General features: G+C 71.0%; 43 protein-coding genes and 1 pseudogene. 5 read left to right on the top strand and 39 right to left on the bottom strand.

From position 1 onward, the window contains the following. The 4 genes and pseudogenes from QL985_RS05670 to infC form a co-directional block, all read right to left on the bottom strand. A pseudogene (locus QL985_RS05670) lies at positions 1-174 on the bottom strand (RNA methyltransferase); the annotation flags it as partial. 8 nt (positions 175-182) lie between these two features. After that, positions 183-569, bottom strand: coding sequence for a 50S ribosomal protein L20 (gene rplT / locus QL985_RS05665; RefSeq protein WP_039101302.1), 387 nt, complete (start codon positions 567-569; stop codon positions 183-185). Between the two features lie 92 nt (positions 570-661). Beyond that, positions 662-859: a 50S ribosomal protein L35 gene (gene rpmI, locus QL985_RS05660; RefSeq protein WP_016998296.1), complete on the bottom strand. Its 198-nt coding sequence runs from the start codon at positions 857-859 to the stop codon at positions 662-664. Positions 860-979: 120 nt separating this feature from the next. Beyond that, positions 980-2,014 (bottom strand): translation initiation factor IF-3, encoded by a 1,035-nt coding sequence (gene infC, locus QL985_RS05655; protein ID WP_224764911.1) that lies wholly within the window; start codon positions 2,012-2,014, stop codon positions 980-982. Positions 2,015-2,343: 329 nt separating this feature from the next. Here infC and QL985_RS05650 point away from each other — a divergent pair, with 329 nt between their 5' ends. Then, positions 2,344-2,793, top strand: coding sequence for a DUF1844 domain-containing protein (locus QL985_RS05650; RefSeq protein WP_039101303.1), 450 nt, complete (start codon positions 2,344-2,346; stop codon positions 2,791-2,793). Positions 2,794-2,843: 50 nt separating this feature from the next. On the opposite strand, the gene QL985_RS05645 is transcribed toward QL985_RS05650, so the two are convergent. The 7 genes from QL985_RS05645 to QL985_RS05620 form a co-directional block, all read right to left on the bottom strand. Then, positions 2,844-3,701 (bottom strand): SseB family protein, encoded by an 858-nt coding sequence (locus tag QL985_RS05645; protein WP_039101304.1) that lies wholly within the window; start codon positions 3,699-3,701, stop codon positions 2,844-2,846. Beyond that, positions 3,694-4,443, bottom strand: coding sequence for a bifunctional 1-(5-phosphoribosyl)-5-((5-phosphoribosylamino)methylideneamino)imidazole-4-carboxamide isomerase/phosphoribosylanthranilate isomerase PriA (priA, locus tag QL985_RS05640; RefSeq protein ID WP_039101305.1), 750 nt, complete (start codon positions 4,441-4,443; stop codon positions 3,694-3,696). Before priA ends, QL985_RS05645 begins: the two co-directional genes overlap by 8 nt. Before the next feature lie 204 nt (positions 4,444-4,647). Continuing rightward, complete coding sequence (locus QL985_RS05635) at positions 4,648-4,809, bottom strand: hypothetical protein (protein ID WP_164481643.1); 162 nt, start codon at positions 4,807-4,809, stop codon at positions 4,648-4,650. Next, on the bottom strand, positions 4,806-5,453 hold the full coding sequence (hisH, locus tag QL985_RS12120) for an imidazole glycerol phosphate synthase subunit HisH (RefSeq protein ID WP_310567639.1): 648 nt from the start codon (positions 5,451-5,453) through the stop codon (positions 4,806-4,808). Before hisH ends, QL985_RS05635 begins: the two co-directional genes overlap by 4 nt. 65 nt (positions 5,454-5,518) lie before the next feature. Next, positions 5,519-6,136, bottom strand: coding sequence for an imidazoleglycerol-phosphate dehydratase HisB (gene hisB, locus QL985_RS12115; protein ID WP_019310916.1), 618 nt, complete (start codon positions 6,134-6,136; stop codon positions 5,519-5,521). 185 nt (positions 6,137-6,321) lie between these two features. Beyond that, complete coding sequence (locus QL985_RS05625) at positions 6,322-7,425, bottom strand: histidinol-phosphate transaminase (RefSeq protein ID WP_039101307.1); 1,104 nt, start codon at positions 7,423-7,425, stop codon at positions 6,322-6,324. 45 nt (positions 7,426-7,470) lie between these two features. Continuing rightward, positions 7,471-7,908 (bottom strand): LysM peptidoglycan-binding domain-containing protein, encoded by a 438-nt coding sequence (locus QL985_RS05620; RefSeq protein ID WP_039101308.1) that lies wholly within the window; start codon positions 7,906-7,908, stop codon positions 7,471-7,473. A gap of 279 nt (positions 7,909-8,187) precedes the next feature. Between QL985_RS05620 and lexA the strand changes: the two genes are divergently transcribed. After that, positions 8,188-8,946 (top strand): transcriptional repressor LexA, encoded by a 759-nt coding sequence (gene lexA / locus QL985_RS05615; RefSeq protein ID WP_039101309.1) that lies wholly within the window; start codon positions 8,188-8,190, stop codon positions 8,944-8,946. A 21-nt stretch (positions 8,947-8,967) separates the two neighbouring features. On the opposite strand, the gene QL985_RS05610 is transcribed toward lexA, so the two are convergent. After that, entirely contained in the window at positions 8,968-11,025 is a 2,058-nt protein-coding gene (locus QL985_RS05610) for an ATP-dependent DNA helicase (protein ID WP_259906152.1), read from the bottom strand. Next, positions 11,022-12,683: a GTPase HflX gene (hflX, locus tag QL985_RS05605; RefSeq protein WP_191550831.1), complete on the bottom strand. Its 1,662-nt coding sequence runs from the start codon at positions 12,681-12,683 to the stop codon at positions 11,022-11,024. The genes QL985_RS05610 and hflX overlap by 4 nt, the downstream gene beginning before the upstream one ends. Positions 12,684-12,768: 85 nt before the next feature. Here hflX and QL985_RS05600 point away from each other — a divergent pair, with 85 nt between their 5' ends. After that, the gene (locus QL985_RS05600) at positions 12,769-13,386 is read left to right on the top strand and encodes a methyltransferase (RefSeq protein WP_191550832.1); all 618 of its coding nucleotides are present in this window, start codon (positions 12,769-12,771) and stop codon (positions 13,384-13,386) included. Between the two features lie 91 nt (positions 13,387-13,477). On the opposite strand, the gene dapF is transcribed toward QL985_RS05600, so the two are convergent. The 17 genes from dapF to rpsO all read right to left on the bottom strand — a co-directional run bounded on the left by dapF (position 13,478) and on the right by rpsO (position 32,394). Next, positions 13,478-14,422: a diaminopimelate epimerase gene (dapF, locus tag QL985_RS05595; protein WP_101888485.1), complete on the bottom strand. Its 945-nt coding sequence runs from the start codon at positions 14,420-14,422 to the stop codon at positions 13,478-13,480. Between the two features lie 10 nt (positions 14,423-14,432). After that, the gene (miaA, locus tag QL985_RS05590; protein ID WP_249493842.1) at positions 14,433-15,359 is read right to left on the bottom strand and encodes a tRNA (adenosine(37)-N6)-dimethylallyltransferase MiaA; all 927 of its coding nucleotides are present in this window, start codon (positions 15,357-15,359) and stop codon (positions 14,433-14,435) included. Between the two features lie 5 nt (positions 15,360-15,364). Beyond that, positions 15,365-16,888: a tRNA (N6-isopentenyl adenosine(37)-C2)-methylthiotransferase MiaB gene (miaB, locus tag QL985_RS05585; RefSeq protein WP_101888430.1), complete on the bottom strand. Its 1,524-nt coding sequence runs from the start codon at positions 16,886-16,888 to the stop codon at positions 15,365-15,367. 93 nt (positions 16,889-16,981) lie between these two features. After that, on the bottom strand, positions 16,982-17,665 hold the full coding sequence (locus QL985_RS05580; protein WP_237708752.1) for a regulatory protein RecX: 684 nt from the start codon (positions 17,663-17,665) through the stop codon (positions 16,982-16,984). Positions 17,666-17,678: 13 nt separating this feature from the next. Continuing rightward, positions 17,679-18,830 (bottom strand): recombinase RecA, encoded by a 1,152-nt coding sequence (gene recA / locus QL985_RS05575; RefSeq protein WP_019310905.1) that lies wholly within the window; start codon positions 18,828-18,830, stop codon positions 17,679-17,681. A 154-nt stretch (positions 18,831-18,984) separates the two neighbouring features. Then, positions 18,985-19,206, bottom strand: a complete 222-nt coding sequence (locus QL985_RS05570) for a DUF3046 domain-containing protein (RefSeq protein ID WP_019310904.1) — start codon at positions 19,204-19,206, stop codon at positions 18,985-18,987. 177 nt (positions 19,207-19,383) lie between these two features. Beyond that, positions 19,384-19,809 carry a helix-turn-helix transcriptional regulator gene (locus QL985_RS05565; protein ID WP_035885382.1) on the bottom strand — a complete coding sequence of 142 codons (426 nt, stop codon included), beginning with the start codon at positions 19,807-19,809 and terminating at the stop codon, positions 19,384-19,386. 148 nt (positions 19,810-19,957) lie between these two features. Further along, positions 19,958-20,497 carry a CinA family protein gene (locus tag QL985_RS05560; protein ID WP_019310902.1) on the bottom strand — a complete coding sequence of 180 codons (540 nt, stop codon included), beginning with the start codon at positions 20,495-20,497 and terminating at the stop codon, positions 19,958-19,960. Further along, positions 20,494-21,126 carry a CDP-alcohol phosphatidyltransferase family protein gene (locus QL985_RS05555; RefSeq protein WP_101888431.1) on the bottom strand — a complete coding sequence of 211 codons (633 nt, stop codon included), beginning with the start codon at positions 21,124-21,126 and terminating at the stop codon, positions 20,494-20,496. The genes QL985_RS05560 and QL985_RS05555 overlap by 4 nt, the downstream gene beginning before the upstream one ends. After that, positions 21,123-24,026, bottom strand: a complete 2,904-nt coding sequence (locus tag QL985_RS05550; protein WP_101888432.1) for a DNA translocase FtsK — start codon at positions 24,024-24,026, stop codon at positions 21,123-21,125. The genes QL985_RS05555 and QL985_RS05550 overlap by 4 nt, the downstream gene beginning before the upstream one ends. A gap of 83 nt (positions 24,027-24,109) precedes the next feature. Beyond that, on the bottom strand, positions 24,110-25,804 hold the full coding sequence (locus tag QL985_RS05545) for a ribonuclease J (RefSeq protein ID WP_101888433.1): 1,695 nt from the start codon (positions 25,802-25,804) through the stop codon (positions 24,110-24,112). Between the two features lie 16 nt (positions 25,805-25,820). Continuing rightward, the gene (gene dapA, locus QL985_RS05540) at positions 25,821-26,756 is read right to left on the bottom strand and encodes a 4-hydroxy-tetrahydrodipicolinate synthase (protein WP_047978667.1); all 936 of its coding nucleotides are present in this window, start codon (positions 26,754-26,756) and stop codon (positions 25,821-25,823) included. 9 nt (positions 26,757-26,765) lie between these two features. Then, positions 26,766-27,401, bottom strand: coding sequence for a hypothetical protein (locus QL985_RS05535; RefSeq protein ID WP_101888435.1), 636 nt, complete (start codon positions 27,399-27,401; stop codon positions 26,766-26,768). After that, positions 27,398-28,156: a 4-hydroxy-tetrahydrodipicolinate reductase gene (dapB, locus tag QL985_RS05530; RefSeq protein ID WP_047978668.1), complete on the bottom strand. Its 759-nt coding sequence runs from the start codon at positions 28,154-28,156 to the stop codon at positions 27,398-27,400. Before dapB ends, QL985_RS05535 begins: the two co-directional genes overlap by 4 nt. 11 nt (positions 28,157-28,167) lie before the next feature. Continuing rightward, entirely contained in the window at positions 28,168-29,574 is a 1,407-nt protein-coding gene (locus QL985_RS05525) for a pitrilysin family protein (protein ID WP_101888437.1), read from the bottom strand. A 20-nt stretch (positions 29,575-29,594) separates the two neighbouring features. Next, the gene (locus QL985_RS05520; protein ID WP_019310894.1) at positions 29,595-31,850 is read right to left on the bottom strand and encodes a polyribonucleotide nucleotidyltransferase; all 2,256 of its coding nucleotides are present in this window, start codon (positions 31,848-31,850) and stop codon (positions 29,595-29,597) included. Positions 31,851-32,124: 274 nt separating this feature from the next. Further along, positions 32,125-32,394, bottom strand: coding sequence for a 30S ribosomal protein S15 (gene rpsO / locus QL985_RS05515; protein ID WP_019310893.1), 270 nt, complete (start codon positions 32,392-32,394; stop codon positions 32,125-32,127). 188 nt (positions 32,395-32,582) lie between these two features. Between rpsO and mtnN the strand changes: the two genes are divergently transcribed. Beyond that, on the top strand, positions 32,583-33,344 hold the full coding sequence (gene mtnN / locus QL985_RS05510; RefSeq protein ID WP_019310892.1) for a 5'-methylthioadenosine/S-adenosylhomocysteine nucleosidase: 762 nt from the start codon (positions 32,583-32,585) through the stop codon (positions 33,342-33,344). A 77-nt stretch (positions 33,345-33,421) separates the two neighbouring features. Beyond that, positions 33,422-34,294, top strand: a complete 873-nt coding sequence (locus QL985_RS05505) for an aldo/keto reductase (protein ID WP_019310891.1) — start codon at positions 33,422-33,424, stop codon at positions 34,292-34,294. 211 nt (positions 34,295-34,505) lie between these two features. Here QL985_RS05505 and QL985_RS05500 read toward each other — a convergent pair whose 3' ends face one another. The 9 genes from QL985_RS05500 to rimP form a co-directional block, all read right to left on the bottom strand. After that, the gene (locus QL985_RS05500; protein ID WP_019310890.1) at positions 34,506-35,534 is read right to left on the bottom strand and encodes a bifunctional riboflavin kinase/FAD synthetase; all 1,029 of its coding nucleotides are present in this window, start codon (positions 35,532-35,534) and stop codon (positions 34,506-34,508) included. Positions 35,535-35,579: 45 nt separating this feature from the next. Then, positions 35,580-36,047 carry a hypothetical protein gene (locus QL985_RS05495; protein ID WP_019310889.1) on the bottom strand — a complete coding sequence of 156 codons (468 nt, stop codon included), beginning with the start codon at positions 36,045-36,047 and terminating at the stop codon, positions 35,580-35,582. A gap of 44 nt (positions 36,048-36,091) precedes the next feature. After that, entirely contained in the window at positions 36,092-36,463 is a 372-nt protein-coding gene (locus QL985_RS05490) for a hypothetical protein (protein WP_019310888.1), read from the bottom strand. After that, complete coding sequence (gene truB / locus QL985_RS05485; protein WP_019310887.1) at positions 36,463-37,641, bottom strand: tRNA pseudouridine(55) synthase TruB; 1,179 nt, start codon at positions 37,639-37,641, stop codon at positions 36,463-36,465. Before truB ends, QL985_RS05490 begins: the two co-directional genes overlap by 1 nt. 5 nt (positions 37,642-37,646) lie before the next feature. Next, positions 37,647-38,108, bottom strand: a complete 462-nt coding sequence (gene rbfA / locus QL985_RS05480; RefSeq protein WP_019310886.1) for a 30S ribosome-binding factor RbfA — start codon at positions 38,106-38,108, stop codon at positions 37,647-37,649. A 213-nt stretch (positions 38,109-38,321) separates the two neighbouring features. Beyond that, positions 38,322-41,213, bottom strand: coding sequence for a translation initiation factor IF-2 (gene infB / locus QL985_RS05475; RefSeq protein WP_019310885.1), 2,892 nt, complete (start codon positions 41,211-41,213; stop codon positions 38,322-38,324). Between the two features lie 125 nt (positions 41,214-41,338). Further along, complete coding sequence (locus tag QL985_RS05470; RefSeq protein WP_019310884.1) at positions 41,339-41,671, bottom strand: YlxR family protein; 333 nt, start codon at positions 41,669-41,671, stop codon at positions 41,339-41,341. A 127-nt stretch (positions 41,672-41,798) separates the two neighbouring features. Beyond that, the gene (nusA, locus tag QL985_RS05465) at positions 41,799-42,776 is read right to left on the bottom strand and encodes a transcription termination factor NusA (protein WP_019310883.1); all 978 of its coding nucleotides are present in this window, start codon (positions 42,774-42,776) and stop codon (positions 41,799-41,801) included. Positions 42,777-42,925: 149 nt separating this feature from the next. Further along, positions 42,926-43,417 carry a ribosome maturation factor RimP gene (rimP, locus tag QL985_RS05460; protein ID WP_019310882.1) on the bottom strand — a complete coding sequence of 164 codons (492 nt, stop codon included), beginning with the start codon at positions 43,415-43,417 and terminating at the stop codon, positions 42,926-42,928. Positions 43,418-43,497 lie beyond the last annotated feature (80 nt).

The raw sequence follows: 43,497 nt of genomic DNA, 5'->3' as shown, positions 1-43,497 counted from the left end.
GCGGGCGGCGTCGAGCGCCAGACGCACCGCCTCCCGCACGTTCTGGGGGCCCTCTGCGCGGAACAGGCCGCGCTTGGAACGCATCGAGCGCCTGGTCAACGCGGCCACGTCCCTCACCCGATCAGCACGGGGGTTGGACAGCAACCGGTCTTCCAGGCGCTCGACGAACGTCACAGCAGCACTCAGGCGGCGGTGCGGGGCGCGGAGGTGTCCTCCGGCAGGGCCTCCTTGGCCACCTGGACCAGGGCCGCGAACGCGGTCTCGTCGCTGACGGCCAGCTCGGCCAGCATGCGGCGGTCCACCTCGACCTCAGCGGCCTTCAGGCCCTGGATGAAGCGGTTGTAGGTCAGGCCGTTGGCGCGGGACGCAGCGTTGATGCGCTGGATCCACAGCCGACGGAAGTCGCCCTTCTTCTTGCGGCGGTCGTTGTACGAGTAGGTGTACGAGTGGAGCATCTGCTCCTTGGCCTTGCGGTACAGGCGCGAACGCTGACCGCGGTAGCCCGATGCCTTCTCGAGGACTTCCCGACGCTTCTTGTGGGCGTTGACTGCCCGCTTCACACGTGCCACGTGTGTACTCCTAACGATCTGGTCCCGGTGCTCACCGGAACATGACTACCCGCCGCTCTCGCGGCGAACTTCTGACTGGACGGCGAAGGGGCTTACTTGCCCAGCATCCGCTTGATGGCCTTGGCCTCACCCGGGGTGGAGACGATCTGGTCGCTCGCGAGGCGGCGGGTCAGGCGGGAGGACTTGTGCTCCAGGTAGTGGCGGCGGTTGGCCTGCTGGCGCTTGACCTTGCCCGAGCCGGTGAGCTTGAAGCGCTTCTTGGCTCCGCTGTGGGTCTTCATCTTCGGCATGGTGGCCGTCTCCTTCTTACATCGACCGGTGTGGGGCACACCGGTGGGTCGCGGCTCGGCGGCCGCGACCACGCTGGTGCCGGGCGATCGCACGCCCGACGCTGTCAATTCCTGGTGCCGCTACTTCTTGGCAGGACCCGGCTTGCCCGCTCCCGGCTTGGGCGCACCGGGCTTCGGCGCACCCGGCTTGGCCGGGGAGGCGGCGGGCTTGGCCGCAGCAGGCTTGGCCGCTGCGGGCTTGCTCGCCGGCTTGGCTGCGGACTTGGCGGGCGCGGCCTTCGGCTCGGCGGGCTCCACCGCGGGAGCGGTCGGGTCGACCGTGGTCTCCGTGGTCTCGGTGGCCGGAGCCACCGTGGCCTTGACCTCGTCCTCCGGAGCCAGCGGGGCGCTCTCCACCGTCTGGTCCTCGGCCGGTGCCGACGCCGCGTTGCGCAGCTCCTCGGGGAACGCGTCCCCGATGGACTGGGTCACCGTCTCGGGCGAGGAGGTGTCCACGCGCTGCTTGCGCTGGTTCTCGGCCTTGGAGTTCTCCCGCTGCTGCTGCTTGCGGGCCTCGGCACGGGCTTCGGCCTTGTTCTTGAGGGGGCCGATGACCATGACCATGTTGCGACCGTCCACGCGGGGGTTGGTCTCCACCGCGCCGACCTCGGCGACATCGTTCGCGAGCCGTTCGAGCAGGCGCACTCCCATCTCGGGGCGCTGCTGCTCACGACCGCGGAACTGGATCATGGCCTTGACCTTGTCCCCCGCGGAGAGGAAGCGCTTGGCGTGGCCAACCTTGGTCTCGTAGTCGTGCGTGTCGATCTTCAGACGGAAACGCACTTCCTTGAGAACCGTGTTGGCCTGGTTCTTGCGTGACTCGCGGGCCTTGACCGCGGCTTCGTACTTGTACTTGCCGAAGTCCATGAGCTTGGCGACGGGAGGCTTGGCGTTCGGGGCGACCTCGACCAGATCGAGATCCGATTCACGGGCCAGCCGCAGCGCGTCCTGGACGCGCACGATGCCGACCTGTTCGCCGCCAGGTCCGACCAGACGGACTTCCGGGACACGGATTCTGTCATTGATACGTGGATCGCTAATGCCAATCTCCTGAGTTTCGTGGGTGACCCCGTGGGCGGGACTGCCGCCACAACGACAAAACCTCCGTTGCGGCACGCGCAAACGGAGGTTGGACACCACACGGAGACCGCGAATCGGAGACACCGTCCGATGACGGTGGGACCGTTCAGGTCTGGAACCCGGACGCCTGGTGGGTCCCGGGAGATCCCGGGGTCGGCGGCGGGTGGGAGTTGCCTCCGCTTGCACACTGCCAACCATGGTAGCGCACCGCCACGCTGGCGCGCCAGTTCCCTCGGGCTCCGTCCGCTGTGGTGTGATGCTCCCCTCGCCTGGCCGGGACCGCCCCGGCCCGCAGCACCCGGGCATGCCTGCACCAGGCTGTCCTGACGTCGGCGCGCCGGTCCCGCTGTTCTACAGTGGAGATCATGTCCGAACAACTGCGCCCCGAGCGCTTCGAATTCACCGCCAACCCGTCTGCGGGCACCACGGCGCAGCCCCCCGCCGCCGGCTCCGCCGAGCTGCCCCAGGAGGCCCTCGACGAGGTCAGCCACCAGATGCGGGACATCGCCGAGGTCCCGGCCGTGGAGGTCATCACCACGGCGGCGGTCCACCTCATGAGTGCGGCGGCCGTGAAGTGCGGTCTGGCCGCGGAGGAGAACGCCGACGAGCTCAAGGACCTGGACGAGGCCCGCAAGCTCATCACGGCCCTGGCCGGGTTCGTCACCGCCGCCGCACCGGAGATCGGTTCCCAGCACGCCGGCCCGCTGCGCGACGGGCTCAAGTCCCTGCAGCTCGCGTTCCGCGAGGCGTCCCCGTTCCCGGACGCCCCCGGCGCGGGCCCCGGGGAGAAGTTCACTGGACCCGTCTACGGCTGAGCAGGATCCCCACACGCTGCGGCCCCCGACCACGTCGGGGGCCGCAGCTGTCAGGACGTCAGCCGCACCTGGACCGAGTCCACATTCTCGGCCACGATGTCCTCCGCCGCCAGGGCCTCCTGGAACGCCTGCACGGCTGCACGGACCTCGGACTCGGGAAGGCCGGCACTCAGCTGCAGCGACACCGTGAGCTCCGGTCCTTCTCCCCCGCCACGCAGCACCGCGGCGTCGGCGCGCACGGCGTGAACGCCCCGGCCCGGTTCCGCGATCGCGGAGACGATCCCGGGGATTCCCACCGCCGCGCGGGTCACGGCGTCGTCCACGGCGAAGTCCCGGTACGACGGCGTCCACTCCCTCCCCTGGGCCACGGCCCACAGCGCCGGGCGCCGCACCACGAAGGCCGGGTCCGACGCCGGATCCACCACGAGCAGCGACGAGCCGTCCTGCACCGCGGACAGCGCGGCACGGCGGATGTCCGCCGCCACCGGTCGGGCGTCCCCGTTCCACGCGCTCAGCGCCTGGGTGGAGGTGAACACCGGCAGGGCCTTGCGCCCGTCGGAGGCCTGCAGGCTCACGAGCGCCATGTCGGCCTCCTTGTCCGAGACCAGCCCGTCCTGCGTGATGTGCGAGCGCGAGATCTGGGCGACGATCGGCACGAACACGCGGATTCCGGCCAGTGCGGCCACCACGTCCTGCTCCCCGGCCCGGCCGTCCCGCCACGCGGCGAGCGCGCGGGCGGCGCTGGGGTCGGCGGTCCCGGGGTCGTCCGGGAACTGGTGGGTGTGACTCGTGCCGTCGCCCAGGTTGCGCCCTTCCCAGGCCTGGCCACCGGTGTCGGTGGGGCCGCCGGCCGAGCGCAGCTGCGCGGCGATGTGAGGGGGAAGGGGGCGGGCGGCGTCGTCAGGCAACGGGGCGCCCCGCGACGTCGAGGGCCTGCGCGAGCGTGAACTTGCCCGCGTAGAGCGCCTTGCCCACAATCGCTCCCTCCACGCCGGCGGGGACCAGCTCGCGCAGCGCGGCGATGTCCTCCAGGGAAGAGATGCCGCCCGAGGCCACCACGGGCTTGTCGGTGCGGCGCGCGACCTCCGCGAGCAGCTCGGTGTTGGGGCCCCGCAGGGTGCCGTCCTTGGTGACGTCCGTGACCACGTAGCGCGCGCAGCCGTCCGCCTCGAGCCGGTCCAGCACCTCCCAGAGGTCACCGCCGTCCCGGGTCCAGCCACGTGCCGCGAGCGTGGTGCCCCGCACGTCCAGTCCCACGGCGATGACGTCACCGTGCTCCGCGATCACGCGGTGCGTCCACTGGGGGTTCTCGAGCGCGGCCGTGCCCAGGTTGATGCGCGCGGGACGCAGGGACAGGACGCGCTCGAGCGACTCGTCGTCCCGGATGCCCCCGGACATCTCGATCTTCAGGTCGAGGTTCTCCGCCACACGGCGCAGCACCTCGATGTTGTCACCTCGGCCGAATGCGGCGTCCAGGTCCACGAGGTGCAGCCACTCGGCGCCGGCCTCCTGCCAGGCGCGCGCGGCCTCCAGTGGATCTCCGTAGCCGGTCTCGGAACCGGCCTCGCCCTGGACCAGGCGCACGGCCTGCCCGCCCTGCACGTCCACGGCGGGCAGCAGCTCGAGCCGACGGTCGGTGTTCTCTGTCATGGGTCTCCTCACGTGGGCGCCGGACGGCGCGCCGTCGAATGGTGTCCGCGCCGTGGGGCGCGGGGTGGCCGGTTCGGGAGCCTGCCCCGGTGCTTCCGCCGGCCCGGGTCTCGGATGCGGCACCCGAGGCGGCAACGGGGTCAGGCCCGGGGCGGCGCCGCGCACCGCGTCACGTGCGGTGCGCGGATCCTGGCACGGGCGTGCTCACAGACTCGTGAACCACGAGTACGCGCCGTAGCCGATCAGCGCGGCGGCGACCAGGGCGAGCAGCACGATCGACCACACGGGTTTGCGCTGCTGGGCGAACGAGATGGCGCCACCGACGAAGAAGGCGCCGGCGACGAGGACGAGGACCGAGGCGGTCATGAGGCATGCTCCGTTGCGGGGTCGGAAAGACGGTCGTCCAGCCGGCCCGTGCGAGGCAGCGTGGCCAGCCAGTTGCGCAGCAGGGCGATCCCCGCGTGCGAGGACTTCTCGGGATGGAACTGCGTGGCACTCAGCGGTCCGTTCTCCACCGCGGCCACGAACGGCGTGCCGTGCTCGGACCAGGTCACGGCGGGAGGAGCCATGACCTCGATGCTCTGGTCGAACGCCCAGCCCTGCACACCGTAGGAGTGCACGAAGTAGAAGCGCTCGTTCTCGAGGCCCCGGAAGAGCACCGAGTCCTCGGGCGGGCGCACCGTGTTCCAGCCCATGTGGGGCACCACGGGCGCGGCCAGTCGCTCCACGGTTCCGGGCCACTGCGCGAGGCCCGCGGTCTCGCGGCCGTGCTCCACGCCGCGGTCGAACATCACCTGCAGACCCACGCAGATCCCCAGCACGGGGCGGCCGCCACTCACGCGCCGGTCGATGAGCCGGGGGGCGTCCACCAACCGCAGCCCCTCCATCACCGCTTCGAACGCGCCCACGCCCGGCACCACGAGCCCGTCCGCGTCCAGGACGTCGCGCGGGTCCGCGCTGAGTCGCACGCGCGCGCCCGCGGCCTCCAGCGCGCGGACCGCCGAGCGCACGTTCCCCGCGCCGTAGTCCAGCACGACGACGCTCGGCGCGTCCTGCGCGTCCGTCACCTCGGCGCTCACAGGGCGCCCTTGGTGGACGGGATGGTGCCGGCCATCCGCGGATCCAGCTCCACGGCCTCGCGCAGTGCACGGGCCAGCGCCTTGAACTGTGCCTCCACGATGTGGTGGGGGTCCCTCCCGCGCACCACGTCCATGTGCAGGCACAGCTGCGCGTGGTGGGCCAGGGACTCCAGCACGTGACGGGTCATGGACCCCGTGAAGTGGCCACCGATCAGGTGGTACTGCTGTCCCTCGGGCTCTCCGGTGTGCACCACGTAGGGGCGGCCGGAGACGTCCACCACCGCCGAGGCGAGGGCCTCGTCCAGGGGAACAGTGGCCTGCCCGAACCTGCGGATCCCGCGCTTGTCCCCGAGCGCCTCCCGCAATGCCTCGCCCAGCACGATGGCCGTGTCCTCGACCGTGTGGTGGACGTCGATGTGGGTGTCCCCGTGCGCCGTGACGTCCAGGTCGATGAGCGAGTGCCTCGACAGGGCGGTGAGCATGTGGTCGTAGAACGGCACGCTCGTGTCGATGCGGGAGGTGCCCGTGCCGTCCAGGTCCAGGCTCACCCGCACCGTGGACTCGCTCGTGACGCGTTCCACCGTGGCGGTGCGCTGCTTCTCGGTCGCACTCATGTCTGGCACTGACTCCTCGTGGTTCGATCCGCCCGCGCGCGGCCGGTCCGGCAATGGCGGGACGCGTGGTGCGCGCGGGTCGTTCCAGTCTAGGCGGGACCGCAGTTGCTCCGCGCCCTGGCCGACGCGCCGCCCGCAGCCAGCCCCCGGCCTCCGGCCTCCGGTGAACGTGGGTCCGTCGTGACTCAGCGCGCGGACAGGTACCCCGCCACAGCGTCCAGGAACGCGGACGTCTCGGGCTCCGTGCCGGCGGTGACCCGCAGGTGCCCGGGAATCCCCACGTCCCGCACGAGCACCCCGTCGTCCAGGAGGGCCTGCCACATCGCGTGCGCGTCTCCGCCGCAGTCGAAGAACACGAAGTTCGAGTCCGACGCCGATGGCGCGAGCCCCAGACGGGTGAGTTCCCGCACGATCCGATCACGCTGGGTCTTGATGTCCTCCACGGTGGCCAGCAGCGCACCGTGGTGCTCGAGTGCCGCCAGCGCGGTGGCCTGGGTGACGGAGGACAGGTGGTAGGGCAACCGGACGAGCCGCATGGCATCCGCGATCTCCGGCGCCGCCGCGAAGTAGCCGAGGCGGGCTCCAGCCAGGGCGAAGGCCTTGCTCATGGTCCGGGACACGATGAGCCGGGGGCGGTCCTCGAGCAGGGTCAGCGCGGACGGTGTTCCCTCGCGGGCGAACTCGGCGTAGGCCTCGTCCACCACCACGACCGTGCGGTGCGTCTCTCCGGCGCGGTACACGGCATCGACCACGTCGAGCTCGAGAGCGGTCCCCGTGGGATTGTTGGGCGAGCACAGGAACACCACGCTGGGCGCGTGCTCGGCCACCTGCCGGGCCGCGGCGTCCGCCGTGAGGGAGAAGTCGGCGTCCCGCTCCCCCGCGATGAACCGTGTGCCCGTTCCCAGTGCGAGCAACGGATACATGGAGTACGTGGGAACGAAGCTGAGGAGAGAACGCCCCGGTCCCCCGAAGGCCTGGAGGATCTGCTGCAGCACCTCGTTGGAGCCGTTGCCCGCCCAGATGTTCCGCTCGTCGAGGCCGTGCCCCAGGTAGGAGGCCAGGGCCTTCCGCAGGGCGGTGAAGTCCCGGTCCGGGTACCTGTTCAGCGCCCCGGCCACGAGGTGCACACGATCCGTGATCGCGTCCACGACGGCGTCGGGAACGGGGTGGGTGTTCTCGTTGGTGTTCAGCGCGACCTCCACCTGCAGCTGCGGAGCCCCGTACGGGGACATCCCCTGCAGGTCGTCACGCATCGGGAGGGAGGCCAGAGGATCTGCGGCGGAATTCACCGGTTCATCCTATCGGGCCCGCAGGGGCCGCAGAGTCAGCAGGGCCTACCGGGCCGGAACTTCGAGGACCTGGCCGGCCGAGAGCTGGGACGAGCTGAGGCCGTTGAGCTCCGCGATGTCGTCCATGACCTCCCGCGGGTCGCGGTCGGGGTCGGCGGCCACCGCGATCTCCCACAGACTCTGCCGGGCCTGCACCGTGACGCTCTGGGTCACGGGCTCACCCACGGGGTCCGTGGAGGCGTTGACGGTGGGCGGCAGCAGGAACACCGCGGCCACCACGAGCAGCGCTGCGGCTCCGGTGACCACGGGCAGTCCGATCAGCAGCAGTCTGCCGCGGCGGGTCAAGCGCATGATCCCCGGTCCGAGATCGTGCCCTGCCCCGCCGGCGGCGTCCAGCTGACGGGCGACACCGGCTCGGATGCTGGACCGGCCGCGTACCCCGGTGGCCCGGCGAACGGGCCTCGGCATGATGAGAGCGGTCATGGCAACCTCCTGGTGTTCCGGTCGATGCCGCCCACCGGGCGGCGGTGTTCGAACCGCGGTAGCGGGTAGAACACATCTTCGAATGTCTGGTGACAGTTCTAGCACGGATGTACGAACGGTGTCGAGGTCCGTTTCGAACACATATTTGAATGCGCAGGTCACCCGGGTTAAGCTGGCCCCACACATGTGACAGTCGACCCCACGTCTCCGACACGCATAAGCGGTCCGCGGCCCGGCCCCCGGGCACGCCCTGTGCGGCACGGCGAAAGGACCCCGCTCGTGAGCACCACTTCCCCCGCTCAGCAGACACCTGGCCGACCCGTTCGAACACTCTCGGACCGTCAGGCGAGGATCCTGGGCGCCGTGCAGCGCTCGATCGCCACGCGGGGGTACCCTCCGTCCATGCGGGAGATCGGGGACATCGTGGGGCTCGCGTCCCTGTCGAGCGTCACGCACCAGCTCGGTCAGCTGGAGAAGTGGGGGTACCTCCGCCGTGACCCCCGACGCCCCCGGGCCATGGAGGTGCTGCGACCGCTCAGCCAGCAGGAGCTGGACCACCACCTGGGCACGGAGGATCCCCAGGAGGGTGGAGCCTCCGGCGGTGCCACGGTCTCGCCCCTCACGCCCACCCTGGGCTCGGTACCCGCCGCGGACGAGGACGACGCCATGGTGCCCGTCCCCCTGGTGGGCCGCATTGCCGCGGGCGGCCCCATCACCGCCGAGCAGTCCGTCGAGGAGGTCTACTCGCTGCCGCGGCAGTTCGTGGGCCACGGCCAGCTGTTCATGCTCAAGGTCGCCGGGGACTCGATGATCGACGCCGCCATCTGCGACGGCGACTGGGTGGTCGTGCGCCAGCAGAACTCCGCGGAGAACGGGGACGTCGTGGCCGCCCTGCTGGACGATGAGGCCACGGTGAAGACCTTCCGGCAGCGCGACGGCCACACCTGGCTCCTGCCGCAGAACACCCGCTACGAACCCATCCTGGGCGACCACGCCACCGTAATGGGCAAGGTCGTCTCCGTTCTGCGCTCCCTGTAACCGCGGCGCGGGGCCCTCACCTCACTGCCGGCCCAGCCGCTGCAGCGCCCCCAGCACGGTGGACTTGTCCGTGGTGGGCCACAGCGGGGGCAGCGACCGGGCAAGGAAGGACCCGTAGCGGGCCGTCGCAAGGCGGGAGTCCAGAACCGCCACCACACCCTTGTCCCCGCTCGCACGGATCAGCCGTCCCGCGCCCTGGGCAAGCCGAACAGCCGCGTGCGAGGCGGACACCGTCATGAAGCCGTTGCCCCCGGCGCGCTCGGCGGCACGGGTGCGGGCGGTGCCCAGCGGATCGTCGGGGCGGGGGAACGGGATCCTGTCGATCACCACCAGCCGGCAGGACTGTCCCGGGACGTCCACCCCCTGCCACAGGCTCATGGTGCCGAACAGACTGGCCGCGGGATCGTCCGTGAACTCCTTGACGAGTGAGGGCAACGAGGCGTCCCCCTGGCACAGGATGGGCAGCTCGGTCCGCTCCCGCAACGCCTCTGCGGCGTCCTCCGCCGCGCGCCGTGAGGAGAACAGCCCGAGCGCTCCGCCTCCGGACGCCTCCAGCAGCTCGAGCAGCTCGCCCAGCTGCTCCTCCGAGACGCCCCTCCCGGGCTTGGGAAGGTGCTTGGCCACGTAGAGGATCCCCTGGCGGCGGTAGTCGAAGGGGCTTCCCACGTCCACGCCCCGCCAGAGCGGCGCCCCCGGGCCCTGCAGGCCGAGGGACCCTGCGACCGACGAGAAGCACGACCCCACGGCCAGTGTCGCGGAGGTGAGCACCACCGTGCGGCCGTCGAAGAGGCCCTCGCGCAGGGGCCCCGCCACGCTCAGGGGCGCAATGTTGAGCGTGGCAGGCTCTCCCGCCGAGGTGCCCACGTACCCCTCCGTGGGGCTCCACCGGCCCACGCGCGAAACCCACAGGACGTCGTGCGCGGTGTCCGCCCCGAGCATGCGCTCGGAGGTGTCCAGAAGCTCCGAGAGCCGCGAGCGCGCGGCGTGCCGTCCGGCGTCCTCTCCCTTGGACTCGCCCTTGGTGTCGCTGAGTCCCGTGCGGGCGGCGTCCTGGATCCCCCGCACCGCGTAGACCTGCTCCTCGGTGAATCCCCGGGGCAGCAGACCTGAGTCCTCGTCGTCGAACGCCTTGTCGAAGGCCTGCGCGGCTCGTTCCAGCGCATCGCTGGAGGCCGCCGTGTGCTTGCGGACGGCGGTGCTCGCCGCGCGCACTGCCGCCGCTGACAACGATGCCGTGACCGCGCCGGTGACCCGGTCGCGCAGCTCGTGCGCCTCGTCCACGATGACGACGTCGTGCTCCGGGAGCACCGCGAGACCCTCGAAGGCGTTGATCGCGAGGAGAGCGTGGTTGGTGATGACGATGTCCGCCTCACCCGCCTGAGCGCGGGCACGTTCCGCGAAGCACTGCTCCACGAGCGGGCACTTGCGGCCCAGGCACTCCTTGGCCGTCACGGAAACCTGGCGCCACGCGGCGTCCGAGACCCCCGGCTGGATGTCGTCCCGGTCCCCGCTCTCGGTGGTCTCGACCCACTCGCGCAGGCGGAGAACCTGCTGCGCCAGCCCTCCGAGAGGGCGGTCCGTTCCCACGCCGCCGGAGCCTCCGACCGGAGCGCTGAACAGAGCGGCGTCATCGTCCTCGGGGTACCCGCCCTCCACCTTGTGCAGGCACGCGTAGTTGGAGCGCCCCTTGAGCAGGGCCACGTCCGGGCGGTCGTCGAGCTCGTCCTCCAGCGCGTCGAGCAGGCGCGGCACGTCGCGGCCGGTGATCTGCGACTGCAGAGCCAGGGTGGCCGTGGCCACCACCACCGGCTTGTCCGAGGTCCTGGCGTGGACCAGCGCGGGAACCAGATAGGCGAGCGACTTGCCCGTGCCCGTGCCCGCCTGCACCAGCAGGTGGCGGCGTGTCTGCAGGGCCTCGGCCACCTTGGCCGCCATGAAGCGCTGACCGTCCCGCCGCTGCCCCCCGAGGGCGGTGACGGCGGCGTCGAGCAGCTCGAGGGCGTCCGCGCCACCGGGGAGGGACTCCGGGCGGACCTCCGAGACGTCCTTGCCGGTCTCGTCGATGAACGGTGCGCTCATGCGCCCTGCGAGTCCTGCGCCTGCTCCCGCCCCTGGGCCTCGTCCCCGGCAGGGGTGTGGGGGGCACTGAGGTAGCGCTCGAGGTCGTCCACCAGGTCTTCGCGCACCCGCACGTGCAGGCGTGTGCCCTCGGGGGTGTGCTCGGTGCTGAGGATCTCCGCGTCCTGGGCGTGGAGCCGTGACACCACTTCCCCGTGGGTGTACGGGACCAGGAGGTCCAGCTCGTGGTCGGGCCGTGGGATGGCACCGGAGATCAGCCGCTGCAGCTCCTCGATGCCCTCTCCCGTGCGCGCCGAGACCGCCACGGAGGGACTCTCGTGGTTGCGCAGCCGGGCGAGCACCACGGGATCCGCGATGTCCGCCTTGTTCAGGGCCACGATCTCGGGGATGTCGTTGGCCCCCACGTCCGTGAGAACGTCCCGCACGGCCTTGAGCTGACCCTCCGGATCCGGGTGGGAGGCGTCGACCACGTGCACGATGACGTCCGCGTCCGCGACCTCCTCGAGCGTGGAGCGGAACGCCTCGACGAGCTGCGTGGGAAGGGACCGCACGAAGCCCACGGTGTCCGCCAGGGTGTAGCCGATGCCGTCCGGGGTCTGCGCCTTGCGCACCGTGGGGTCCAGGGTGGCGAACAGGGCGTTCTCCACGAGCACACCGGCGTCCGTGAGCCGGTTCAGCAGGGAGGACTTCCCGGCGTTGGTATAGCCCGCGATCGCCACGGAGGGCACCGAGTTGCGCTTGCGGTTCAGCCGCTTGGTCTCCCGGGCGGGCTTCATGGCCGCGATCTCCCGGCGCAGCTTGGCCATCCGCTGACGGATGCGACGGCGGTCCAGCTCGATCTTGGTCTCACCGGGTCCACGGCTGCCGATGCCCTCGCCCGACGCCGCCCGGCCGCCGGCCTGGCGGGACAGGGACTCGCCCCAGCCGCGCAGTCGCGGGAGCATGTACTCCAGCTGGGCGAGCTCCACCTGGGCCTTGCCCTCCTTGGACTTCGCGTGCTGCGCGAAGATGTCCAGGATCAGACCGGTGCGGTCGATGACCTTGACCTTGACCACGTCCTCGAGCGCGCGCCGCTGGGAGGGGGCGAGCTCGGCGTCCACGATGACCGTGTCCGCACCGGTGGCGGCCACCACGTCCTTGAGCTCAAGGGCCTTGCCGGAGCCCAGGTACGTGCCCGGATCCGGGTTCACGCGCCGCTGCAGCATGCCGTCCATGACCTCGGAGCCCGCGGTCTCGGCGAGCGCGGCGAGTTCCCGCAGGGAGTTCTCCGCGTCCGCGAGTGTGCCGCTGGAGTACAGACCGGCGAGCACCACTCGCTCCAGGCGCAGCTGCCGGTACTCGACCTCGGTGACGTCCTCGAGCTCGGTGGACAGTCCGGCCACGCGCCGCAGCGCGTGGCGCTCGGCGAGGTCCTGCTGGTCCCCGTCGGAGGGGACGTAGGTGTCCTCCTCGTCCACGAGCTCCCGGGCCCGTCCGAGACGCTCGTGGCCCGCGCGGGGCGCGGCGGCGTCGTCGTCCTGAGTGACGGTGGGCTCGTTGCGGGACCGGGCGCGCGCCAGGACGCGCGAGACCACGTCCTCGAGTTCCGAGGCGGACAGTTCGCCGGAACGCTCGGAGGGTTCCGAGGCGTGGTTCCGGGGCGGAAGAGAGTCAGTCATGGTTCCTTGATCTGTGCTGGTGACGGGTTGGCCCAGTCTAGCGCCGGGCGGCGACACGACTCCGTGGGCACTACCATGTGGAGCCATGGCCGCCGAACACCCCGTCCCCCACTACTTCGTCTCCAATCCGTCGCTGCCGGAGAAGAGGCGCCGTATCGGCGTGGAGCTGCGAGGTCGGCACGTGGACGTGGTGACCGCCGCCGGCGTGTTTTCCCCCGGGGACCTGGACAAGGGGACAGCGGCGCTGCTGCGCACCGTGCCGGATCCGCAGGGCACAGACCTGCTGGACATCGGCTGCGGGTGGGGTCCGATCACGATCGCACTGGCCCAGGCGGCGCCCGAGGCGCGCGTCACGGCCGTGGACGTCAACCAGCGCAGCCTCCAGCTCACCGCCGAGAACGCCCGGTCCCTGGGCCTGACCGGCGTGGAGACCGCTCTGCCGCAGGACGTTCCGGAAGGTCGCACGTTCGACACCATCTGGTCCAACCCCCCGATCCGGGTGGGCAAGGACGCCCTGCACGAGATCCTGACCACGTGGCTGCCCCGCCTCAACCCCGGCGGCACGGCGTGGCTGGTGGTCCAGAAGAACCTGGGCGGGGATTCGCTGCAGCGCTGGCTCGCGCAGACCCTGACCGCGGACTTCCGCGTGGAGCGTGCGGCCACGGACAAGGGCTTCCGCATCATCGCCGTCCACCGGGACTGAGGGCCCCCGCGGCCCCGCCTCGCACGACGCCCACACCGTACGACGCCGCCCGCCCGCCTCCCCGCGACCGGCGCGTGACGTCCCGGACCCGCTACACGAGCTCCGCGGTGGCGACCACACGGACCGGTCCCGCGAGCACCACGTGCTCGGTGCCGTCCGGGGCGGCCACGAACGTGACCGAGAGAACCCCGCCGGGAACCTGCACGAACCACCGGTCCGGGGACTCGGACCCGCCCCAGAAACGGGCTGCGGCCGCAGCCGCGCACGCTCCGGTGCCGCAGGAGAGCGTCTCCCCCACGCCGCGCTCGTGCACGCGCATCTCGAGCCGGCCCACCTCGGTGTCGTCGTGGTCGAGCGGGACCACGAACTCCACGTTGGTGCCGTTCGAGGGCACCGGGTCCACGACGGGCGCGGCGTGCAGGTCCAGAGCGTCGAGCTTCTCCCCCTCGGAGAGCACGACCACCGTGTGCGGGTTGCCCATGTCGATGGACACGCCCGGTCGCGGGACGGTGAGACCGTGGGCGGTGACCACGCAGTCCGAACCCCGCTCGCGGGCCTCCTCGCCGTGGCTGAAGCTCCAGGGCCCCATGTCCACGGCGTACCCGGCGGAAGTGCGCGCCACGGTCCGCACACCAGCGCGGGTCCCGATCCGCACCCGCGCGCCGGGGGGCAGGGTCAGCAGTCCCTCGCGGACCAGGTGGTCCACGAAGACCCGCACGCCGTTGCCGCACATCTGGGCGAGTGAGCCGTCCGCGTTGCGGTAGTCCATGAACCACTCGGCATCCGGATGCCGCTCCAGCAGCCGACGCCCCTCCTCCAGGTGCCGGGAGCGCACGGCACGGATCAGTCCGTCCCCGCCGAGCCCCGTGTGCCGGTCGCACACGCTCGCCACGGTCTCTGCAGAGACGTCCAGCGTCCCGTCGCGGTCCGTGCAGACCACGAAGTCGTTGCCCGTGCCGTGCGCCTTGCTCACCCGCACGCCCGCCAGTTCACCGCTGCCCACTGCTCGTCCCGTCCCCTCGTTGGTTGCACTCATGCGCGTCATCCTACTGAGCACGGACGACCTGCAGGGCTCGAGCCGCGAGGTCCGTGACGCTGCGCCCTGCGGAGCACTCGATCCAGTGCACGCGCGGGTCGGCGCGGAACCACGTGCGCTGCCGTTTGGTGAACCTGCGGGTGGCCGCCACGGTGTCCTCGCGGGCCTGCGCCAGGGTCATGGTGCCGTCCAGCACGGCGAGCAGCTGCGGGTACCCGAGCGCCCTGCCGGCCGTGGGACTCTCCCGTAGACCGCGTGCGGCGAGAGCCCTGACCTCGTCCAGCCAGCCCCGCTCCAGCATGAGGTCCACACGGCGCGCCAGCCGGTCGTTGAGCTCGTCCCGGCCCATGGCCAGCCCGATCTGGACCGTGGGGCGCACGTACCGGCGCTGCGGCATGAAGGACGTGAAGGGCCGCCCCGTGAGGTCGTGGACCTCCAGGGCCCGCACCAGACGCCGGTCGTCCTTGACGCGCGCCGCGGACTCCGGGTCCACCCTGGCCAGTTCCCGCAGCAGCACCGAGCGGCCCTCACGCCGCAGCTGCTCCTCCCGCCGTGCCCTGGTCACGGGGTCCGTTCCGGGGAACTCGATGGCGTCCAGCGCGGCCCGCACGTACAGCCCCGAGCCGCCCACGAGGACGGGCACGCGACCCCGTTCCCGGATCTGTTCCGCGCACCGCCGGGCATCCCGCTGGAACGCGGCCACGGAGGCTTCCTCGTGGATGTCCAGGACGTCGAGCAGGTGGTGGGGCACACCGTCCCGCTCCTCGGGCGGCAGCTTGGCCGTGCCGATGTCCATGCCCCGGTAGAGCTGCAGGGCGTCCGCGTTGATCACCTCGCCGCCCAACTCGTGGGACAGGGCGATGCCGAGGTCGGACTTGCCCGTGCCCGTGGGGCCCACCACGGCCACGAGGGGCGTGGGTGCGCCGCGGTCTGCCATCCCGGTCAGGGCTTCCGCAGTGCCGGCATCCCCAGCCCCACGGTCCCGGCAGATCCGGTGGCCCCACCGGACGACGGCGCGCCGCAGCTCTCCGCCTGGGCCGCCTCCCACGCGTCCCCGCCGCGCGACGGCCGCACGTGGTACTCGGAGGCATCCGCTGGGTCCGCGAGCAGGTGGTAGGCCGCGGCGCCCGTGACCGGCACGGTGACGAAGTCCCCGGGGCGCGGCACGGGTGAGCCCTCCGGCACGCTGAAGTGCACCAGGCGCTGGTCACGGCTGCGTCCCGAGAGCCGGTGCGTGGCACCGGACTTGCGCCCGGACTGCGCGCTCACGAGCAGCTCCGCACGCGTGCCCACGAGCTGGCGGTTGAGCCGGGCGCTGATGGCGTCCTGCAGCGCCGTCAGACGCTCGAACCGCTCCTGCACGACGGCTGCGGGCACCTGCTCCGCCATCTCTCCCGCCGGGGTTCCCGGGCGGATCGAGTACTGGAACGTGAACGCGGAGGAGAACTCCGAGGCCTCCACCACGTCCAGCGTGTCCTGGAAGTCCTGCTCCGTCTCCCCGGGGAAGCCCACGATGATGTCCGTGGTGATGGCCGCCTGCGGGATGCGCTCCCGCACCCGTTCCAGGATCCCCAGGAACTTCTTGGACCGGTACGAGCGGCGCATGTCCTTCAGGATCCGGTCCGAGCCCGACTGCAGCGGCATGTGCAGCTGCGGCATCACGTTCGGGGTTTCGGCCATGGCGTCGATCACGTCGTCCGTGAAGGCCGCGGGGTGGGGGCTCGTGAACCGGACCCGCTCCAGTCCCTGGATGTCACCGCACGCGCGCAGCAGCTTGGCGAAGGCGCCGCGGTCACCGAACTCCACACCGTAGGAGTTCACGTTCTGCCCGAGCAGCGTGACTTCCACCGCTCCGGAGTCCACGAGGGCCTGGACCTCCGCGAGAATGTCCCCCGGACGCCGGTCCTTCTCCTTACCCCGCAGCTGCGGGACGATGCAGAACGTGCACGTGTTGTTGCACCCCACCGAGATGGACACCCATCCCGCGTACGCCCGCTCGCGTTTGGTGGGCAGCGCGGAGGGGAAGGTCTCGAGCGCCTCCAGGATCTCCACCTGAGCCTGCTCGTTGTGCCGGGCGCGTTCCAGCAGCACCGGCAGCGAGCCGATGTTGTGGGTGCCGAAGACCACGTCCACCCACGGAGCCTTCTCCACGATGGTGGCCCGGTCCTTCTGCGCGAGGCACCCGCCCACGGCGATCTGCATCCGGTCGTTGCGGCGCTTGACCGGAGCGAGCTGGCCCAGCTGTCCGTAGAGCTTGTTGTCCGCGTTCTCGCGCACCGCGCAGGTGTTGAACACCACCAGGTCAGGCTCGCGCCCCACGGCCGGGATGTACCCCGCATTCTCGAGCAGGCCTGTGATGCGCTCGGAGTCGTGGGCGTTCATCTGGCAGCCGAGGGTCCGCACCTCGTAGGCGGGCGGAGCGTCCGACGGGACCGGTGCGGAGGGGTCTACGGCGGTGTGGGGCATCTGAGTCACCCCATCATCTTAGGGACGGGGTCAAATCTTCCGGGGCCGTGCCTGCCCGTTCACCGGGCAGCACCCGGAGAACGGAACGACCCCTCACGGGGTGTCCCAGACCTCGGCGCCCGCGCCGTCCTCCGAGACCGGATCGGACAGGGATCCGAGCCCTGCGAGCTCCTCCTTGACCACGGCGAACGCCATGCCGGACGGGTACCCCTTGCGGCCCAGCATGCTCACCAGTCGGCGGGTGAGCTTGTCCCGTTCCTTGCGGTCCGTGAGGTCCGCCGACGCTGGAAGCTTCCTGCGGACGAGCTCGTGCGCGTCACGCACTTCGTCCTCCTCGTGACGCTGCTCAAGGGCCTGCTCCGCCAGTTCCCCCGTGATGCCGCGCTGGGAGAGCTCACGCCGCAGAGCCGCCCGCGAGAGTTTGCGGGTCTCGGCACGGGAGCGGACGAACATGGCGGCGTACTCACGGTCGTCCACCAGACCGACCTGCTCGAAGCGGTCGAGCACCTCCTGGGCAACATGCTCCGGGACATCCCGTTCCGCGAGCTTGTCCTCGAGCTGGCGGCGTGACTTGGCCGAGGCCGTGAGCTGCCGCAGCACAATGCCGCGAGCCGTCTCGAGCTGCTCCGCGCTTGCGGTCTCCGCCGTGTCCACCACCTGAGCATCTGCTTCTGCGACCGCGAACCGCGACGCCGCATCCCCCGGGCTCGCCGGACCACGGCGCGAGACCGTGGTCCGGCGAGCCCGGGAGCCGTGCTGCGAGGACTGGTTCACCACCGGATCACCTCACTCAGAAGGCGGGCAGCTCGGTGTCGCTCTGCTGCGGGGCGAAGGGTGCATCCGGATCCAGCTCCCCGGTTTCCGTGTCCAGCCCCTCCGGGTCCTGCGAGGCCTCGTCCGGGTCCTCCGAGATGCCCAGCTTCACCAGGATCTTCCGTTCGATCTCCTGCGCCAGCTCGGGATTGTCCTTGAGGAAGCGGCGGGAGTTCTCCTTGCCCTGGCCCAGCTGGTCACCCTCGTAGGTGAACCAGGCGCCGGACTTCTTGACGATCCCGTGTTCGACCCCCATGTCGATCAGGCCGCCCTCGATGGAGATGCCCTGGCCGTAGAGGATGTCGAACTCGGCCTGCTTGAAGGGCGGAGCCATCTTGTTCTTCACGATCTTGGCGCGGGTGCGGTTGCCCACGGGGTTGGCGCCGTCCTTGAGCGTCTCGATACGCCGGACGTCCACGCGCACGGAGGCGTAGAACTTCAGCGCCTTGCCACCCGTGGTGGTCTCCGGGGAGCCGAAGAACACGCCGATCTTCTCGCGCAGCTGGTTGATGAAGATGGCCGTGGTGTTCGTGTGGGACAGCCGGCCTGTGATCTTCCGCAGCGCCTGGGACATCAGGCGGGCCTGCAGACCCACATGGCTGTCGCCCATCTCGCCCTCGATCTCGGCCTTGGGCACCAGCGCGGCCACGGAGTCGATGACGATGATGTCGATGGACCCGGAGCCCACGAGCATGTCCATGATCTCCAGGGCCTGCTCACCGGTGTCCGGCTGGGACACGAGGAGGTTGTCGGTGTCCACACCGAGCTTCTCCGCGTAGGCCGGGTCCAGCGCGTGCTCCGCGTCGATGAAGGCCGCAATGCCGCCCGCTTTCTGGACACTGGCCACGGCGTGCAGTGCCACGGTGGTCTTGCCGGAGGACTCCGGGCCGTAGATCTCGACCACGCGGCCGCGGGGGAAGCCGCCGATGCCCAGGGCGACGTCCAGCGCGATGGAGCCCGTGGGGATGGTCTCGATCTTGGTGGCCGGGCGGTCGCCCAGGCGCATGACCGAGCCCTTGCCGTAGTTCTTGTCGATCTGCGAGAGGACGGTGTCGAGCGCCTTCTGCCGATCGGAGCCGGCCGTCTGAGACGGCGTGGGAGCGGATGCACCCTTGGACTTGGCTGCCATGATTCACCTCGGGTCTCAGGGGCCTGGTCCAGGCCCTGTCGATGTCTTCGCGGTCCACGCTAACGAGGGTGTCCGACACCCATAAGGAACCGGGCCGCCTGTGGAGCCCGCGTGACGCCCTTCGAATATACCTTCGAATCATGCTCGGTGCACGTCAGCTCCTGGGCGGCTGGTCCGGGCCCCACCACCGGGACTCGGGGACGTCCTGCGCGCGGCACACCGCGAACCACACGGACTTGGGGTCCACCCCGGCCGCAAGGGCCTCCGTGGCGGTGCGCTCCCCCACCTCACTCAGCACCAGGTCGTCCGCGAGGACCCGGCAGTAGCCGGCCCCGAACTCGTGGGACATCAGCTCCCAGAACGTGCTGACTCGCATGGCGTGAACTCCTCGGATGGTGGTGCAGAGGCACGGGTGCTGACCGGTCGAATCCGGTGGGCCCAGTGAATCGGACGTCGCCGCACGGCGGACACGGCAGCGGACCCACCCCCTGGGTGGGTCCGCTGCTGCTCCGGGCTCACGCGGTGGTGCGCCCGACAGGTCGGTGGGAGTGGATCAGTGGGCGCCGGCCGCCGTGCCTCCGCGCAGCTGACGCACCTCGCGGGTGAACTCGTCGGTCAGCTCGGACGGAACGGTGTCGGGGATGTAGTTGCCCTCGGCGTAGGCCAGCCGGTCCGCCACCTCGCGCAGCATCTGGGACATGGGAATGTCCAGTGCCGTGCAGATCGAGGCGAGCAGCTCGGAGGAGGCCTCCTTCTGGCCGCGCTCCACCTCGCTCAGGTACCCCAGGGAGACACGGGCGAGGTGCGAGACCTCGCGGAGGGTGCGGCCCTGACGCTGCCGGACGCTGCGCAGCACCTCCCCGATCTCCTGGCGCAGGACGCCCACCTTGGCCTCGTGGGAGTCCGTGCTGACGTCATCTGCCACACCCACGTCCTTCCAACGGACGACACCATTGACAGACACGGGTTGCTTCGTCATGTGAATTGCCTACTCCTCGTGTGAACGAACGGGCTCTGCACATCCATCGGATGCGACGGGTTCGAGGTCTTGCGCCCTGACGGCTCAAGCTCTGTCACTCATAACGTGCTTGCATGTTCAATTGTTCCCTGCCGTCGGACGAAATGCACTAGGCGTTGCCTGGGAATGAGATTTGAGTCGCCAGTGTGTCGATCGCGTGACGGACCGTGGCGGCGCGGATCGCGGCCCGGTCCCCCGGCAGGTCCAGGCGCTCGGCCCGGTTTACACCGGGCCCGCTGATCCCCACGAACACCGTCCCCACGGCGTGGCCGTCGTGCGGCTCCGGACCGGCCACCCCCGTGGTGGACACCGCCCAGTCCACGCCCAGGCACGCGCGGGCGCCCCGGGCCATGGCGACCGCCACGTCCGGGTCCACGGCGCCGCGATCCTCCAGCAGCTCGTGGGGCACTCCCAGCACCCGTTCCTTGACGTCGTGCGAGTAGCTCACCACCGCGCCCTCGAAGCACGACGACGCCCCGGCCACCGTGACGATCTCCGAGGCCACCGCCCCGCCCGTGAGGGACTCCGCGGTCCCCACGCTCACGCCGCGCGCCGTGGCGCGGTGCACCAGCTCGGCCGCACCGCACGCGGGGTGCGGTGCCCCGGAACCGGCCGCGGCGGCGTCGTGCCCCCGGCCCGACGCCGTCACGCGGTCTCCCCGCGCACCGCCCGGTTGCGCAGCTGCACGGCCTTGACCACGTAGTCGACGCCGGTGACCAGGGTGGCGGCGAGGGCGAGCGCGGTGAGGAACCACGCGAACCACAGCCACCACTCGCCCAGAACCGGCGAGAGCGGCAGCAGTAGCGCGATCAGGGCCGCGGTCTGCAGCACCGTCTTGGTCTTGCCGCCCTTGGAGGCCGCCATCACGCCGTAGCGGATGACCACGAAGCGTATGACCGTGATGCCCCACTCGCGCACGAGGATCAGGATGGTCACCCACCACCACAGCTCGCCCAGCAGCGACAGCACCACGAAGGCGGAGCCCGTGAGCAGCTTGTCCGCGATCGGGTCCGCGATCTTGCCGAAGCTCGTGATGAGGTTGCGGGCCCGGGCGAGGTCCCCGTCCAGCTTGTCCGTGTACATGGCCAGCCCGAACGTGATCACCGCCGCCCAGCGCATGCCAGTGGAGTCCTGGCCGTGGGGCCCTCCGGCCCACAGGAACCAGATGAAGAACGGCACCATCACGATGCGCAGCGCGGTCAGCGCGTTGGGCAGGTTCCAGTTGGAGCTGTTGGGTGCCGGCTCCCCGTGCGGTGCGGCGGCCTGGTGTGCGGTCATCGTCCTGTCAGCTCCCATGCGTCCTCGGTGGTGGATCCGTCGTGGTAGTCGTGGGCCACGTCGGCGAGCGACGCCTCCACGGGGTCCTCGCCGTAGTCCACGGACCCGCCCACGGGCTGCGGATCGGGCGCGGGCGGGTCCTCCCCGCGGATCAGCGCGAGGGTCGCGGCGAGGTCGTCGGGCTTGACCAGCACGTCCCGGGCCTTGGAGCCCTCGGACGGGCTCACCACTCCCCGGGACTCGAGCAGGTCCATGAGCCGCCCGGCCTTGGCGAAGCCCACGCGCAGCTTGCGCTGCAGCATGGACGTGGAGCCGAACTGGGTGGTGATGACCAGCTCGGCGGCCTGCAGCAGGACGTCGAGGTCGTCCCCGATGTCCTCGTCGATGGTCTTCTGCGGGGCCTCCTGGACGACGTCGTCCCGGTAGTCCACGGTCATCTGCGCCTTGACGTGCTCCACGACCTTGTGGATCTCGGACTCCGAGACCCAGGCTCCCTGCACGCGCATGGGCTTGGAGGCGCCCATCGGCAGGAAGAGGGCGTCACCCTGGCCGATCAGCTTCTCCGCGCCGGCCTGGTCCAGGACCACGCGCGAATCCGTCACGGAGGACGTGGCGAACGCCATGCGGGAGGGCACGTTGGCCTTGATCAGACCGGTGACCACGTCCACGGAGGGCCGCTGGGTGGCCAGCACCAGGTGGATGCCGGCCGCACGCGCGAGCTGGGTGATGCGCACGATCGCGTCCTCCACGTCCCGCGGAGCCACCATCATGAGGTCCGCGAGCTCGTCCACGATCACCAGCAGGTACGGGTAGGGCCGGATGGTCCGCTTGGACCCGGGCTCCGGCTGCACCTTGCCGTTGCGCACGGCCTTGTTGAAGTCGTCGATGTGCTTGTACCCGAAGTGCGAGAGGTCGTCGTAGCGCGCGTCCATCTCCCGCACCACCCACTGCAGGGCCTCGGCGGCCTTCTTGGGGTTGGTGATGATGGGCGTGATCAGGTGGGGCACGCCCTCGTACGCGGTGAGCTCCACGCGCTTGGGGTCCACCATCACCAGGCGGACCTCGTCCGGGGTGGATCGCATGAGGATGGACACGATCATCGAGTTCACGAACGAGGACTTGCCCGCACCCGTGGCACCTGCCACGAGCATGTGCGGCATCTTGGCGAGGTTCGCGAGCACGAATCCGCCCTCGACGTCCTTGCCCACGCCCATGACCATGGGGTGCTCGGACGCGCGGGCCTTCTGGGAGCGCAGCACGTCCCCCAGTGCCACGGTCTCGCGGTCCGTGTTGGGGATCTCGATGCCGATCGCGGACTTGCCGGGGATCGGCGAGAGGATGCGCACGTCCGCGGAGGCCACCGCGTAGGCGATGTTCTTGGACAGCGCCGTGACACGCTCCACCTTGGTGCCCGAGCCCAGCTCGATCTCGTAGCGCGTGACCGTGGGCCCGCGGGAGAAGCCGGTGACCTCGGCGTCCACCTTGAACTGCTGCAGCACGCTGGTGAGCGCGCTGACCACCTGGTCGTTGGCCTCGGAGCGCTCCTTGGCGGGCGGGCCCTGCACGAGGTCCGCGACGGGCGGGAGGCTGTAGGCGATGTCGCCCGCGAGCTTGAGCTGCTCGGACCGGGCGGGGATGGGCGTGCTGGGCGTGTGGGTACGCGCGGCGTCGGCCTCGGCCGTGACGTCGAGCGCGGGGGCGTCCGAGGCCGCCGCGGTGTCCGCGGCGGGCGTGATCCCCTGCTCCTCGCGCAGCTTCTGGGCCTCCCGCTGGGAACGCGTGGGGCGCTTCTCGCCGGGGCGCGGCCCGGGCTCAGGGCTCGGCACGACCTCGGTGGCCTGGGAGTCCGCGGCGCTGGAGCCCGACGCCGCCGTGCCCGCGCGGGTGCCGGAGGAACCGGCGCGGCGGGCGGTCGGCTCTGCGGTGTGGGATCCCACGTCGAACACGCTCGTGGCCGCGGCACCGCGCGCCTCCCGGCGGTTGGCCTCGTCCACCACGGCGCGTTCGAAGGCCTCGTCCCCGTCGTAGCGGTCGAGGTCCTGACGCTGCCGGCGCTTCTCCGCCCGGGACGCGCGCTTGGAACCGCGTGCGGGCGCGGGATCCAGGTACGAGCGGTCGTGCTCGGGCGCCGAGAGGTCCGTGGTGCGGGGTTCGGTCTGACCGGTCAGACGGCGGTAGAGCTCGCGCAGGCGCGGGCCGATCTCCCCCACGGGTGTGGCGGTCATCACCAGCAGTGCCAGGACTGCCAGCAGGACGAAGACGGCGAGCGCTCCCCACGGGGTGATGAGCGAGGACAGCGGATCTGCGGCGAGGAAGCCCACGAAGCCGCCGGCGCGCCACACGGCCTCGAAGCCGTCGCCGAGGTCCGGGGAGCCCCCCGCGAGGTGGGCGGTGCCGGAACCTGCGACGGTGAGGGCCAGCAGGCCGATCGCCACGCGGTTGTTGGCCTGCGTGGGCTCCGGGTGGCGGAACACCCGGATGGCGAAGCAGAAGCAGAAGATGGGGAGCACCAGGGCCATGAAGCCGAACGTGCCGCCGACCACGGAGTGCACCCACGAGGCCGGAACCGCGATCGGGGCGAAGTCCACGCCGCGCAGGTTCCACCACTCCACCGCAGCGATCAGCACAGCGAGCACGAGCCACACGAGCGCTCCGCCGTCGCGGCGCTGCTCGGGGGCGATGTCCGTGCGCAGCGTGCCCACGCGACGCACGGCGGCGCCCACCACGTGACCGGCCCCGGACCACGCCCCCACCACGGCGCGCAGCGCCGTGGTGCCGGCAGAGGGCCCCGCGGGCGTGGTGCGTGCCGGGGTCTTCTTGCCGTTCTTGGGGGACCGTGCGGGGGCCTTGGACCGGCTGGTGGTCTTCGACGAGCGCGCGGGGGTAGTTCGTGACGCCATTGCTCCAGGGTACCCGGACGCACGACGGCCCGTCCGGTCGGGTGACCGGACGGGCCGTGGGGTGCGTGCGGGGCGCGGGGGCGTCAGGCCTCCACGACCACCGGCACGATCATGGGCTTGCGACGCAGTCTGCGGGAGACCCACGAGCCCACGGTGCGGCGCACGATCTGCTGCAGCTGGTGGGCGGTGTGGTTCTTGCCGCTCTCGCTCAGGGCGTCCTCGAGGGCCGCGGCCACCTTGGGGCGGATCTCGTTGAAGACCTTGCCCTCCTCGGCCACGCCGCGGGCGTGGATGTCCGGGCCGGAGACGATCTTGCCCGTGTCCCGGTTCACGACGGTCACCACCGAGATGAAGCCCTCCTCACCGAGGGTCATGCGGTCCTTGAGATCCGCGTCCGTGATCTCCCCCACGGAGGAGCCGTCCACGTAGATGAAGCCGCACTCCACCTGGCCGGTGATCTTCACCTTCCCGGCGTGCATGTCCACCACGGTGCCGTTCTCGGCGAGGATGACGTGGTCGTCCGGCACGCCGGTCTCCCGCGCCAGCTCGCCGTTGGCGATCAGGTGCCGGATCTCGCCGTGCACCGGCATGACGTACTCGGGCTCCACGATGTTGTAGCAGTAGAGCAGCTCGCCGGCACCCGCGTGGCCGGAGACGTGGACCTTGGCGTTGCCCTTGTGCACCACGTTCGCGCCCAGGCGCATGAGGCCGTTGATCACGCGGAACACGGAGTTCTCGTTGCCGGGGATCAGCGACGACGCGAGGATCACGGTGTCCCCCGCGTTGACCTGCACCTTGTGGTCCCCGTTGGCCATGCGGGACAGCGCGGCCATGGGCTCGCCCTGGGAGCCGGTGCACATGATGACGATCTTGTCGTCCGGGTAGTCCCCGACCTTCTTCTGGTCCACGAGCACGTTCGGCGGGACGTCCAGGTAGCCGAGCTTCTCCGCGATCGCCATGTTGCGGATCATGGAGCGGCCCATGAGGACGACCTTGCGACCGCTGGCCACGGCGGCGTCGAGCACCTGCTGCACGCGGTGCACGTGGGAGGAGAACGAGGCCACGATCACGCGCTGCTTGGCTCGCGAGACCACGTCCGCGAGCACGGGACCGATCGCCTTCTCGGAGGGGATGAACCCCGGGACCTCGGAGTTCGTGGAGTCCGTGAGGAAGAGGTCCACGCCCTCCTCGCCCAGGCGTGCGAAGTGGCGCAGGTCCGTGATGCGCCCGTCCAGGGGCAGCTGGTCCATCTTGAAGTCACCCGTGTGCAGCACGGTGCCGGCCTTGGTGCGCAGGAACACGGCCAGGGCGTCCGGGATGGAGTGGTTCACGGCCACGAACTCGCACTCGAACTCGCCGAGGCGCTCCACCTGGCCCTCGCGCACGGCCATGGTGAACGGCTTGATGCGGTGCTCCTGGAGCTTGGCCTCGATCAGCGCGAGGGTGAGCTGGGAGCCGATCACGGGGATGTCCGGGCGGCGCTTGAGCAGGTACGGGACGGCGCCGATGTGGTCCTCGTGGCCGTGCGTGAGCACGATCGCCACGATGTCGTCCACGCGGTCCCGGATGTTGTTGATGTCCGGGAGGATGAGATCCACGCCGGGCTGGGTCTCCTCGGGGAAGAGCACACCGCAGTCCACCACGAGCAGCTGCCCGTTGATCTCGAACACGGTCATGTTCCGGCCGACCTCTCCCAGCCCCCCCAGGGGGACCACGCGGAGCGTGTCCTTGGCCAGGGCGGGGGGTTCAGCGAGATCGGAAGAGTTCCACTGGGTCATGAGACCCCTTTCATTGCTAGTTGGTCAGAGAGTCCGCAATCACCGACGTGCTCAGATCCGCACGGATCTGCTCCAGCTCGGTGTGCGTGGGTGCCACGTGCGGCAGGCGCACCACGGCGTTCGGCAGGCGGTCCTGCCACTGAAGAATGGTCTTGGCGGCCACGGCCCCGGGCACGCGCGTCATGGTGGCGCGCACGAGGGGCAGCAGCTCCGCGTTGAGCCTGCGGGCGGTCTCGAGGTCCGAGGCCAGCACGGCGTCGATCATGCGGCGGTAGCGCGCGGTGTCCACGTGGGTGGTCACGCCCACGAGCCCGGCCGCGCCGATCGCCATCCACGGCAGGGTGAGACCGTCGTCGCCGGAGTAGAACACGAGGTCCGTCTCCGCCATGACGCGGGACGCGGCGACGAAGTCCGCCTTGGCGTCCTTGACCGCCACAAGGTTCGGGTGGGACGCGAGCGAGATCATGGTCTCGGGCTCGATGGGGATCCCGGAGCGGCCTGGGATGTCGTACATCATGATGGGCGTGTCCACGGAGTCCGCGAGCGAGCGGAAGTGGGCCTCCACACCGGCCTGGGTGGGCTTGTTGTAGTACGGGGTGACCACGAGCAGACCGTCCATCCCGATCTTCTCCGCCTCGAGGCAGAGGTACCGGGAGTGCTCGGTGTCGTTCGAGCCCGTGCCCGCCAGAAGCGGCACCCGGCCGCCCACGGCGTCCTTGACGGCGCGGAACACCGAGAGGTTCTCCTTGTCCGTCATGGTCGAGTACTCCCCCGTGGTGCCGCACACCACCAGGCCGTCGCAGCCGTCGTCCACGAGCTGCACGGCGAGGGCCGCGGTGGCCTCGAGGTCCACGGAGCGGTCCTCGTGGAAGACCGTGACCATGGCGGTGAGCAGGGTCCCGAACAGGGGCGCGGGACGGTCCGTGGGCGCGGGGAAGCTCTCGTGTGTCATGCCCACAGGTTACCGCCCGGACCGCGCGAGCGCCGTCTCGGGGTCCGCCCCCCGGTGCAGGGCGATCGCCGTGCGCATGGCGCCCCGGGCCCGGCGGCTGTCACCGCTGGCCGAGTAGGCCAGGCCCAGGCGGTACCACCCGCCCCAGTCCTCAGGGCTCGCCTCGACCTCCCGCCGCACCGCGTCGAAGTGCTCGTCCGCGGCGGCGCGCACGTAGCGTCCCGACGGTGTGCGGGGCAGCTCGTCGGCCGGCAGTTCGCCGCGGGCCGCGAGCTCGCGCCCCAGCCGCGCGGTACGGGCCCCGAAGAGGATCTCCCGCACCATGGCCCACGTCCCCACTGCGGGGATCACGACCATGGCGAGCCCCAGCAGCTTGGGCACCCAGCCCTCGGTGCCCAGCAGCAGCCAGGCCCGCTGGAAGGACACCCCCAGGTAGAGGGTCAGCAGGGCGATCATGAGCGCGGCGAGGGCGCGCCCCATGGACCCGGCCTCGAGCACTGTGAACACGCCCGCGAAGACCAGCACGGCGATGATCCACACCTTGGACACGGACGGGATGGGCAGCAGCAGGACGGTGAGGACCAGCAGCAGGATGGCCAGTGCGGCCCACCAGCGCAGCCCGCTGCGCCCCGTTGCCCGGCTCACAGTCCGAGATCCATGTAGCCGTCCAGACCGTGTGTGAGCCCGGGGTGCTCCGCCACCCGGCGGATCCCCAGCAGCACACCGCTCATGAACGAGGCGCGGTCGAAGGAGTCGTGGCGCACGGTGAGCTGCTCCCCCGTGTTTCCCAGCAGGGTCTCCTGGTGGGCCACCAGACCCTGCAGCCGCACGGAGTGCACGTGCACGCCGTCCACCACCGCACCGCGTGCGCCGTGCGGATCGGACTCCGTGGCGTCCGGGGAGGCTCCCACACCCGCCCGTTGGCGGGCCGCGGCCACGAGGGCGGCGGTCCGGGCCGCGGTGCCCGACGGCGCGTCGAGCTTGCGCGGGTGGTGCAGCTCCACGACCTCGACGGAGTCGAAGAACCGTGCTGCCAGCTCCGAGAACTTCATGGCCAGCACCGCCCCCACCGCGAAGTTCGGGGCGATCAGCACCCCGGTTGCGGTGGACTCGGCGAGCTGGGCCTCGAGCTCGTCCAGGGCGGCCCGGTCCCAGCCCGTGGTGCCCACGACCGCATGCAGCCCGTGGGACACCGCGAAGCGCACGTTCTCCCGCGTGGCGGCCGGAACCGTGAGGTCCACGACCACCTCCGCGCGGGACTCGAGCAGCTGCTCCAGACCGTCCCCGCGGCCAAGTGCTGCGACCAGCTCGAGGTCCGGGGCGGCGTCGACGGCGCGCACCGCCTCGGAGCCCATGCGGCCGTCGCGGCCGAGGACGGCCACCCGGATCGGTTCTGCCATGTCCGTTCCCCTCATTCCTGCGGTTCCCGGGCGACGCCGGGTCCCACCACCGTGCGGACGGTCGCGTCCGCGCCGAGATCCGCCGCGAGCTGCTGGACGTCCTGGGACGTGACCGCGCGGATCCGCCGCAGGGACTCGTCCAGGTCCATGAACACCCCGGTCTTGAGCTCCGCGGAACCCAGCCGGGACATCCGCGAGCCCGTGTCCTCCAGGGCGAGGACGGTGGCCCCGCTGAGCTGGCCCTCCACCTTGGCGAGCTCCGCGGCGTCCATGCCGTCCTGGGCCAGGCGGTCCAGCTCGTCCCGCATCAGCCCGGTGACCCGGTCCACGCGGTCCGCCGTGCAGCCGGCGTACATGCCGAAGAACCCGGCGTCCGAGTACGAGCCGGAGAACGAGAACGTGGAGTACGCCAGACCCTTCTGCTCGCGGATGGTGTGGAACAGCCGGGAGGACATGCCGCCGCCCAGGGCCGCGTTGAGCACGGTCATGGTGAAACGACGCTCGTCGCCGGACTGCAGCCCGGCCCCGCCCAGCACCACGTTGGCCTGCTCCACCGGTCTGTTCAGCGCGCGGGTGCCCGTGAGCGGCGTCAGCAGCGCGGGGGTGGTGGGGCGGCGCGCGCCCGCTCCCCCGGCGGTGTCCGGATCCCAACCCGCCCGGGCCAGCGACTCGCGGACCAGCTGGACCACGTTCTCGTGCTCGAGCCCGCCCGCTACCGTGACCACCAGGTTCTCGGGCCGGTAGGCCCCGCGGTAGTGCTCCCACACCGCGTCCCGGGCCACGCTGCGGATCTCCTCGGGCGTGCCCGCGATCGGACGCGCCAGCGGGGAGCCGTGGAAGACCTGCTCGGTGAACTGCTCGAACGCGAAGTCCGTGGGGTCGTCCCGGTCCATGGCGATCTCCTCGAGGATCACGCCGCGCTCGCGGTCGAACTCCTCGGGGTCCAGCACCGCGCCCGTGAACATGTCCGCGAGGACGTCCACGGCCATGGGCAGCGCCTCAGAGAGCACCCGGGCGTGGTAGCACGTGTGCTCGTGGGACGTGAACGCGTTGGACTCTCCGCCCACTCGGTCGAAGGCCTCGGCGATCTCCAGGGAGCTGCGCCGGGCCGTGCCCTTGAACAGCAGGTGCTCCAGGAAGTGGGTGGAGCCCAGCATGCCCGGGGCCTCGTCCCGGGAGCCCAGACTCACCCAGAACCCCACGGACACCGAGCGCTGCCCGGGCATCTTCTCCGTGAGCACGCGGGTGCCGCACGGCAGGACCGTGCGCATGATGACCGCGCCGTCGGCGTCGTCGTGAACCGTGTGGGTGAAGCCTCTGGCCGGGTCCGTGTCTGGATACGCCCGAAGGCGGGCGTCCTCCGGGGACCCGTGCTCCTCGGGACCGCCCGCCTTCAGGGGAAGGTGAACAACCGTCATCTGGTGCGGGTGACCTCTGCTCAGTTCTCGTCCTCGGACGCGGCGTCCGAGTCGGATCCGGCCACCACCGGGGCGAGCGACAGCTTGCCGCGGTCGTCCACCTTGGTGATCTCCACCTGGACCTTCTGGCCCACGGACAGGACGTCGTCCACCTCGTTGACGCGCTTGTCGTCGTTGAGCTTGCGCATCTCGGAGATGTGCAGCAGACCGTCCTTGCCCGGGGTGAGGGACACGAACGCACCGAACGTGGTGGTCTTGACCACGGTGCCCAGGTAGCGCTCGCCCACCTCCGGGACCTGCGGGTTGGCGATCGCGTTGATCGCCGAGCGCGCGGCCTCGGCGGAGGGCCCGTCGGTGGCACCGATGTACACGGTGCCGTCGTCCTCGATGGAGATGTCCGTGCCGGTGTCCTCCTGGATCTGGTTGATCATCTTGCCCTTGGGGCCGATGACCTCGCCGATCTTGGAGACGGGGACGTTCACGGAGATCACGCGCGGGGCGAACTCGCTCATCTCGTCCGGGGCGTCGATCGCGGAGGTCAGCACGTCCAGGATGTAGAGGCGGGCCTCACGGGCCTGGGTCAGCGCGGACGCCAGCACGGAGGCGGGAATGCCGTCCAGCTTGGTGTCCAGCTGGATGGCCGTGACGAACTCGGAGGTGCCGGCGACCTTGAAGTCCATGTCGCCCAGCGCGTCCTCGGCGCCGAGGATGTCGGTCAGGGCCGCGTACTGGACCTCACCGTCCACGGTGTCGGAGACCAGGCCCATGGCGATGCCCGCCACCGGGGCGCGCAGCGGCACACCGGCGTTGAACAGCGACAGCGTGGCGGCGCACACGGAGCCCATGGAGGTGGAGCCGTTGGAGCCCAGCGCCTCGGAGACCTGGCGGATCGCGTAGGGGAACTCCTCGCGCGAGGGCAGCACGGGGGTGATCGCCCGCTCGGCGAGGGCGCCGTGGCCGATCTCGCGGCGCTTGGGGGAACCCACGCGGCCGGTCTCGCCCGTGGAGTACGGCGGGAAGTTGTAGTGGTGGATGTAGCGCTTGCTCTTCACCGGGGACAGCGAGTCGATCTGCTGCTCCAGCTTGAGCATGTTGAGCGTGGTGACACCCATGATCTGGGTCTCACCGCGCTCGAACAGCGCGGAGCCGTGCACGCGCGGGAGCACGTCCACCTCGGCGCTGAGCTGACGGATGTCCGTGAGGCCGCGGCCGTCGATGCGCACCTTGTCCTTGAGGATGCGCTGGCGCACGGTCTGCTTGGTCAGGGCCTGGTAGGCACCGTTGACCTCGTCCGCGCGGCCCTCGAAGGGCTTGCCCTCCCCGGTGAGCTCGGCCAGCGTGGACTGGTGCAGCTCGTCCGTGGCGGCCTCGCGCTCCTGCTTGCCGGCGATCGAGTAGACCTGGGCCATGCGCTCGCCCGCGAACTCCTCGACGGCCTGGGCGGCGTCGTCACCGAAACCGCCGAAGCGGGGCAGGTCCAGCTCGGGCTTGCGGTTGCGGGCCGCGAGGTCCGCCTGGGCGTCGCACAGCGCCTTGATGAACGGCTTGGAGGCCTCGAGGCCCTCGGCCACGAGCTCCTCGGACGGGGCGACGGCGCCCTGGCCCTTGATGAGCTCCCACGCGTTGTCGGTGGCCTCGGCCTCGACCATCATGATGGCGACGTCCTGGCCGCCGTCCTTGGTGGTCACCACGCGCCCGGCCACGGCCATGTCGAACACGGCGTTCTCAAGCTGCGAGTGCTTGGGGAACGCGATCCACTGGTGACCGCCGTTCTCCTCGGCCATGAGCGCCATGCGCACACCGCCCACGGGGCCCTGGAAGGGCATGCCGGAGAGCGTGGTCGACATGGAGGCGGCGTTGATCGCCACGGTGTTGTAGATCTCGTCCGGGGCGATGGACATGACGGTGACGACCACCTGCACCTCGTTGCGCAGGCCCTTGCCGAACGCGGGGCGCAGCGGGCGGTCGATCAGGCGGCACGTGAGGATCGCGTCCGTGGACGGGCGGCCCTCGCGGCGGAAGAACGAGCCGGGGATGCGGCCCGCGGCGTACATGCGCTCCTCGACGTCCACCGTCAGAGGGAAGAAGTCGAAGCCCTCACGGGGGTGCTTGCCCACGGCCGTGGCCGAGAGCATCGAGGTCTCCTCGTCGATGTAGACCATGGCCGCACCGGCGGCCTGACGGGCGAGCCGCCCGGTTTCGAAGCGCACGACGCGCTGTCCGTAGGAGCCGTTGTCGATGACGGCTTCTGCACTCTGGATCTCGGGACCCTCCACGGGTCACCTCCGTTTCTTCGTGGTGCGCAATCCGCGCGACACACCGGTCTTCGATCGAGGCGCTCGCACCGCTCCCGCGTTGCGAAGGCCACTGTCGAGGACCGCGACATGCGGCGGGCTGCACAGTCTGATGGTTGGTTCTGTGGTTGCGGGTCCTGTGGACCCGGTCGGCTCGCGTCACCGCGGGCCGCGGCGGTGTCCGTCACGGACAGCGCCGGGTGTGGTGATTCCCCGCGCTCCCGGTGGGGAGGGCGGGGAATCGCCGGGACTCACATCACTTGCGCAGGCCGAGGCGCTCGATGAGCGCACGGTAGCGGGCGATGTCAGTGCGACGCAGGTAGTCAAGCATGCGACGACGGCGTCCCACCAGGGCCATGAGGCCGCGACGGGTGTGGTGGTCGTGCTTGTGCATCTTCAGGTGCTCGGTCAGATCGGAGATCCGGCGAGACAGAACGGCGATCTGCACCTCGGGTGAACCGGTGTCGCCCTCGTGGGTGGCGTACTCGGTGATGATCTGGTTCTTGACAGCGGCATCCAGTGCCATGGGTAACTCCTAGAGTCAGTACCGTGACCGCCCGGTGCGTGAGATTCCCGCCCGGGGTCCGGGGCGTGCCCCGGGGCCCGACCGCCACGGACCGCAGTCAGACCGTTGACCATCCTAGCCGATGCCGCCGCGGAGCACCGCACCGCTCCCCTGGCGTGCGTGTCCGAGCGGACTGGGACAATGGTGGCATGCACAGCACAGACACGTCCGACGACGCCGCCCTGTTCGCCGCCTGCGTGGGCGCACCCGCCGTGGTGGTCGCCATGGCCGAGGAGGCGCAGCCCTTCCTCGACCTCGCCACGGCCCGCTGCTCGATCCCCCAGCAGGTGGGAGGCGCGCAGCTGCACGCCCTGGAGCTGGAGGGCGGGCCCGTGCTCCTGGTCCGCACGGGCATCGGGCTGGTCAACGCGGCCTCGGCGCTGACGTCCGCCCTCGAGCGGTTCGAGCCGAGCGCCGTCGTGTCCGCGGGGTCCTGCGGCGGGCTGCGCGCGGACGTGAACGTGGGCGACCTCGTGGTCGGGACGCAGTTCCGCTACGCGGACGCGGACGCGACCGCCTTCGGGTACGCCCCGGGGCAGGTGCCCGGGATGCCCGAGTCCTTCACCGCCGCCGAGCCCCTCGTGACCGCGGCGGAGCGCCTCACCGCGGAGGAGGGACGGCAGCTGTGGCGCGGCACCATGCTCTCCGGCGGCTCGTTCGTCACCGCCGAGAACGTGGGGGCCACCCGTGACGTCTTCCCCGAGGCGCTGAGCACCGACATGGAGACCACCGCCCTGGCGCAGGTGTGCACGGGCCACGGGACCCCGTTCCTCGCGGTGCGCAGCATCTCCGACCTGTGCGGCCCCGCGGCCGACCAGCAGTTCCACCTGGAGCTGGACGTGGTCGCACGGATCAGCGCCCGGGCTGTGCTGCGGGTGCTGCCCGCGCTCGAGGGCGCCGACCGGGCGTGAATCCAGGATCACCGGGGATACTGTCCGGTGAGAGCAGTGCACCAGACCAGACAGGCATCGAGGAAGACGAGGAACGCATGAGCAAGGACAAGACCCAGGACCTCCGGGACACCGCGCCGGAGGTGGCCCCCCACGTGATGCGGGACGGCCACGAGATCCCGCAGCTGGGCTTCGGCACGTACCCCATGGACGACGCCGAGGCGGAGGCCCTGATCCCGGAGGCCCTGTGGCGCGGCTACAGGCTCATCGACACCGCGGTGAACTACGGCAACGAGCGCGGCGTGGGCCAGGGCATCCGCCACAGCGGCATTCCCCGGGACGATCTGTTCCTGACCTCCAAGATTCCCGGACGCGACCACGGCCGGGCGAGCGTGCGCCGCTCGCTCGAGGAGACCCTCACACGTCTGGGCACCGACCACCTGGACCTGTACCTGATCCACTGGCCCAATCCGGGCGTGGACCAGTACGTGCAGACCTGGCAGGAGATGCTGGCCGCGCGGGACGAGGGCCTCGTGCGCTCCGTGGGTGTGTCCAACTTCCTGCCGGAGCACCTGCTGCGGCTCGAGCGGGAGACCGGGGAGATGCCCGTGGTGAACCAGGTGGAGCTGCACCCGCAGTACCAGCAGGAGGCTCTGCGCCGGTTCCACGAGGAGCACCGCATCCTCACGCAGGCGTGGTCCCCGCTGGGCCGCAAGACCGACCTGCTGCAGGACGAGTGGCTCGCGGAGATCGGGCGTCGGCAGGGACGCACTCCCGCCCAGGTGGTGCTGCGCTGGCACGTGCAGTCCGGCATCGTGCCGATCCCCAAGTCCTCCAACCCGGAGCGGATGGCCGAGAACATCGACGTGTTCGGCTGGGAGCTCACGGACGAGCAGATGGAGCGGTTGCGCATGATGCACACCGGGATCAGCGGGTCCGGATTCGATCCGGCGGTGCACGAGGAGATGTGAGTCCACCGGCCGCGGGGTCATCTCCCCGCGGCCGGTGCTCGACAGAGACGGCACCGGCGGTCAGGCGTGTTGCACGACCCCTGCCGCGCCCGGGCCGACGACGCCCCGGGCCACGGCACGTGGGCGCAGCATGGGAGCCGTGCGGCGCGGCGCAGCGCGGGCACGTGCGCCGGGAGCGGTCGGGCCGCCGATCCCTGCGGCGTCGGAGCCGTCAGTCCGCGGTGCGCTCCCCCGTCTGCCGCTGTTCGCGCAGGATGTCGCGCGTGCGTCTGACGTCGTCGCGCATCTGCAGCACGAGGGCGTCCACTCCCCGGTAGGCCACCATGCCGCGCAGCCGTTCCACGAACTCGACCACCACGGTCTGCCCGTAGAGGTCAAAGTCCTCCACGGCCTCCTCGGGGCGGTCGATCACGTGGGCCTCGACCTGACGGGTGACGCCCTCGAACGTGGGGTTGGACCCCACGGAGATCGCGGTGGGCCACCGGGCGCCCTCCTGGTCCACGAGCCACCCGGCGTAGACACCGTCCGCGGGGATGAAGCCCGTGGCCTCCGGGGCCAGGTTGGCGGTGGGAAAGCCGAGCTGCCGGCCACGGGCCGCACCGTGGACCACCTCGCCACGCATGCGGTGGGGCCGACCGAGCAGCTGGGCGGCACCCGTGATGTCACCCGCCTCCAGGCACGAGCGAACCCAGGTGGACGAGCAGCGCCGATCCTCTCGGCGTGGCGCGGAACCGTCCGTGTCATCGGCGTCCGCTGCCACGGGGGTTCCGGGAACGTCCTCCACGACCACCACGTCGAAGCCGTGCTGGTGTCCCAGCTCGCGGATGGCGGTGAGGTCCCCCGAGTTGTCCCGGCCCAGCCGGACGTCGGAGCCGATGACCAGGGAGACCATGCGCAACGGGTTCACGAGGTAGTCCACGAGGAACTCCTCGGGGCCGAGCTCGGAGAACTCCAGGCTGTACGGCAGGACGAGCACGGCGTCCACACCGGTCTGCTCGAGCGCGTCGAGCTTGTCCTCGAGGCCCATGATGAGGCCGGGGTGGGACTCCGGACGGTGCACCAGCGCGGGGTGCGGGTCAAACGTGACCACCACCGAGTGCGCCTCACGCCGCCGGGCGGTGTCCAGGAGCCGGGTGAAGACCTCCTGGTGGCCCCGGTGGACACCGTCGAAGTTGCCGATGCTCACCACGGAGGGACCGAATCCAGGCGTGACCTCGTCCAGGCTTCTCCAGCGAATCACAGCTCTCCTCGATGTCTTCTCGGCTGGTGGCGCATCTCGTAGAGCCTACCGCTCCGCGCGGGACGGCCGCGTCACCCAGAGCCACGCGAGCCCCACCACGGGGAGCACGAGGGGGATGTAGCCGTACCCCGCGCCGAAGTCGGACCACACGCTGGCCTTGGGGAACAGCTCGGGGTGCAGGACGCTCAGCAGTCCCACGCCGAGCACGCCCACGAGCTCCACGAGCACCGCGGCGGTGGCCACGCGGTGCCAGCGCGCGCCGGAACGGGACAGGGCGATCGTGGCCACCACGTACACGGCGGCGGAGAACGTGGACAGCAGGATCGCCAGGGGCGCCAGGCTGAACTCGGTGGCCAGCTGGTACAGCGAGCGGACACCCGCGGAGAGGGAGAAGACCCAGTAGACCACGATCAGCACGCGGCCGAAGCCGGTGCTCTTGCGGTCGTGCCGCCGGGCACCCGAGCGGCGGCCGAAGCGCTGCTGCAGGGTGCTGTGCGAGGTCTCGCGGTCCATCGTCTGTCCTTCCGTGAAGTGCTGGGGTGCGGGCGCGCCAGGGGTCACTGGTAGTACCAGATGTAGTTCATGCGGTAGACCATCACGATCACCACGGGGCCCGCGGCCGCGAGGATCAGCGTGGACCACCGGGACCGCTCCACGAGGGACCACACGAACGTGCCCGCCGGAATCAGCAGCGCGGTGAGGAGGTACCCCCAGTACTCCAGCACGCTGCCGGAGGCCGAGGGGCCGAGGACCGGCAGCAGCAGCGAGCCCACGCAGTACACCAGCAGGAACGCCTCGAGGACCAGCACCGAGCCCTGGGAGAAGTCGTCCGGTGCCCGACCTCGCAGTGCCTGCACGAGGCAGACCACGCAGGAGAGCACACCGAGGACCACCGCGGCCCAGAACCACCCGTCGTATCCCCACAGCATCAGTCGTCCGCCCGCTCTCCGTGTGTCGTGTCCGTGTCTTCCGTGGTGGCTCCGCTCCCCCGGTCCTCACCCGGGGTCCCGGGGGCCTGGTCGGCAACGGCGTGCGGCTGCACGGAGTGTTCCGCCGCCCCGGGTGTCTCCCGTGGTGCCGGCTCGGAGAACGTGGTCCCCGCAGTGATCCCCAGCACCGAGGTCGTGTAGCGCTGCTCCGCACTCCCCCGGTTCTCGGCCAGGGCCACGAGCGTCCCGTCCGGCGCGAAGCACGCGACGGGAGTCTCCGCGGCTCCCCGGGCGGCGTCGTGGCGGGGAGTCCTGGAGGCCGGGATGCGACGGCCGTGGGAGAGGTCCGTGGCCTCCGTGGCCGTGAGCTCGCGCACCGGGAAGAGCTTCCGCGCGGCGTCGGCAATGGCCAGCGTGGTCACCGTGGCACCGGAGCGCACCTGTTCCGTGAGCTCCTCCAGCGTGTGGGCGGAGTCCAGCGTGAAGGATCCCACGCGGGTGCGCCGCAGCGCCGTGAGGTGTCCGCCCACGCCGAGGTCCTCCCCCAGGTCCCGGGCGAGCGCGCGGACGTACGTTCCGGAGGAGCACGTCACGGTCGCGTCCACGTCGATGGCCCTGGGCGCCCCGGGGCCGTCGCCCGCTGCGGACTCCGCGCGGCGGATCGAGTGCACCTCGAACCGGGACACCGTGACCGGGCGGGCCGGCAGCTGCACGTCCTCTCCGCTGCGCACCCTCGCGTAGGAGCGCTGACCGTCCACCTTGATCGCGCTCACCGCGGAGGGGACCTGCTGGATCTCGCCCGTGAGCCGCGCCACGGCGGCCATGACCTGCTCGTCCGTGATCCCGGCCAGCAGCTCGGGGTCCGCCGTGCGCGTGACGTCGCCCTCGGCGTCGTCGGTCACGGTGGCAGCCCCCAGACGGATGCCGGCGCGGTAGGTCTTGTCCGTGCCGGTGACCCAGGTGAGCAGCTTGGTGGCCTTCTCCACACCGATCACCAGCACGCCCGACGCCGCCGGGTCCAGTGTCCCGGCGTGACCCACCTTCCGGGTCCCCGCCAGTCGGCGCATGCGCGCGACGACGTCGTGCGAGGTCCAGCCCAGCGGCTTGTCCACGACCACGAGCCCCGGGACCCTCGGAAGGGACGGGGCCGGGGTGGGGACGTCCTCTCGCGCGCCCACCGCGCTCAGACCTGCGGAGTGCTGCGGGGGCCCTCGGCGTCGTCCTCGTCGGACGGTGTGCGGTAGGCGTCCTCCCCCGCCGCGTACTGGGCGCCCTCTGCCTGGGCCGCCACCTGGGCGTCCTTCTCACGGGCCGAGCGCAGCAGGGTCTCCAACCGGGCGGCGTCCGCGGGGATCTCGTCCGCCACGAACGTGAGCGTGGGGGTCAGCCGCGCGGTGATGTTCTTGCCCACCTCGGAGCGCAGGATGCCCTTGGCGGACTCCAGCGCGCGGGCCGTCTCCTCACGCTGCTCCTCGTCCCCGTAGACCGTGTAGTAGAGCGTGGCGTGCTGGAGGTCGTTGGTCACCCGGGCGTCGGTCACGGTCACGAAACCCAGCCGGGGGTCCTTGATCCTGCGTTCGAGAGCCTGGGCCACGATCACCTTGATGCGATCGGCCAGTCGTGCGGCGCGTGCGGCGTCGGCCATGGTGGAACTCCTCGTGTGCGGGCGGCGCGGCGCGCCGCCGAAGTCGGGGGGCGGAACCGCCGGAGCGGGTCCGCCCGGAGCGGCGCGTCGGGAACGCACCGCGGTGCGGGCGGATGCCCGGGGCCTCTGCGAGGAGTCCCCGGGCATCCGGTCACGCTGTCGTGCGCACCGGCCGCGGCGCCCCGCGAGGAGCGCCCCGGCCGGTGGAGCCTGTCAGTCGCGCGGCTTCTCGCGCATCTCCCAGGTCTCGATGATGTCACCTTCGTGGATGTCGTTGAAGGAGCCGAGCCCGATACCGCACTCGTAGCCCTCGCGGACCTCGGTGGCGTCGTCCTTGAAGCGGCGCAGCGAGTCGATGGTGAGGTTGTCCTGCACCACGTTGCCGTCGCGCACCAGGCGGGCCTTGCCGTTGCGGCGGACGATGCCCTTGGTGATGTAGGCACCGGCGATGTTGCCCCACTTGGAGGAGCGGAACACCTCGCGGATCTCGGCGGTGCCGAGCTCCACCTCCTCGTACTCCGGCTTGAGCATGCCCTTGAGCGCGCTCTCGACCTCGTCGATGGCGTTGTAGATGACCGAGTAGAACTTCATCTCCACACCCTCGCGGTCCGCGAGCTCCGTGACGCGCTCCGCCGGGCGGACGTTGAAGCCGATGATCACGGCGTTGTCCACCGTGGCCAGGTTCACGTCGTTCTGCGTGATGGCGCCCACGCCGCGGTGGATGACGCGCAGCTGGACCTCCTCGCCCACGTCGATCTTGAGCAGCGAGTCCTCGAGCGCCTCCACGGCACCGGACACGTCGCCCTTGATGATGAGGTTGAGGGTGTCGATCTTGCCCTCGGCCACGGCCTCGTCGAAGGACTCCAGCGTGATGCGCTTGCGACGCTTGGCCAGCTGGGCGTTGCGGTCCGCAGCCTCACGCTTCTCGGCGATCTGGCGGGCGGTGCGCTCCTCCTGGGTGGCCAGGAAGGTGTCACCGGCGCGCGGCACGGTGGACAGACCCAGCACCTGCACCGGACGGGACGGCGTGGCCGCCTCCACGGTGCGGCCCATCTCGTCGAACATCGCGCGGACACGGCCGTACGCCGCGCCGGCGACGATCGAGTCGCCGACCTTCAGCGTGCCGGACTGGACCAGCACGGTGCACACGGCACCGCGTCCCTTGTCCAGGTTGGCCTCGATGGCCACACCGCGGGCGTTCTTGTCCGGGTTGGCCTGCAGCTCCAGTGCACCGTCCGCGGTCAGCACGATCGCGTCCAGCAGGTCGTCGATGTTGAGGTTCTCGCGGGCGGAGACGTCCACGAACATGGTGTCGCCGCCGTACTCCTCCGGCACGAGACCGTACTCGGTGAGCTGGCCGCGGATCTTCTCCGGGTTCGCGTCCGGCTTGTCCACCTTGTTCACGGCCACCACGATCGGCACGTTGGCCGCCTGCGCGTGGTTCAGCGCCTCCACGGTCTGCGGCATGACGCCGTCGTCCGCGGCGACCACCAGCACGGCGATGTCCGTGACCTGCGCACCACGGGCACGCATGGCGGTGAACGCCTCGTGACCCGGGGTGTCGATGAACGTGATCAGGCGCTCCTGGTCGTCCACCTCGGTGGAGATCTGGTACGCACCGATGTGCTGGGTGATGCCACCGGCCTCGCCCTCGATCACCTTGGTGTTCCGGATCGCGTCCAGCAGACGGGTCTTGCCGTGGTCCACGTGGCCCATGACGGTGACCACCGGGGGACGCGGGGCGAGGACGTCCTCGCCCTCGGCCTCCAGCTCGGCCTCGAGGTCGATGTCGAAGGACTCGAGCAGCTCGCGCTCCTCGTCCTCCGGGGAGACCACCTGGATCTGGTAGCCGAGCTCGGCACCGAGGAGCTGGAAGGTCTCCTCGTCCAGGGACTGGGTCTGCGTGGCCATCTCACCCAGGTGGATGAGGACGGTCACGAGCGACGCCGGGTTGGCGTTGATCTTCTCCGCGAAGTCCATGAGCGAGGCACCGCGGCGCAGGCGCACAACCGTGCTGCCGTCGCCGTGGGGCACCGACACACCGCCGACGGCGGGTGCGCTCATCTGCTCGAGCTCCTGGCGCTTCGCCCGCTTCGACTTGCGGTGCTTGCCACGGGCACCGCCGCGGCCGAAGGCACCCTGGGTGCCGCCACGACCGCCGCGACCGCGGAATCCGCCGCCGCCACCGGGTCCGCCACCGGGACCGCCGCCACCGCGGCGCGGGCCGCTGCCCGGAGCCGGACGGCTGCCGATCGGCGCCACGCTCGTGGTCTGGCCGGGCATCATGTTCGGCGAGGGGCGAGGACCACCGGGACGGGGGCCGCCCTGGCCCTGACGGGGAGCGCCCGTGCGAGGCGCACCGGGACGCGGACCGCCCTGGCCCGACTGCGCGGGACGGGGGCCTCCGGGGCGCGGACCGCCCGGACGGGGCCCGCCCTGACCGGAGTTGGCCGAGCGCATGCCCTGCTGGGCTGCGAACGGGTTGTTGCCGGGGCGCGGTGCACCGGGCTTGGCGGAGCGCTGCTGGCCACCCGGACGAGGACCGCCGCGCTGCGCGCCGCCCTCGGAACGGCCCATCCCCTGCTGCGAGGCGAACGGGTTGTTCCCGGGGCGGGGAGCGGACTGCCCCGGCTTGGCGCCGGGCGCGGGGCTCTTGCGCGGGCCGGGAGTGGCGCCCGCGGGCTTGGGAGCGCTGCTCGCCGGGGCCTCGGGGGTTGCGGACTCCGACGACGGCGCGGCCGGCTCGGTTCGCTGCGGCGCCTCGGCCTTCGGGGCGGCGGCCTTCGGGGTCTCGCGCGCCGCGGGCTTCTCGGCCGGTGCGGCGTCGCTGGACGCGCCGGGCTTGGCGGGTGCCTTGGCGCCGGGCTTCGGGCCCGGGGCCGCGGGCTTCTTGGCACCCTGGGAGGGGGCCTTGGCCGCGGGCTTGGACGCCGCGGCGCTGTCGCCGCCGGCGGGGAACGCGGTGCGCAGCTTCTTGGCTACGGGCGGCTCGACCGTGGACGATGCGCCACGGACGAACTCACCGAGTTCCTGAAGTTTGGAAATTGCTTCCTTGGACGTGATTCCGAGCTCTTTCGCGAGCTCGTGGACACGGGGCTTGGCCACTGTTCTCCTGTCTCGGTCCGCACCGAAACAGGTACGAACCGTTTATCTTCCGTTGAAGCCGCCGCCGGACACGAGCGCGGTGCGCGGGTGTCCTGCACGGCTGCGGGGTGAGTACGTGGAGGTACTCATCGGCCGGCACTCATCGGTTTTCCATGGTCTTCTGACTCGCTTTCCTGGTGTTCGTCCTCCTGCACGGGCAGGAGCACGCGGAGCTGTTCCATGAGGTCCTGCGCGCTGACCGCGGTGCGGAACGAGCGGTTGAAGGCCCGTTTCCGGATCGCGAGGTCGACGCAGCGGGGGGTGGCGTGCACCCAGGCCCCACGGCCTCCCAACTGGCGGCGGAGATCCGCAACGACCCGGGGGCCGGCTGCGGTGCTCTCCGTCGTCACGCGGACGAGTTGATCGGGGGACGTCACGGTGCGACACCCCACGCAGGTGCGAAGGCTCGTGGTGCTCATCCCTGCCCCTCGTGTGCCATCCCCGTGGACCGCCCGGCGCCTGAGCGCGCACGGTCCCGACAGATGGTCCACCTGATCAGATCACAGTCTAGCGCGCCGGGCGCCGTTCCCCCGAATCCCGCGGGTCTCAGCGATCCGTTGCGCGGGACTCCGGGACGATGTCGATCTTCCAGCCCGTGAGCCGGGCCGCGAGGCGCGCGTTCTGTCCCTCCTTGCCGATGGCCAGCGAGAGCTGCGCGTCCGGGACGACCGCACGCGCGGAGCGGGCTGCCTCGTCCAGCACGACGACGCGCGACACCCGGGCCGGGGACAGGGCATTGAGGATGAACTCGGCCGGGTCCTCGGAGAAGTCGATGATGTCGATCTTCTCGTCCCCGAGCTCGTTCATGACCGCGCGCACACGCGAGCCCATGTCCCCGATGCACGCGCCCTTGGCGTTCGCACCGGGGCGCGTGGCCTCCACGGCCATCTTGGTGCGGTGCCCGGCCTCGCGGGCCAGGGTGACGATCTCCACGGAGCCGTCCGCGATCTCCGGGACCTCCATCTCGAACAACCGGCGCACCAGGTCCGGGTGGGAGCGGGACAGCGTGATGGACGGGCCCTTGAAGCCGCGCTTGGCCTCCACCACGAACGCGCGGATGCGGTCGCCGTGGCGGTAGGTCTCTCCCGGGACCTGCTCGTGCGGGGGCAGCAGCCCCTCGACCGTGCCCAGGTTCACCTGGACCATCTTGGGGTTGTTGCCCTGCTGGATCTGGCCGGACACCAGCTCACCCTCACGGCCCTTGAAGTGGCCCAGGACGTTGTCGTCCTCGACGTCCCGCAGCTTCTGCAGGATCACCTGACGCGCGGTGGCGGCGGCGATCCGTCCGAAGCCGGAGGGGGTGTCGTCGAACTCGCCGATCCGGCGGTCCTCCTCGTCCAGCTCGGGCGCCCAGATGGTCACGTGGCCCGAGCGGCGCTCGACCTCGGCACGGGCGCCGTCGATCGCTCCGGGCGAGCGCATGTAGGCCAGCAGCAGCGCCTGCTCGATGGTGGGGATCAACACGTCCACGGGGATGTCCCGCTCGCGCTCCAGCAGTCGCAGGGTGCTCATGTCGATGTCCATGTGTCCGGCCTTCCTTCGCGCCACGCGGCTGTCCGGCCCGAGCGGGGCCGGGAACCAAACAGCGCGCCGCACGGGTGCGTGCGGTGCGCTGCTGCATGGGTCTCACGTCGTGATCTGTTGCAGGCCATGCTACATCGCCGGGCCCGGCCTCAGATCTCCACCTCGGACTTCGCCCCGCGGATGCTCGCGTAGTCCACGCGCTCGGGGTCCAGCAGCTTCACGGGCATGCCCTTCTTGGGCTGGTGGGAGCGCTGGACCACCGCGTGGTCGTCGTGCGCCTCGAGCAGCCGCGCCGTGAAGCGCTCGCCCTCGAGCGGCCGGATCCGCACCAGGTGGCCCACCGTGCGCCGCCAGTGCCGCGGCGTCTCCAGCGAGCGTGTGGCGCCCGGTGATGACACCTCGAGCTCGTAGGGCGGACCGGGCACGGGGTCCGTGCGGTCCAGGGCGTCAGAGATCTCCTGCGCCACGGCGGCCACCCGGTCCAGGCTCAGCGCGTCCGTGCCGTCCGGGAGGTCCACGAGGACCTGCAGGGTCCGGGTTCCGCCCTGTCCCTTCAGCTCACACTCCTCCAGGAACAGCCCGGCGGCCTCCACCACGGGCTCCACGGCGGCGCGGATGGGTGCATCGTGCTCGGAAGTCATCGGTCCTCTTTTCGTGCGCGCCCGGTGCTCCGGGCGCCTGTGCGGGTCGGGTGTCCTCCCTATCATGGAGCAGACCCGTC

Origin of the sequence: Kocuria sp. APC 4018, from assembly GCF_030407675.1 — a bacterium.
GTDB lineage: Bacteria > Actinomycetota > Actinomycetes > Actinomycetales > Micrococcaceae > Kocuria > Kocuria rhizophila.
This window is presented reverse-complemented; position numbering and strand designations above follow the sequence as displayed.

Excerpts from the sequence above, each read along its gene's own strand:
- rpmI (WP_016998296.1), bottom strand. The coding sequence starts at position 859 with ATGCCGAAGATGAAGACCCACAGCGGAGCCAAGAAGCGCTTCAAGCTC.
- QL985_RS05650 (WP_039101303.1), top strand. The coding sequence starts at position 2,344 with ATGTCCGAACAACTGCGCCCCGAGCGCTTCGAATTCACCGCCAACCCG.
- priA (WP_039101305.1), bottom strand. The coding sequence starts at position 4,443 with ATGACAGAGAACACCGACCGTCGGCTCGAGCTGCTGCCCGCCGTGGAC.
- QL985_RS05635 (WP_164481643.1), bottom strand. The coding sequence starts at position 4,809 with ATGACCGCCTCGGTCCTCGTCCTCGTCGCCGGCGCCTTCTTCGTCGGT.
- hisB (WP_019310916.1), bottom strand. The coding sequence starts at position 6,136 with ATGAGTGCGACCGAGAAGCAGCGCACCGCCACGGTGGAACGCGTCACG.
- QL985_RS05620 (WP_039101308.1), bottom strand. The coding sequence starts at position 7,908 with ATGACCGCTCTCATCATGCCGAGGCCCGTTCGCCGGGCCACCGGGGTA.
- QL985_RS05610 (WP_259906152.1), bottom strand. The coding sequence starts at position 11,025 with ATGAGCGCACCGTTCATCGACGAGACCGGCAAGGACGTCTCGGAGGTC.
- hflX (WP_191550831.1), bottom strand. The coding sequence starts at position 12,683 with ATGACTGACTCTCTTCCGCCCCGGAACCACGCCTCGGAACCCTCCGAG.
- QL985_RS05600 (WP_191550832.1), top strand. The coding sequence starts at position 12,769 with ATGGCCGCCGAACACCCCGTCCCCCACTACTTCGTCTCCAATCCGTCG.
- dapF (WP_101888485.1), bottom strand. The coding sequence starts at position 14,422 with ATGAGTGCAACCAACGAGGGGACGGGACGAGCAGTGGGCAGCGGTGAA.
- miaA (WP_249493842.1), bottom strand. The coding sequence starts at position 15,359 with ATGGCAGACCGCGGCGCACCCACGCCCCTCGTGGCCGTGGTGGGCCCC.
- miaB (WP_101888430.1), bottom strand. The coding sequence starts at position 16,888 with ATGCCCCACACCGCCGTAGACCCCTCCGCACCGGTCCCGTCGGACGCT.
- recA (WP_019310905.1), bottom strand. The coding sequence starts at position 18,830 with ATGGCAGCCAAGTCCAAGGGTGCATCCGCTCCCACGCCGTCTCAGACG.
- QL985_RS05570 (WP_019310904.1), bottom strand. The coding sequence starts at position 19,206 with ATGCGAGTCAGCACGTTCTGGGAGCTGATGTCCCACGAGTTCGGGGCC.
- QL985_RS05565 (WP_035885382.1), bottom strand. The coding sequence starts at position 19,809 with ATGACGAAGCAACCCGTGTCTGTCAATGGTGTCGTCCGTTGGAAGGAC.
- QL985_RS05555 (WP_101888431.1), bottom strand. The coding sequence starts at position 21,126 with ATGACCGCACACCAGGCCGCCGCACCGCACGGGGAGCCGGCACCCAAC.
- QL985_RS05550 (WP_101888432.1), bottom strand. The coding sequence starts at position 24,026 with ATGGCGTCACGAACTACCCCCGCGCGCTCGTCGAAGACCACCAGCCGG.
- QL985_RS05545 (WP_101888433.1), bottom strand. The coding sequence starts at position 25,804 with ATGACCCAGTGGAACTCTTCCGATCTCGCTGAACCCCCCGCCCTGGCC.
- dapA (WP_047978667.1), bottom strand. The coding sequence starts at position 26,756 with ATGACACACGAGAGCTTCCCCGCGCCCACGGACCGTCCCGCGCCCCTG.
- dapB (WP_047978668.1), bottom strand. The coding sequence starts at position 28,156 with ATGGCAGAACCGATCCGGGTGGCCGTCCTCGGCCGCGACGGCCGCATG.
- QL985_RS05525 (WP_101888437.1), bottom strand. The coding sequence starts at position 29,574 with ATGACGGTTGTTCACCTTCCCCTGAAGGCGGGCGGTCCCGAGGAGCAC.
- rpsO (WP_019310893.1), bottom strand. The coding sequence starts at position 32,394 with ATGGCACTGGATGCCGCTGTCAAGAACCAGATCATCACCGAGTACGCC.
- mtnN (WP_019310892.1), top strand. The coding sequence starts at position 32,583 with ATGCACAGCACAGACACGTCCGACGACGCCGCCCTGTTCGCCGCCTGC.
- QL985_RS05505 (WP_019310891.1), top strand. The coding sequence starts at position 33,422 with ATGAGCAAGGACAAGACCCAGGACCTCCGGGACACCGCGCCGGAGGTG.
- QL985_RS05495 (WP_019310889.1), bottom strand. The coding sequence starts at position 36,047 with ATGGACCGCGAGACCTCGCACAGCACCCTGCAGCAGCGCTTCGGCCGC.
- QL985_RS05490 (WP_019310888.1), bottom strand. The coding sequence starts at position 36,463 with ATGCTGTGGGGATACGACGGGTGGTTCTGGGCCGCGGTGGTCCTCGGT.
- rbfA (WP_019310886.1), bottom strand. The coding sequence starts at position 38,108 with ATGGCCGACGCCGCACGCGCCGCACGACTGGCCGATCGCATCAAGGTG.
- QL985_RS05470 (WP_019310884.1), bottom strand. The coding sequence starts at position 41,671 with ATGAGCACCACGAGCCTTCGCACCTGCGTGGGGTGTCGCACCGTGACG.
- nusA (WP_019310883.1), bottom strand. The coding sequence starts at position 42,776 with ATGGACATCGACATGAGCACCCTGCGACTGCTGGAGCGCGAGCGGGAC.
- rimP (WP_019310882.1), bottom strand. The coding sequence starts at position 43,417 with ATGACTTCCGAGCACGATGCACCCATCCGCGCCGCCGTGGAGCCCGTG.